This is a genomic window from Mesorhizobium sp. WSM4829, from assembly GCF_055811475.1.
In genome coordinates, this window is record NZ_JBVVQJ010000031.1 from 1 (window position 1) to 55346 (window position 55346).

A 55346-nucleotide genomic window follows, 5' to 3' on the forward strand; every position below is an offset into this window, starting at 1 on the left:
GGCCTCGCAGAGTTCCAAGCCATCAAGTACGGAGCCACGCTCGATGTGTGAATCCGATAGGTCACTATACGGGGAGAGGGTGCCGGCAGGCAGGTGAGGGGCAGCGCAAGCGCCCGGAAGGGGGTGACGGGCGGATTCAAACCTGAAGTGATTGCCCTGCACAAAAACTGCACAACATTGCGGAAAATCTCCTCGGACCCGCCTCGCTGCCTGCATTTCGGCCGGCGAAAAGGACGGCATGCAAGAGCGCGAAAAGCCCCGTTGGTCCCTGCCCCTCCGCAATGACGGTTGCTGGCTCGTCGATCCGCCGCATTCGGCGACTCTCTTTCCCTTCATCCGCAAATCTCCGCCCCGCGGCCGGATCAAAGCCGCTGAGAAAACCCGATCATGACATCGCTGCTTACCGCCGCGCCGGGCACTTGCGCGCGCTTCGGCGTTGCCGTCCTGCTTGCCGCGCTGGCCGATTTCTTCTTCTATGGGCAGCCGGTCGGCATCACGCTCTTCCTGTTCGGCATGACGCTGGCCGCCGCGGCCGCGGCGCTCCAGCCGTCGGCGCTCGGCGCCGGCCGGGCCTGGTTCAAACCCGTTGCCCTGCTTGTCGGGCTACTGCCGTTCCTTGAAAATGTCAGCGCGCTGTCCGTCGCGATCGGGCTTGCGGCGCTGGCCGTCTTTACGCTTTCGCTGGTCGGGCGGCTGCGGCGCGGATTTGCCCGCATTGCCGGCCAGGTCGCGCTGTTCCTGCTCGCAGCGCCGTTTCGGTTCGTCCACGATTTCGTCCGCTGGCGCAAGGCGGCGCGGCGGCTTGGCCGGCGGCGCATCGGCTTCGCGGCGATCGCCGTCTGGATCATGCCGCTGACCCTGGGCGTAGTGTTTCTGGCGCTGTTCGGCGCCGCCAATCCGGTTATCGAATACTGGCTGTCGCTGATCGATCTCCACGCACTGCTCGACCTCATCCAGCTGCCGCGGCTGGCCTTCTGGCTGGTCGTGCTTGCCGGCGTCTGGGCTTTTTTGCGCCCGCGCCTGCCGCGCTTCTTGCGCCGCATTGCGCGTCGGGTGACACCTGTCCCTGTCAGCGCGGTGACGACGACGACAAAACCCGCCAGGGCGATCGAGGACATCATCTTCGGCAAGGCCGCCATCCTTCGCGCGCTTGTCATCTTCAACATCCTGTTCGCGATGCAGACCGCGCTCGACGCCACCTATCTGTGGGGCGGCATCGCCCTGCCCGACGGGCTGACCTACGCCGCCTATGCGCATCGCGGCGCCTATCCGCTGATCGTCACGGCGCTGCTCGCCGCCGGTTTCGTGCTGGCGGCGCTCAGGCCGGGAAGTGCCACTTCCAGCGATCCGTTCATCCGCCGGCTGGTCTATGTCTGGGTGGCGCAGAACATCGTGCTGGTCATCTCGTCGATCCTGCGGCTTGAACTCTATGTCGGCATCTATGCGCTGACCTACTGGCGCGTCGCCGCCTTCGTCTGGATGGGGTTGGTTGCGGCGGGCCTTGTCCTGATCATCGCCCGCATCGCGCTCGGAAAATCCAATGAATGGCTGCTTTCCGCCAATCTTCTGACGCTATCGGCGACGCTTTATGCCTGCTCGTTCATCAATTTTGCCGCCCTGATCGCCAACTACAATGTCGAGCACTCATTCGAAATGACCGGCCACGGAACCGAGCTCGATTTCTGGTACCTGCGTTCGCTCGGTCCCAGCGCCCGGCCGGCACTCGATCGCTTCCTCGAGCAGCAGGCCAGGACGAATGCGGCCAGCTTTTCCCCCTACCGCGAACTCGCCCGTTTGCTGGGACAGGACGAGGCCCGCTACCGCGCGGCCCAGGAAAACTGGCGCGCCTGGAGCTTTCGCGACTGGCGGCTCCTTCGCACTCTCGACACGTCTATCCCGTTCGTGGTTCCTCAGGGCTCCGAACCCTTCGTGCCGGGCCGCTGATCGATGCCGCATCACATCCTGATCGCCGACGATGATCCGCACATCCGCGAGATCATCTGTTTCGCACTTGAAAAGGCCGGCATGAAAACGGTTGCGGTAGCCGACGGCGCCGCCGCCTTGCAGGCGATCGAGCGCCGCGCGCCCGACCTTGTCGTGCTCGACATCGGCATGCCGGAGATGGACGGGCTGGAGGTCTGCCGGCGGCTGCGGCACACATCCGATGTGCCGGTGCTGTTCCTGTCCGCGCGTGATGAAGAAATCGATCGCATCCTCGGGCTCGAAATGGGTGGCGACGACTATGTCACCAAGCCGTTCAGCCCGCGCGAGCTGGTCGCCCGCGTCAACGTCATCCTGCGGCGCGCCCGCCCGGCAAAAGCCGAACAGGCCGACGACAGGCAATTCTTGCACGGCCGTCTGGCTTTGCTGCCGGCCAGCCACGCCGCCAGCTTCGACGGCAGGCCGCTAGTGCTGACCTCGATCGAATTCGCCATCCTGAAGGGGTTTCTGGCGCGCCCGGCGCATGTGCTTGGGCGCGACATGGTGATGGCCAATGCCTATGCCGGCAACATCCATGTCGCCGACCGCACCGTCGACAGCCATATCCGCAACATCCGCGCCAAGCTGGCGGCGGCCGGCTGCACGGATGCGATCGAGACCGTGCATGGCGTCGGCTTCCGGCTCGGCCGGTGCGGCGCGTGACCGCGCATAAATGGCGGCCGCGCCTCGCCACCATCGTTGTCGCCATCCTGATCATGGTGATGGCGCTGCCGCTGGTCGGCCTGTTCTTCTTCAGGCTCTACGAGAACCAGCTGATCCGCCAGACCGAGGCCGAGCTGATTGCGCAAGGTGCCGCCCTTGCCGCCATCCATGCGCAAGAGGTCCGCGACGCCGGCATCGCGGCTGAAAAGCTCGGCGCGGCCGTGCCTGCCGACAGCGACAATCCGGACTCTCCCTACCGGCCGATCGAGCCGCGTCTCGATCTCGCCTCCGACAGGGTTCTGGCGACACGGCCCGCGGCGACAGCCGCCACCGTCGATCCCGCCTTCACGGCGATCGGCGCGCGGCTGTCGGGCATTCTTGCCGAGACGCAGAAAACCACGCTTGCCGGCTTCCGGCTGCTCGATCCCAAAGGCGTCGTCATCGCCGGACGCGAGGAGATCGGCCTGTCGCTCGGCGCCGTCGGCGAGGTTCGCGCAGCACTTGCCGGCCGCTATGCCAGCGCGCTCAGGCAGAGGATATCAGACGAGCCGCCACCTTCGCTCTATTCGGTCAGCCGCGGCACGAGAGTCCGCGTCTTCGTCGCAATGCCGGTCGCCGTCGACGGCAAGGTCGCCGGCGTCGTCTATCTGTCGCGGACGCCGAACAACATCGTCAAGCATCTTTATGGCGAGCGCGGCAAGGTGGTGCTGGCGGCGATCGCCATCCTCGGCGGCACGCTGCTCATCGGCCTGATCTTCCTTCGCACCGTCAGCCGGCCGATCTACGCGCTGATGGAGCGGACAAAGCGCATCGCCGCCGGTGATCGCGCAGCGATCAGGCCGCTCGACCATCATGGCACGCGCGAGATGGCAGCGCTGTCCGACGCTTTCCTCGAGATGGCCGAAAAGCTGCATGCGCGCTCCGACAGCATCCAGACCTTCGCAACCCATGTCTCGCACGAGCTCAAATCGCCGCTGACGGCGATCCAGGGGGCGGCCGAACTGCTGCGCGATTCAGGTAGCGCAATGGACGAGGCCGAGCGGCGGCGGTTTTCAGACAATATCGTCACCGACGCCGGGCGGCTCAATCTGCTGGTGCGTCGTCTGCTCGACCTGGCGCGCGCCGAAAATCTTGCGCCCAGCGGCGAAAGCACGTCGCTCACTGCGGCCCTGGCGCTGTTGCCGACCGGGGACAGGCTGGCGCTTCGGGTCGAGGCGGGCGGCGAGACCGGCCTGCGCATCTCGGCCGAGAACGCAGCGATCGTACTCGCCAATCTCATCGACAATTCGGCGCGGCATGGCGCGACGCTGGTTTCGATCACGGCGGCGAGCGCAGGCGGCAAGGCGACGATCCAGGTGAGCGACGACGGCGCCGGCATTTCGCCGAGCAACCGCGCGCGTATTTTCGAGCCATTCTTCACCACACGCCGCGATTGCGGCGGCACCGGCATGGGCCTCGGCATCGTTCTGGCCCTGCTGAAAGCGCATGATGGCACGATCCGCCTGGTTGACTCCGAGCGCGGCACGCGCTTCGAGATCATCTTGCCGGCTGTATGAATTGCAGCATGATCGTTTCAGAAAACCGGCTTCGGGATCATGCTTCAGAACTGGAGAAGCGAAAAAGTGCGCTACGACGTCGTCATCATCGGCGGAGCCATCGTCGGCTCCTCGATCGCCTATTATCTGCGCGCGGAAGGGTTTTCGGGCTCGATCGCGCTGGTCGAGCGCGACCCGCAGTTTGCCCATGCGGCGACGACGCTGTCCTGCGCTTCGATCCGCCAGCAGTTTTCGATTCCGCAAAACATCCGGCTGTCGCAGTTCACGCTGAAACTGTTCCGGCGGCTGAAGGAAGAGTTCGGGACCGACGCCGATATCGGCTTTCGCGAAGGTGGCTACCTCATCCTTGCCGGTGAGAACGGGTTGCCGATCCTTAGGGCAAACCACCAGACGCAGTTGGCCGAGGGCGCCGACATCGTGCTTGAGGATGCGGAGGCGCTCGTCCGCCGGTTTGCATGGCTGTCGGCCGAGGGCATCACCGCCGGCGCCTATGGCCGCAGCGGCGAGGGCTGGTTCGACGCGCATGCCATGCTGATGCTGTTCCGCAAGGCGCTGCGCGACAAAAAGATCGATTTCATCACCGCCGACGTGACCGGCATCGAACGGCAGGGCGACCGTGTCACCGGCGTCAGCCTCGACAATGGCGAAAGGCTCGACGCCGGCATCGTCGTCAACGCCGCCGGGCCGAATGCCGGAAAAGTCTCGGCAATGGCCGGACTGGTGCTGCCGGTGGAACCGCGCAAGCGCAATGTCTTCATCTTCGAGGCGCGCGAGAAATATGACGACATGCCGCTGCTGGTCGATCCCTCAGGCATCTATGTCAGGCCGGAAGGCTCGGTCTACATCACCGGCGGGGCCGAGCCGGAAGACGGCGACGGCCCCGCCGATCCCAGCGATTTCGAGCCCGACTGGCCGCTGTTCGAAGAGGTGATCTGGCCGGTGCTGGCGACCCGCATCCCGGCCTTCGAGGCGATCAAGCCGACGCGCGCCTGGGCCGGCCATTACGATTACAACACGCTCGACCAGAACGCGGTGATCGGCCCGCATCCGCAGGTGCAGAATTTTCTCTTCGCCAACGGTTTTTCCGGCCACGGCCTGCAGCAGGCGCCGGCGGTCGGCAAGGCGCTGGCCGAGCTGATCGTGCATGGCGGCTACCGCACGGTGGACTGCTCGGCGTTTGGGTATGAGCGCGTTGCCGAGGGGCGGGCTTTCAGGGAGTTGAATGTGATCTGAGGCTGGCGGACAGAGGGGGGTGCTGTCCCTCGGTCACCAAAGGGTTCCGCACCGCAAGGCCAGCCGTCAGCGCTCGCGGCCAAACCAGAACGCATCCGCCATCCGCGTCATACCGATCCGTTCGTAGAAGCCGACGGCGTCGGGCACGGAGATCAGTGACATGGCGACGGATGGCCCGAGCTGCCGCCGCGCTTCGTCGAGCAGGCCCTTGCCGATGCCGAGCCCTTGCGCCGATTTGCAGACGGCGAGCTCGGAAATATAGCACACCCACGAGAAGTCGGTGATGCCTCGGGCGAGGCCGATCAGCGGCTTGCCAGGCGCATCGAGACGCGCCGTCAACACCAGATCTGCATTGGCAAGCATCGCCTTCAGACGGACGTCGTCATCGATGGGCCGAGTGACGCCGAGGCCGGATTCCACCAGCACGCGGCGGAACTCGGCTGCGTCGAGGTTCGGTTCGCTGGCGTAGAGTACTTTGGGACGTGTTGTCATGCCGGCCAAGGTGCACCATAGGGCGGCAACTTTGAAGCGGTCCGTGCTCTAGGACCAAAGCTTGCGAAAACAGCCGCCTTTTATTTGCCTGCAGCTTTGTGTAAACCGGGCGCCAATACATCCCCGCAGCGAAAAGAAGACGGGCAAGACCTATGGAAAAATTCACCAAGCTCACCGGCGTTGCCGCGCCGATGCCGATCGTCAATGTCGACACCGACATGATCATTCCCAAGGATTATCTCAAGACGATCAAGCGCACCGGGCTCGGCAGCGGACTGTTTGCCGAAATGCGCTACACGGACGACGGCTCGGAAAACCCCGACTTCGTGCTCAACAAGCCGGCCTACCGCAAGGCGCAGATCTTGGTCGCCGGCGACAATTTCGGCTGCGGCTCGTCGCGCGAGCATGCGCCCTGGGCGCTGCTCGACTTCGGCATACGCTGCGTCATCTCGACCTCGTTCGCCGACATTTTCTACAACAACTGCTTCAAGAACGGCATCCTGCCGATCACCGTCAGCCCGGAGGATCTGGACAAGCTGATGGACGACGCCTCGCGCGGCTCCAACGCAACGCTGTCGATCGACCTCGAAGCCAAGGAAATCCGCGGTCCGGACGGCGGCGTGGTCAAGTTCGACCTCGACGACTTCAAGCGGCACTGCCTCTTGAACGGGCTCGACGATATCGGCCTGACCATGGAGAAGGCTGACGCCATCGCCTCGTTCGAGAAGAAGAACGCCGAGCTGCGGCCCTGGGCCTGAACGGTAGGATGACCCGGCCGCGACAGGCCGGGTTCGTGGCGGCTGCACGGAGGGACAGGCATGACACGTTCGCTGCTTGCCGGCGCCTGGGCGCTGGCGTGGATTCTGATGCCGGTGGCTGGCGCGCATGCACAGACCGACACGGTGCTCGTGCCGGCTGACGATGCGTCCGGCGGGGCCGCCGACCTGGGCGCGTCGAGCAATGCGGCCCTGGCCGAGGATGACGGCCAAGCACCGGTCCCGTTCGAGAATGGGCAGCTGACCATCACCCAGCAGGAAGACTATGGCGAGAAGGTGCTGGCCTATGACGGCAAGCAGCTGGCGCGCAATTACGGTGTCTTCTTCGACAGGATTGTCGAGGTCGGCGGCGTCACGGTGGCGCTGGTCGATGTCGGCGACGGCGGCAATCAATGCGGTCCGGCCAAGGTGATCGTGTGGAAGCCGGAAGGCGGCACGATCCAGACGACCACCGTCGAGCAGGATGAATGCGGCGCACCGCCGGCCGCGCTATCCGACGGCGCCATCTATTTCGTGCCTAATCTCTTGCCGGGCGAATCGAAGCCGGCGCTGCAATGGTCGCCGACCGGCGGGTTGTCGACCTTGGGCAACCTCGCCTACATGCCGGAGCCGGGTACCGGCTGGAAAGATGTCGACCCGGCGAAATACGACAGCATCGTCGATGCCTTCCATAACGAGGCCATCTACAGGCAAGCCGCGACGCTGCTCGGCAAGGAGATGCCCGACATGGCGACCAGCCTGCTGGTCGGCGGCGGCACCGAGAAAACCACCTCGGGCGTCTTCCACGCCAGCGGCTGCATGCCGCATGATTGCGGCGGCGACGAAGGCTTCATGGCGATCGATCCGGCCAACCACAAGCTCTATTTCGCCCGCCGCGGCGACAAGCCCGAGCCGGATGCGTGGCCGGCGGTGAACACGTGGCCGGCCGAGGTCAGGGAAGCGATGGACAAGGCGCTCGGTTCGCCGAATTAGCTTCTCTGCTTCATGCCTTCGTTCCCGACGCGGGGCCAAGCGGCGGCAGTCGTAACCTCAGACCATCGACAAAAAAGCCCGGCGCATGGCCGGGCTTTCCGTCGAATAGAGACTTGTATCACTGGCCGTCGATCGCCGTGGCGATGCGGGCGATGGCCTGTTGATAGTTGCTCGCGTCATTCCAGCCGGCAATTGCACCGAGATTCGCCTGTGCGCTGGCACCCGCCTGCCAACCATGAGCCTTGAGGAAGTTGGCGGTGGAAGCCAACGCAGTGGCCTTGTCGCGCAGATTTCCGCTGCCGACCCCGTACTTCAAGACATTTCCGGGCAGGAACTGCGTATGGCCAATCTCGCCATGCATGGCGCCGACCGACGAGGCGCTCAGCGCGCCGCGATCAACCAGTTTCAGGGCTGCAACAGCATGCGGGTAGAAGAACTCCGGGCGGCGGCAATCATAGGCAAGCGTTACAATGGCAGAGACCGTATTCTGCTTGCCCAAGAAGGAACCGAAGCCGGTTTCCATCCCCCAGATAGCGAGCAACACACCCGGCGACACGCCGTAGGTCCGTTCGATCTTGTCGAACAGCGCCGCGTTCGACTTCTTCAGCGAACGGCCCTTGGAAATGATCGTGGACGCGCCACGGCGCTTCATGAAAGCATCCACCGAGCCACCGAAAGCCTTGTGGATAGCGCGGTCGGCGGCGATCGTCCTTTTTGCGTAGGTCGCACTAGCCAGAGCGGCCAGACCCTTCGAGCCTACACCGCTGGCCCTTGCTTCCTGCGCGAACTCCGCCTTCCACGCTTCGAAGCCCGCGCCCGTTTTGCCGCATTGGGCGGCCTGTGCCGCTGTTGCCGCCGCAAGCATCATCGATGCCGCCGCTGCGAAAATCTTTGCCTTGGCAAAAAATGCCATGTTGCTCTCCTGGTTGCCTGAATCTTGTCCCGAATACGAATTTGCCAGCGAAACGCCCGCTTGTCACCGTTGGAGCGACGTGCGTCCGCTTGGACGCAGTACGCTCCAGCACTTTACAATCTGCGCATCGTGCTTTCCGAGAATCGGAACCGACTTTCGGGGCCGATGCGCTAAGAACTCGTTTACGCATCCTCGCCGCAGCGCTGGCGAATGCCGGACAACTTGCTTACGATCAAGTAATTATTGTGGCGGGGGGCTAGAATATTCATGGAAGACGTTGACGTCGTGGTCATCGGCGCCGGCTCGGCGGGACTTTCCGCCGCCAAGACCCTGCGTGCGGCCGGCCTTTCCTTCAAGCTGGTCGAGGCGATGAACCGTATCGGCGGCCGCGCTTGGACCAGCGACCAGCATTTCGGCGTTCCTTTCGACATCGGCTGCGCCTGGCTGCACGCGGCCAACCGCAATCCCTACTTTCCCGAGGCGCAAGCTGCCCGCTGGACGCTTCATCATCACGACATGAATATCGACCATCTCTATTATCGCAACCGAAAGGCGAGCGAGGACGAAGAGGCCGCGATGAAGGCGGCCGATATCAGGCTGTTCGAGCTGCTGGCGGCGCATGAGGTCAAGGTTGGTGACGACGACCGGCTTTCGGCGTTGCTCGCCAGGGGCCATGCGCCGCGCGCCGCCGCCACCTTCGCCGGGCCGATGGACTTCGGCGCCGACGAGGACGAGATATCGATCCGCGACTTTCAGGCTGCCGCCGATCTCGATCCGAACTACTTCACCAAGGAGGGGTTCGGCGCGCTGGTCGCCCGTTTCGGCGCCGACGTGCCGGTCGAGCTGTCGACGCCGGTGCGGAAAATCCTCTGGGACGTGCCCGGCGTCGCTTGCGTCACCGATCGCGGCACCATTCGCGCCAAGGCGGCCATCGTCACCGCCTCGCCGGCGGTGCTCGCCTTCGAGGAGATCGAATTCGCGCCGGCGCTGCCGGACAGGCATTTCGCTGCCTTCTTCGACCTGCCGATGGGCATGCTGACCAAGCTGCCGGTTGAGATCAGGGGCACAAGGCTCGGGCTGGCGCCGTTCGACGACCTGCTGATCGAGCGGCTGGCCAGGCACGACATCTACTTCCTTTGCTTTCCCTTCGACCTCGACCTGATGGTCGGCTTCGTCGGCGGCGATTTCGCTTGGGAGATGTCGGCGGCGGGCGAGGCGGCAGGCATCGACTTCGTCGTCGACCGGCTGTGCGCCATCTTCGGCGGCGACGTCAGAAAACATGTCGGGCGCGCCATGATGACCAATTGGGGCGGCGAGCGGTTCGTGCGCGGCGCCTATGCGGCGGCCCGACCCGGCCGTTCGCAGGCGCGCGCCACGCTGATGCAGCCGGTGGCGGAAAAAATCTTCTTCGCCGGCGAGCATCTGGCCGGTCCGCTGATGCAGACCTGCGGCGGCGCCAGGCTATCGGGCGAGGCGGTGGCGAGAACGGTCGCCGCCCAGCTTGCGGCAAAATAGCAACAGCAGGAACGCCGGCCGCCGACAGGCGTTTGGGCGATATGCCGCTGCGCACTATATCCGGGCCACATAATTTGAGACCTGGTGATTCGAGATTGGGATGAAGCTCTTCGATTGCCCGCATTGCGGCCACCGCCTCTATTTCGAGAACGCCCAGTGCCTGAACTGCGCCAGCCCCGTGCTTTACGATGCCGGGCATGCGCGCTTCGTGCTGTCTGGCGCCGGCGGCGTTTTCCAGTGCACCAATGCCGACGAGTGCGCCTGCAACTGGATGGCGGAACCTGGCCATGCCTTCTGCCGCGCCTGCGCGCTGAACCAGCTGATCCCGGACCTTTCGGTCGAGGGCAACCGCCGTCGCTGGATCCGCGTCGAAGCGGCAAAGAAGCGGGCAATCTATTCGCTGCTCGCCGCCGGACTGCCGGTCGCACCCAAGCAGAACGCCGGCGACGAGGCTGGCCTCGCCTTCGACTTTCTCGCCGATCCGATCGGCGGTCCGGGTGGCGCGCGCATCCTGACCGGCCATGACAACGGCCGGATCACACTCAATGTCGCCGAGGCGGACTCGGCCGAGCGCGAAAGACGGCGCGTCGAGATGGGCGAGAACTATCGCACTTTGCTCGGCCATTTCCGCCACGAGCTCGGCCACTATTACTGGGACCGCCTGATCCGCGACGACCCGCAACGGCTTGCCGCCTTCCGCACCTTGTTCGGCGACGAGCGCGCCGACTACGAGCAGGCGCTGAAGACCTACCATGCCAATGGCGCGCCGCCCGACTGGCAGCAGGACCACATTTCCGCCTATGCCGCCTCCCATCCCTGGGAGGACTGGGCCGAGACATGGGCGCACCATCTGCACATCGCCGATACGCTGGAGATGGTGCATGCGCTGAATTTCCCGCTCGGCCGGCTGGAAACAGTGGAGGCCAACGACCTGTCGCGGGGCGACACCGGCGGCGAGCTCCAGCCGGCGCCGTCTGAACCTGCCGCCGTTCCCGAACCGTTCGAAAAGATCCTGGCCCGCTGGCTGGTGCTGTCGGAAGCGTCCAACTCGATCAACCGCTGCATGGGCCTGCCGGACCTCTATCCCTTCGTCATCTCGGAGCTGACGGCACAGAAGCTGGCCTTCGTCCATGAACTCCTGACCGGTGTCGTGAAAGAAACCGGAACAAAACGTGAGCCGGCCGAGGCGTTTTAGCCGGAACGCATGAGGTCTTGTTTCGTTTTCGTTCGCGAGGGACCATCAACACGGAGCGAAACCATGAAGCGCATACTGTTTCCTGCTGTCGCCGGAGCGCTTGTCGCCATGTCCGGCACAGCTTTGGCCGATACCGCCGTTTCGGCGGTCGCCGATCTCAACATTCGCGCCGGCCCCGGGCCGCAATACCCGGTGATCGGCGTGCTCGCCGCCGGCCAGTCGGCAACGCTCGATGGCTGCATCCAAAACAGCAAATGGTGCACCATAGCCGAGGCCAATGGCCAGGGCTGGATCTATTCCGACTATGTGACGGCCGATTTCGGCGGCAACGAGGTCGTCCTGACCCGGCGCCCGGCCGACGCAGACATTACCATCGTCGAAGCCCCCGCCGATGTCGACGATCCCGACATCTATACCGGAGCGATCGTCGCTGGCGAGCCGATCGAGCCGATCAGGCGGCCGCCGGCCGAAGTCCGCACCTACATCGAGACCAACCGGGTCGACCCGGTTTATCTCGAGGGCGAGGTGGTTACCGGCGCGACCTTGCCCGATACCGTCGAGTTGCGCGAGATTCCGGACTATGACTACCGCTATGTCTATGTGAACGGTCAGCCGGCACTGGTCGACCCCGGCACCCGACGCATCATGTACGTCGAGCGCTGACGGTGCCGAACGGGCAATCGCCTCAGACAATTGACGGAATTGTTGAAGTCGGCACTGCCCCTCATCGCCCTGCCGGGCACTTCTCCCCGTATAGTGACGGGGAGAAGGGGGCCTTTCTTGCAATGCTGGCGATTAGCGAAATCGTTGATGAGAGCGCCCCTCTCCCCGTCTAGCGGAGAGGATGCCGGCAGGCAGGTGAGGGGCGGCGCCAACGCCAGGAAAGGGATGACGGGCTGAAGCGATTGCCGTTTGGGGCCGAATGGTGACGATTGCGCGGCACGACCCGATCGAATAGATCATGCGACCCGAAGCACCAGCCTGTGAGCCCGCGTGAAAGACCCTGCCGCCTTCGAGCGCTACCGGCATACTCCCAACACCAAGACGACCCTGCCGCGGCTCCTGCTCGGAACGGCGATCGTCGTCCTGTTCTGGGTCGCGACGACCGTCGCCGTGCTGTTCGGCGGCGCCTATTTCTTCGTCGTCTGGCAAGCATCGTCCGGCGCCCCGATAGAAGGAGGGGCGGTGCAGAATTTCATGGCCTCACCCGCCGGGATCCTCGCCGCGCTCGCCTCCTTTGCCGGAATCTGGCTCGGCCTGTGGGCTGCCATGCGCTGGGTCCATCGCGAGCCGCTGATGGCGCTGATCGGCACCAGCCGCCGCGTTTCGCGCTCGGGATTTCTTAGGGGATTGGCTGCGGTGCTGGTCACATCGCTGCTCTCCGAGATACTGCTCTATCTCTTGCAGCCCGACATTGCGCGCGGTGCGATCGGCCTGTCGTCCTGGCTGCTGTTCCTGATCCCGATCGCCGCGCTGACCCTGCTGCAGACCTCGTCCGAAGAGGTGCTGTTTCGCGGCTATCTCCTCAGGGGCCTGGCCAACCGCTTTCAAAACCCCTTCATCTGGGCGCTGCTGCCAGGACTTCTGTTCACTGCGATGCATTGGAACCCAGGCTCGACGACCGCCATCAACGCCTGCGTGCTGGCCTCGATCGCCGCTTTTGCGCTGCTCCTGACGCTTGTGGTCTATGCCACGGGCAATCTCGGCGCGGCCTTCGGCGCCCACCTCGGCAACAATCTGACCGGCTTCCTGCTAATTTCGCACCAGCAAAGCTACAATTCCTTCGCCCTGTTCAACGCCAAGCCGCTCGAAGGCCCCGGCTGGACGACGCTTGATGCCGTCCTCATCGCGGCGATCGGCATCGTCTGCAGCCTGTTGACCGTTCTGCTGCTGCTGCACCCGCGCTCGCCGCTGAAGGTCGAGCCGGATTTTTCGCACCCCGGCGGCCCAAGCTGATGCGCATCACGCTGGTGGTGCTGCCATAAACCAAACCGGCCCGGTTCAGCGTATTCGGCCCCGCACCTTGACTCCGCGGCCGATTTCCTGTCTACAGCCCGCGAATTCCGCGACGAGTATCCCTCCGAGCAAGCCGACCGGGACGCCGAAGCCTGTTTGAGGCGACGTGCTGTAAATCGATCCTGGAGGCCAACATCCGGCAGCGCTGTGCGCCCCCGGGTGCTTTTTGGCTTTGGGCTTTTGCCTGGACAGCTTGGGTTGGATACTGGGCGCGAACGCATTACCTCTCGGGCATCATCCGGGTGCCAGGGAAAAGGAAGAAGAATGTTTGAATCGCTACAGGAACGTCTTGGTTCGATCCTGAACGGCCTCACCGGCCGCGGCGCCCTGTCCGAGGCCGATGTCTCGGCGGCGCTGCGCGAGGTGCGCCGTGCGCTGCTTGAGGCCGACGTTGCGCTGGAAGTGGTGCGTTCCTTCACCGACAAGGTGCGCGAGAAGGCCGTCGGCGCCGCCGTGCTGAAGTCGATCAAGCCCGGGCAGATGGTCGTCAAGATCGTCCATGACGAGCTGGTCGGGATGCTGGGCGCCGAGGGCGTCGCCATCGACCTCAATGCACCGGCTCCAGTCGTCATCATGATGGTCGGCCTGCAGGGTTCCGGCAAGACCACTACATCGGCCAAGATCGCCAAGCGCCTCACCGAGCGTCAGAACAAGAAGGTCCTGATGGCCTCGCTCGACACGCGGCGTCCCGCCGCGCAGGAGCAGCTCCGTCAGCTCGGCGAGCAGGTCAAGGTCGCCACGCTGCCGATCGTCGAGGGCCAGACGCCGGTCGACATCGCCCGCCGCGCCGTACAGGCGGCAAAGCTCGGCGGCCATGACGTCGTCATCCTCGACACCGCCGGCCGCACCCATATAGACGAGCCGCTGATGGTCGAGATGGCCGACATCAAGAAGGTCTCGTCGCCGCACGAAATCCTTTTGGTCGCCGATTCGCTGACGGGCCAAGATGCCGTCAATCTGGCAAAAAGCTTCGATGAGCGCGTCGGCATCACCGGCCTGGTGCTGACCCGTATGGATGGCGACGGCCGTGGTGGTGCGGCACTTTCCATGCGCGCCGTCACCGGCAAGCCGATCAAGCTGATCGGCACCGGCGAGAAAATGGACGGGCTGGAGGAATTCCATCCCAAGCGCATCGCCGACCGCATTCTCGGCATGGGCGACATCATCAGCCTCGTCGAAAAGGCTGCCGAAAACATCGACGCCGAGCAGGCGGCGGCGATGGCCAAGAAGATGCAGTCGGGCAAGTTCGACCTGAACGATCTTGCCGGCCAGCTTCAGCAGATGTCGAAGATGGGCGGCATGGGCGGCATCATGGGCATGATGCCGGGCATGGGCAAGATGAAGGACCAGATGGCTGCCGCCGGTCTCGACGACAAGATGTTCGGCCGCCAGCTCGCCATCATCTCGTCGATGACCAAGGCCGAGCGCGCCAACCCCGATATTCTGAAGCACTCGCGCAAGAAGCGCATCGCCGCAGGCTCCGGCACCGATGCGGCCGAGATCAACAAGCTCCTGAAGATGCACCGCGGCATGGCCGACATGATGAAAGCGATGGGCGGCAAGGGCAAAGGCGGTGGCCTGATGCGCGGCATGATGGGCGGTCTGGCCCAGAAGATGGGACTCGGCGGCATGATGCCAGGGGGCATGGGTGGCCCGGGCGGCATGATGGGCGGCGGCATGCCGGACATGTCCAGGATGGACCCCAAGCAGCTCGAAGCCTTGCAGAAGCAAGCACAGGCAGCCGGTCTCGGCGGCATGAAGGGTCTTCCCGGTGGCCTCCCAGGTGGCGGTGGTCTGCCTGGGCTGCCCGGCGGCATGAAGCTTCCTGGTTTGCCAGGATCCGGCGGCGGTCTGCCAATGCTCGGCAAGAACGCCCCTGGCAAGAAGAAGTGAGGGCGCCATGAACGAAGAGAAGGACATGGCCGACGCACGCGCGGCGCTGGTCGACTACCGCGCCTCGATCGACAACATCGACGCAGCGCTCATCCACATGCTGGCCGAGCGTTTCCGCTGCACCAAGGCGGTCGGCGAGCTGAAGGCATCGCATGGCCTGCCGCCGGCCGATCCGGCGCGCGAGCAGCAGCAGATCGCCCGCCTTCGCCAACTGGCGAAGGACGCCCATCTCGACCCGGATTTCGCGGAGAAATTCCTGAACTTCGTCGTCCGCGAAGTGATCCGCCATCACGAGCATATCGCCGCATCCAACGGCGGAACGAAAACCGGCTGAGGACCAGCCGTAAACCCGAAAATCAGCGTTTTAGGAGAAAAGAAATGCCATTGAAAATCCGACTGGCCCGTGCGGGCTCGAAAAAGCGTCCCTATTACCACGTCGTCGTCGCCGACGCCCGTTCGCCGCGCGACGGCCGTTTCATCGAGTCGCTCGGCTCGTGGAACCCGCTGCTGCCCAAGGACGGCGAGCGGGTCAAGGTCGACGCCGACCGCGTCAAGCATTGGCTCTCGCACGGCGCCCAGCCGACCGACCGCGTGCTGCGCTTCCTCGACGAGGCCGGCATCGCCAAGCGTGAAGCCCGCTCCAATCCGAAGAAGGCCGAGCCCGGCAAGAAGGCGCAGGAGCGCGCCGCACTTCTGAAGAAGGCGCAGGACGATGCAGCCGCCGCTGTTGCCGCCGCGGCAGCCGCGCCGGCCGAGGCGGAAGCCGCGACCGCCGAATAATCCGCTTTTTATCGCTTACGGAACGGCGGGCGCTTTGCCCGCCGTTTTAGTTCGTCGGAGCTAAACGCGGCCCGATTAATAGCCTGCCGGGCAGCGGGCGATGTAGACGCGTCCATAGCGATCGCTATAGCGGCACCGGCCGGGTTCGGTCGCACGACCGATCAGTGCGCCGGCGACGGCGCCAACAGCACCACCAACAACAGCTCCCTCCACCGGGTCATTTGCAACGGCAGCGCCGACAGCAGCGCCTCCCAGGCCACCGACCGCGGCGCCCTGTTCTGTCCGGGAACAGGCTGCGAGCGTGGTTGCCAATATGATCAGGACCACCAATTTCTTCATCGTCGCTCCTCCCAAATGGGGTTTTCCGTCCTCGCCCCACATCGTCTAACTCGCAACCGGGCGATTTGATCCAAGGACAAGGAAGAAGGGTGGCGGCGCCCTCTCTGGCGGCGCGACCGCCATTGAAAGGCTTTTGACGCCGCCGCTATCGGCTGAACGGGATCAGCGAGCGCACCCCGGGATTGCGCAGGAAAAGGCCGCCCCACAGAATGAGGCCGAGATAGACGCCGAACAATGTGTGCGAGAACAGCGGGCTGCCAAGACGCGCGTGGGTCGCGATGGCGCCGCCGAGATAGGCGGTGAGCAGGACGGCGCCGAGCACCGAGGCGCGCGGCACCGCATAGAGCGCGGTCGAGACCAGCCCGACGATGCCGAGCATGCGCGAGACATCGGGATCGGCCGGCCAGCCGAGTTGCACCATGGTCTGGGTGACGACATCGAGCGGCGGCAGCTTGATGACGCCGTCGAAGGTCATGAACAGCACGATGAGGGCGCTGAGCCCGCGGCCGGTCCACAGCGCGCTCGGCGTGACGGATGCTGTTTGAGACATGGTCATTGGTCCTCCGGTTGTTTCGAGCCCTCTTGGCGAGGGTCGAACCAAGGACGCGGCGTGAGGCGGCGATCCGACACGCTTATGATTTTTCCAGCGCACGGTGCTTCGGTGAGCGTGGGAACAAACCCTAGGAAAAATAGTATTTTTTGGCGGGGATCATTTTTGGCGGCGCCTCGCCGAGCGCCTCGAACACCGAGATTTCACAGACGCGGCACAGCCCGTCGAGGGCGAGGTCGTTGGCCTCGGTGCCGAACGGGTCCTCGAGTTCCTCCGAAAGCGCGTCGAGGCCGAAAAAGGTGTAGGCGATCAGCGCCGTGAACAGCGGCGTCGCCCAACCGGCAGTCGAGGCCAGCCCAAACGGAAGCAACAGGCAGAAGACATAGGCGGTGCGCTGCAACAGCAGCGTGTAGGCAAACGGAAGCGGTGTTCCCATGATGCGCTCGCAGCCGGCCTGCGCTGCGGCGATTTGCGATAGGCGCTCGTCGAGAATGCGGTAGCCCATGACATCGATTGCGCCGGCCCTGTACAACGCGGCGGCTCGCTCGCCCATCCGCCGCAGCATGGCGTCCGGCGGGTTGGCCAGCTTGGCAGCACTTTCGGCCGCTTCATCGATGAACGCGCGTGCGTCGGTCGTGGCATCGACCCGCCGAAGCAGGCCGCGCAGGAAGTGACAGAAGGCGATCGCCTCCATCAGCAGCCCGCGCAGTTCGACCCGATCCTCGATCAACCCGGTGCTGGCGCGCGCCAGATTGCGAATGTCGAACACAAGCTCGCCCCACAGCTTGCGCGCCTCCCACCAGCGGTCATAGGCGGCATTGTTACGGAAGCCGAGATAGATCGACAGCGCCACACCGAGCAAGGCGAGCGGCGCGGGCCCGGCATTGCCGAGGTCAAGCTGCAGGGCCCTGACCGCCAGCACCACCAGTGCGCCATAAATGCCGAAGCCGAAGATCTGCGGCAGGATGCGCGGCACCACCGAGCCGCGCATGATGAAGAACAGATGCAAAAATCCCGGGCGCGGGCGAACGATCATCGAAACCCCTTTCACGGACCGGCAATGATCCTGATCGGTTCCATTGTGCGACGCAATACACGCACAAGCCCAGCCGCCAGCGACATGGCGATGTCGTCTTGCCGGTTTGAGGGCAGAGCAGGGCCAGGTGATGCCGGCCCGACGCGACCTAACTGAGGCGCCGGTGCCGCCCCTCATCCGCCTGCCGGCACCCTGGCCCTTCGCTGTCGCTACGGGCGTTCGTCGTTCGGAAAGCCAAGCAATTGGCTTTCCGTCCGCTTCGCGGACCACTTCTCACCCCCGTGAACGGGGAGAAGGGGCTAACGGCCGAAGGCCGAGCCCGCGACTGCGGGCCGCCGGTCGTCCGGCGCCCCGCGGAGGGCCCGCCGCGGCAGCGGCGATACGGCCCGTGAGCGAGAAGTTACGCCGCCTTCTTCTTCGGTTGGATCAGCCCGCGCTCGATCAGCAATTCGGCGATCTGCACCGCGTTGAGTGCCGCGCCCTTGCGCAGATTGTCGGAGACGATCCACATCGACAGGCCGTTGTCGACGGTCGAATCCTCGCGGATGCGCGAGATGAAGGTCGCGTCCTCGCCGGCCGAGTCCAGCGGCGTGATGTAGCCGCCGTCCTCGCGCTTGTCGAGAACCTGGCAGCCCGGCGCTTCGCGCAGGATCTCACGCGCTTCCTCGGCGGTGATCGGCTTTTCGAACTCGATGTTGACCGCTTCCGAATGGCCGATGAACACCGGCACGCGCACGCAGGTCGCCGTCAGCTTGATTTTGGGGTCGAGCATTTTCTTGGTCTCGGCGACCATCTTCCATTCTTCCTTGGTGAAGCCGTCGTCGAGGAAGACGTCGATGTGCGGGATGACGTTGAAGGCGATGCGCTTGGTGAACTTCTTGACGTCGACCTGATCGGCGACGAACACCGCGCGGGTCTGCGTGAACAGTTCGTCCATGCCTTCCTTGCCGGCGCCGGACACCGATTGATAGGTGGCGACGACGACACGCTTGATGGTGGCGAGGTCATGCAGCGGCTTCAACGCCACGACCAGTTGCGCCGTCGAGCAGTTCGGGTTGGCGATGATGTTCTTGCGCGTGAACAGCGAAATCGCGTCCGGGTTCACTTCCGGCACGATCAGCGGCACGTCCTGGTCATAGCGGAAGGCCGACGAATTATCGATGACGACGCAGCCCTGCTTGCCGATCTTCGGCGACCATTCCTTCGAGACGTTGCCGCCGGCCGACATGATGCAGATGTCGGTATCGGAAAAATCATATTGGTCGAGCGCCCTGACCTTCAGCGTGCGATCGCCGAAAGACACTTCCGTGCCCTGGCTGCGCCGCGAGGCCAGCGCCACCACCTCGCTCACCGGAAAGCCGCGCTCTTCCAGTATGTTGAGCATTTCCCGACCCACATTGCCCGTGGCGCCGACGATTGCAACCTTGAAACTCATCGAAATCTCCTGTCCTCTCCGCTCGGTTTTTTGGAGAAAACCCGCCGGCCGATGCGGGTTTCAACCCCCGGGCCGGACCCGGGAGAGGGTGGTTAGGCCAAGGGAATCAGACCGTTTTAGTGGTCGTTTTACCGGTTTTTTTGGCCAAGAACGTGGTTTTGCTGGAACGAGCAGACGCGCCGAAACGCCCGGCCCAATGGTTCGCATTGCGGCCCGGGACGTCGAAGGCAAGAAGCGCCATCAAAAGGCCGCGCATCGAAACTACCCCATTCGGTGCCGGCTTTTACGCGGTTTGCGTAAAGAGTCAATCGCGAGCAGCCAGGCGGCTTGCCCTGTACAATGGCGGCGGCGCGAAGTACGAACGATTGGATCGTTTGGCTCGTGGCGCTCCTGGCGCTCGCCGACGGATGACCCATTGCCGGGCATAAAAGAATCCGAATTCCGAAAGAGTGAAATGTCCAATTTCGAAGCACTTGTCCCCGCGCTGGCAAAGGCGCTGGAAAAACGCGGCTATGTCGAGCTGACGCCGGTGCAGAAGGCGGTACTCGAGCTCGGACAGGCCGATGCGCTGGTTTCCGCCCAGACCGGCTCCGGCAAGACCGTCGCCTTCGGGCTGGCTCTGGCGCCGACCCTTCTCGACGGCGCCGAGCGCTTTTCCCAAGCCGCAGCACCGCTGGCGCTGGCCGTGGCACCGACGCGGGAGCTCGCTTTGCAGGTGACGCGCGAGCTCGAATGGCTCTACGAACTGACCGGCGCAGCGATAGCGTCCTGCGTCGGCGGCATGGACATGCGGACCGAGCGCCGCATGCTGGAGCGCGGCGCCCATATCGTCGTCGGCACGCCCGGCCGGCTGCGCGACCACATCACCCGCAATTCGCTCGACATGTCCGAGCTGAAGGCAGTGGTGCTCGACGAGGCCGACGAGATGCTCGATCTCGGCTTTCGCGAGGATCTGGAATTCATCCTCGACGCCGCGCCGGCCGAGCGCCGCACCTTGATGTTTTCGGCGACCGTGCCGCGCTCCATCGCCACGCTGGCCAAGGGCTATCAGCGCGATGCGGTGCGCATCTCGGCCGCCGGCGAGGAGAAGCAGCATCTCGACATCGAATACCGGGCGCTGAGCGTAGCCCAGGCCGACCGGGAAAATGCCATCATCAACGTGCTGCGCTATTACGAGGCGAAGAACGCACTGGTGTTCTGCAACACGCGCGCTGCCGTCAATCACCTGACCGCGCGCTTCAACAACCGCAACTTTTCCGTCGTCGCGCTTTCGGGCGAGCTGAGCCAGAACGAGCGCAGCCACGCGCTGCAGGCGATGCGCGACGGCCGCGCCAAAGTCTGCATCGCCACCGATGTGGCGGCGCGCGGCATCGACCTGCCCAACCTCGAACTGGTTATCCACGCCGACCTGCCGACCAATCCGGAGACGCTGCTGCACCGAAGCGGGCGGACGGGACGGGCGGGACGCAAGGGTGTCAGCGCGCTGATCGTGCCCAACAATGCTCGCAGGCGCACCGAACGGCTGCTGCAAAGCGCTGGCCTTGCGGCGACATGGGCAAGCCCGCCTTCAGCCGACGACGTCCTGCGCCGCGACGACGAGCGCATCCTCGCCGACCCGGTTTTCAGCGAGCCTGTGACGGATGATGAACGCGGCTTCATCAATGCGCTTCTTGAGCAGCACGGCCCCGATCATGTGGCCGCCGCCTTCGTGCGTCTGTGCCGCTCCAGCCGCTCGGCGCCCGAGGATCTTTTAGACGTCGCTCCGTTCACGCCGTCGGGCGACAGGCCCTCTGGCGACAGATCTGCCCGTCGCGACGAGGCGCCAAGCCGCCGCGACGATTTCGGCAACAGCGTCTGGTTCTCGCTGTCGGTGGGACGCAGGCAGAATGCCGAGCCGCGCTGGCTGATCCCGATGCTGTGCCGGACCGGCGGCATCTCCAAGCGCGAGATCGGCGCCATCAAGATGCAGCCGGAGGAAACTTTCGTGCAGATCGCGGCGGATTGGGCCGATCGGTTCCTCCAGGCAATCGGCCCGGACCGCAAGCTGCAGAACAACATCGCGGTGAAGCGGCTGGACGGCACGCCCGACCTGTCGCGGGCCGGCTATCAGGAGCCACGGCCGGACAAGAAGCCGCACCGCGGCAAGCGGACGTTCGACCAGAACGCGCCCAAATTCGAGAAGCGTGCACCGTCAGCCGATCAGCGCCCCGCCGCATTCGAGGCAAAACCCTGGGCCGGGAAGGCAAGCAAGCCGAAATTCGACAAGGCCGGACCCGCCAAGAGCAAGAAAGCGAAGAAGCGGCCGGCTTAGCGATTTGCCGGCATCGTTGGCTTGTCATGGCCTGCAAGAGCTGGCCCTCGCCAAGGCAATCGATTCAGACTTCGACGATTGGTCGTCTCCAACACGAGTGGCGCCGCTATCTTTTGTCTGAAGCGATGCTCCCGCGCACGCACCCCTTGCGGTCTGCCGCAACTTTGAACAGTCTGGCCAGCGGGACGAGGGGCAGGACATGCGCGGCGAAGTGCTTCACTATGACGAGGACCAGGGTTTTGGCTTCATCTCCGGGGCCGACGGCAACCGCTACACGTTCGCGCGCGAGGATCTGCGCCGAGAGGCGACGATAGGCAGGGGCACGGCCATCGAGTTCCAGCCGGCTGGCGGACGGGCACGCGAGGTTTTTTCGATCCGCGTCCAGGCTGCCAGTCCGACGGACGCAACCCCGTCTCAGGCCGGCAATGCGCCCGTGGCGCCGCAACATTTCGGCCGTTTCGCTGAAAATGCTCCCGCCACCGACCTTTGGAGCTACTTCCGGCGGGGCCTGACTGAAAATTACTTCAATTTCTCCGGCCGTGCCCGCCGCAAGGAATATTGGGGCTATTGCCTGTTCTGGACGATCGCGCTGACCGTGGTCGTCGGCGTCGGCCTCTTCATCGACGACGCCATGGGCCATCTTGACGAATTGCCGGCAGCGACGGTCGGTCTTTGCGGCGCGTTTGTGCTGGCGACAATCCCGCCCTGGATCGGACTGAACGTGCGTCGCCTGCACGACATCGGCCTGACCGGCTGGCTTTTTCTGGCGGTGCTCATCCCGACCATCGGCTGGCTGATCATCCTGGTCTTCGCGCTGATCCCGACGCAGGCCCGTGAAAGTCAGTGGGGCCCGGTGCCGGCGGGGGTCAGGGCCTAGCTGGTCGACACAGCGATTTTGAGGGGCTGGAAGCCCGGCGGACGTCGATCGCCAGCAGGCTTAGCCCAGAAACCTGGCGATGATCGCGTCGCCCATCTCAGCGGTGCCGACCTCGGTCATGCCAGGGGAAAGAATATCCCTAGTGCGCAAGCCCTGGTCGAGCACGGCGGCGATGGCGCTTTCCAAGCGATCGGCCTCGGCCACCATGCCGAAGGAATAGCGCATGCACATGGCGAAGGAGGCGATCATGGCGATCGGGTTGGCGATGCCCTTGCCCGCGATGTCGGGCGCCGAACCGTGCACCGGCTCGTAGAGCGCCTTGCGCTTTTTCGTCTTGGCATCCGGCGCGCCGAGCGACGCCGACGGCAGCATGCCGATCGAGCCGGTCAGCATGGCGGCGATGTCGGACAGCATGTCGCCGAACAGATTGTCGGTGACGATGACGTCGAATTGTTTCGGCCAGCGCACCAACTGCATACCGCCGGCATCGGCCAGCATGTGGTCGAGCTTGACGTCGCCATATCTGGCCTTGTGCGTCTGCGTGACGACCTCGTTCCACAGCACGCCCGACTTCATCACATTGCGCTTTTCCATCGAGGTGACGTGGTTCTTGCGCGTGCGTGCCAGCTCGAAGGCGACGCCCGAGATGCGCTCGATCTCGAAGGTGTCGTAGACCTGGGTGTCGATGCCGCGCTTCTGGCCGTTGCCGAGATCGATGATCTGCTTCGGCTCGCCGAAATAGACGCCGCCGGTGAGCTCGCGAATGATCAGAATGTCGAGCCCTTCGACCACCTCCTGCTTGAGCGAGGAGGATGCCGCCAGCGCCGGATAGCAGATGGCCGGCCTGAGATTGGCGAACAGTTCCATGTCCTTGCGCAGCCGCAGCAGTCCGGCTTCCGGGCGCACCTCATAAGGCACCGCATCCCATTTCGGCCCGCCGACGGCGCCGAACAGCACCGCGTCGGCGGCCATCGCCTTGGCCATGTCGGCATCGGAAATCGCCGCGCCATGCGCGTCATAGGCGCAGCCGCCGACCAGCCCCTCATCGGTGACAAAACCGCTGTCGAGCTTGTCGTTCATGGCGGCGATCAGCTTCTTCACTTCGGCCATCGCCTCGGGGCCGATGCCGTCGCCGGCGAGCAGGAGAAGATTTTTCGAAGCCATCCGGAACCGTCCCAATTGTGGCGCATGAAATCGGAATCGATTTCGCAAAGCATCATGCGCAGAAACAAAATTCTACAGCGTCCCTTTTCGCGGCCAAAGGACGCGCGGCGCTGTCGTGAGCCGCGGCCTTGCTAAACGCCAAGCGGCTCACGCGCAAGCCTTGGTTCAGAGCATCTTTGACGATCCTTCGCTCCGCCGACGTCGCGCAAGCTTCGGCGCCGCCGCCGCGCTCAGGACGTGCGCTTGAGCGCCGTCACTTCGATCTCGATCTTCATTTCCGGCTTGTTGAGCTGACAGACGATCATCGTTGCCGCCGGCCTGACGTCGCCAAACACCTCGCCGAGGATCGGAAAGACGATGTCGACGAAAGCCGCGTCGGTGATGTAGTAGTGCGCCCGCACCACATCGGCCATCTCGAAACCGCCGTCCTGCAACGCCTTGGCAATCGTCGCCAGGCAATTGCGCGTCTGCGCTTCGACCGTCTGCGGCATTGTCATGGTCGCATAGTCGTAGCCGGTCGTTCCGGAAACGAAACACCAGTCGCCCTGTACCACGGCGCGTGAATAACCGGCGGCCTTCTCGAAGGGCGAGCCGGTGGAGATCAGTTTTCGCATGGTTCCCTCGGATATTCCTGAGGCGATAGTGAGCTGAAGACGTGCCTTCCGCTATGGGCCAGGGGGGAGTGTTTCTCCAACAGAGCCTCAGTTCGCATCGAGAGCGAAGGAGCGGCCGGCAAGCAAGAGTGGCCGAGCGCCCCGGGCACACCAAGCTCAATAACGCGCTCTCACGGGGCATTTCTGGGAAATGGGAACCTGGAAGGCGCCGTCAACACCGTTGCAGGTACGGAACTTGAGCATCCACGGCGCCGGGGCAGCCGCCTTTGGCTTGCCCTCGATGACTATCGGGACTCCGGAACCCTGCGCGTAGCCGCTCAACGGGCATTTATGGGAAGCGGGAATCTGGAAGGGGCCGTCAAAACTCTTGCAGGTACGGAACTTGAGCATCCACGGCGCCGGGGCAGCCGCCTTTGGCTTGCCCTCGATGACCATCGGGACTCTGGAACCCTGCGCGTAGCCGCTCAACGGGCAATTCTGGGAAGTGGGAATCTGGAAGGGGCCGTCAAAACTTTTGCAGGTACGAAACTTGGATGCTTGTGCTGCCAGGGCTTGCGTGGATTGAAACCCGGTAAAGACGGCCACCGCCGCAAGCAGAAGAAAAATTCTGTTGGTCACTGTCAAAGCCCTCCAACCCGCAAGAGAAGTAAGACCAAATCACCGAAAGGTCAAACAGGCAACTATCTGAGAGCGCGGCCCCTATTATATTAGAAGCGTCAAATAAAACCCGGCGTCTTTACCGGGCTCCTAACGCGTCTAATCATTGGACCTGTTGGAATATCAGCCCTTACGGCTCCGCGCCGCCAGCGTCCGCAACCTCAGCGCGTTGAGGCGGATAAAACCTTCGGCGTCCTTCTGGTCGTAGGCGCCGCGGTCGTCCTCGAAGGTGACCAGCGCGTCGGAATAGAGCGTCTTGTTCGACTTGCGGCCGGTGACGATGACGTTGCCCTTGTAGAGTTTCAGCCGCACCGTGCCTTCGACATCTTCCTGGCTCTTATCGATCATCGCCTGCAGCATCAGGCGTTCGGGCGCGAACCAGAAGCCGTTGTAGATCAGCTCGGCGTAGCGCGGCATGAACTCGTCCTTGAGGTGGGCGGCGCCACGGTCGAGCGTGATCGATTCGATCGCCCGGTGGGCTGATATCAGGATGGTGCCGCCGGGGGTCTCGTAGACGCCGCGCGATTTCATGCCAACGAAACGGTTCTCGACAAGATCGAGCCGGCCGATGCCGTTGTCGCGGCCGAGATCGTTGAGCGCCGCCAGCATCGTCGCCGGCGACAGTTTTTTGCCGTCGAGCGCGATCGGATCGCCCTTCAGGAATTCGATTTCGATCTCGGTGACCTTGTCCGGCGCGTCCATCGGCGAGATGGTGCGCTGGTGGACGAATTCCGGCGGCTCGCTCCACGGGTCTTCCAGCACTTTGCCTTCGGAGGACGAATGCAGAAGATTGGCGTCGACCGAAAAAGGCGCGTCGCCCTTCTTGTCCTTCGGCACCGGGATCTGGTGCTGCTCGGCGAAGTTGATCAGGTCGGTGCGCGACTTGAACGACCAGTCGCGCCATGGCGCGATGACCTTGATGTCGGGATTGAGCGCATAGGCCGAAAGCTCGAAACGGACCTGATCGTTTCCCTTGCCGGTGGCGCCATGCGCAATCGCATCGGCGCCGGTTTCTTTTGCGATCTCGACCAGGTGCTTGGAGATCAGCGGGCGGGCGATCGAGGTGCCGAGCAAATAGGTGCCTTCATAGACGGCGTTGGCGCGGAACATCGGGAAGACAAAGTCGGAGACGAACTCCTCGCGCACGTCGACGATGCGGATATCCTTGATGCCCATCATCTCGGCCTTGCGCCGCGCCGGCTCCAGCTCGCCGCCCTGGCCGAGATCGGCGGTGAAGGTGACCACCTCGGCGCCAAGCTCGGTCTGCAGCCATTTCAGGATGATGGAGGTGTCGAGGCCGCCGGAATAGGCGAGCACGACCTTCTTGACGGCTTTTGCTTTCGACATTTGGCTGTTCCGCGACAGGGTTCTTTTCGGGCGAGGTATCACGGCGTTTCCGCCTTGCGCAAGGGACGAACAGTGTTCCGGAGGGCAATCGTTCCTTCCGGGCGTTTGCACCGCCCCTCACCTGCCTGCCGGCGTCCTCTCCCCGTATAGTGACGGGGAGAGGCGGCGGCTTCATCGGTTTCGCCAAACTCTAACGCTGCAAGAATGGCACTGAGGCTGCGGCCAGCCCCTTTCTCCCCGTCACTATACGGGGAGAAATGCCCGGCAGGGCAATGAGGGGCGGCGCCGACATTTGACGATTGGCTTCCCGAGTTGGGCGCGATTGTTTGTCGGAGTCTCGCTATACCAGACGCCGTGCTTGCGAGAAGCTGGCGCGGGCTTGGCACCTGCGCTATAGGCTGCGTTTTCTTTATCCAGGGGCCCGCAGATGTCCTTCATTCCCGACACCACCACGCTGATCCAATTCGCCATCGCCACCGTGATCCTGGCGATCACGCCGGGCCCCGACATGACGCTGTTCGTGTCGCGCACGCTGAGCCATGGCCGCGCCACCGGCTTTGCCTCGATGGCCGGCGCGCTGTTCGGCACGCTGATCCACACCACGCTTGTGGTGGTCGGCATCTCCGCGTTGATCGTCGCTTCGCCAGCGGCCTTTTTTGTCCTGAAGATTCTCGGCGCCGCCTATCTCGTCTTCCTGGCGTGGCAGGCGATCACCAAGGGTTCGGCGTTTTCGCCCGAGAAGAAGAGCGGGCCGGAGATTTCGCTGTTTCGCGCCTGGGCGGCAGGGCTCGGCGTCAATCTGCTCAACCCGAAGATCATCCTGTTCTTCATGACCTTCCTGCCGCAGTTCGTCTCGGCCCATGATCCGAACGCGCCCGGAAAACTGTTCTTCCTCGGCGCGATGTTCGTCGTTTTGTCGATCCCGGTAACAGCGCCGATGGTCTTTGCGGCAGAAAAATTCTCGGCCGCGATGAAAGCAAGCCCGCGGGTAACGCGCGTCGTCGACTATCTGTTCGCCGGGGTGTTTTCGGCCTTCGCGCTCAAGATCCTGACCGCCCAGGCGAAGTAGACCTATTCTTGCTTGACCATGATCGTTTCCGAAAACCGGCCTCCACTTTTCGGGATCATGGTCCGATCTGCCGCCAGCTTCCGGCCGAACGCCCGGCGCTCAGCCAGTAGAAAATGCCGCCGATCATGCCGCTGCCGATCACGGCAGCGACGACGTGCGGGTCGGTGATCTCGAAATTGGCGTCGGCGTTCTGGTGAGCGAAGCCGAGGAAGACCGCCGCGACCACTGCGCCCGCCAGCGCATAAAACAGCCAGTCGCGCCGTCCCAGGATTTCCGAGACGAGAATCGCCACCGCTGCCGGCATAAAGGCGAAATAGGCGACGAACAGCGCAACGAACGGAACGGAAAACCACAGCGAGGCCTGCGCTGCCGGCTGCGTCTCGTCCGTCATCAGCCCAAGAGAGGCCAGGAACGTGATGTTGAGGAAGGCACTGGCCGCCAGTGCGGCGACGGCATAGCCAATCAGGATGACGGCGAAGCGAATGAGGTAGAGGACAAGGCGGTTCATGACCAAAAGAACTCTTCATTGCTGGGAAGAGACCGTCTGACCACCGCCCAATAGGCGATGCCGCCAACGAACCCGCCCGGCAGGCAGGGCAGCAATATCATAAGAGGCGTTCCCAACTGTGGCATATGCAGCGGAACCCTGAAGATCGCCAATGCAAGAACGGCATTAAGCGTGCCAGCGCAAGCGAATGGCAACCATCCGACCCAGCGTCCCAGACGCGCAACAAACAGCGTCATCAGAAAACCGGGCAACGCTGTCGGAAAAGTGACGTAAAGGCCCAAGATGTAGAGAACTTCAATATTGCTTTTGTTAGCGTAGAAGGACCCCCAGGCGCCGTTATCCGGCAGGGCAGTCGGGGCCAGAATTGCAAAGACGGCAACGGTGACTGCGATCAGAACGGCGGCAAGATAGCCAAAAAATGCAAAAGCGATGCGGCCCCAAGGCAGATCGCGATTCACGCCTCGCCGTGCCCCGCGATCATCATTGCTTCCAGCGCGAGCCGATCGACCTTGCGCATGCGCTCGGATTCCGACTTGAGTTGGCCGCAGGCGGCGAGGATATCGCGGCCGCGCGGCGTGCGGATCGGCGAGGCATAGCCGGCATTGTTGATGTAGTCGGCGAATTTCTCGATCGTCTCCCAGTCCGAGCACTGGTAGTTGGTGCCCGGCCAAGGATTGAACGGGATCAGATTGATCTTGGCTGGAATGCCCTTGAGCAGCTTGATCAGTCCCTTGGCGTCCTCGATCGAATCGTTGACGTCCTTCAGCATCACATATTCGAAGGTGATGCGGCGGGCGTTCGACAGGCCGGGATAGGCGCGGCAGGCGGCGATCAGCTCTTTCAAGGGATATTTTTTGTTGATCGGCACCAAAAGGTCGCGCAGATCGTCATTGGTGGCGTGCAGCGAGATCGCCAGCATGACACCGATCTCCTCGCCGGTGCGGAAGATCTCCGGCACGACGCCGGAAGTGGACAGCGTGATGCGTCTCTTCGACAGGGAAAGCCCGTCGCCGTCGGACGCGATCAGCAGCGCCTTCTTCACCGCCTCGAAATTGTAGAGCGGCTCGCCCATGCCCATCATGACGATGTTGGACACTTTCCGGCCCTCGGCCGGAACGACGGCGCCATCAGGCGTGTCGCGGTCGGGGAAATCGCCGAGCCGGTCGCGGGCGGTCAGAAGCTGGGCGAGGATTTCCTCCGCGGTCAGGTTGCGCACCAGCTTCTGCGTGCCGGTGTGGCAAAAGGAGCAGGTCAGCGTGCAACCGACCTGTGAGGAGATGCAGAGCGTGCCGCGGCCTTCTTCGGGAATGTAGACGGTCTCGATCTCGACCGGCCGGCCGGCGCCGCGCGGCGGAAAGCGAAACAGCCATTTGCGCGTGCCGTCGGAGGAAATCTGCTCCTCGACGATCTCGGGCCTGGCGACGGTAAAATGCTTGTCGAGCTCGGCGCGCAGATCCTTGGAGATGTTGAACATACCGGCAAAGTCGGAGACGCCGCGCACATACATCCAGTGCCAGAGCTGCTGGGCGCGCATCCTGGCCTGGCGCTCCGGCACGATGCCTGATGCAACGAGCGCAGCGCCAAGCTCGGCGCGGGTCAGGCCGATCAGCGACGGTTTTTCCGCCGGCGCGGCGCGGGCGCGCAACGCGTCACGGGCGCCTTCAGTGGTAAGGTCGAATGAGAGGGTCATTGTTGCGCCAATATAAGCGATTTACGGCCGATTACAGCATCGTGCCCGAAATGAAGCGCGGCGCATAGCACAGCTTGACGGCGGAGTCATGCAGGCGGCGGTTTCCTTCTCCCCTTGTGGGAGAAGGTGGATCGGCGCGTAGCGCCGAGCCGGATGAGGGGTGCTGGACGGAATGAGACGTTGGTGTTCCCCTGGAACACCCCTCATCCGACCGAGCTTCGCTCGGCCACCTTCTCCCACAAGGGGAGAAGGAAAGACCGCACCTATTTGCACCTGGCGATGGACGACAGCGCCGCCGAAATGCCTTTCAGCGAAAAGACATAGGTGGTGGTGTTGCCGCGGCCGGACTTCGCCTGCACCTTCATGTCGCTGCCGGTTTTCATCGCGGCGATCAGCACCGGCTCCTCGGCGGCGTTTTCGACCCAGGCCGACTTGCCGCGGGTGAACATCGAAAAGCTCTTGCCGTCGATGGTGACGGTGGCCTTGGAGTTTTCCTGGAAATTGTAGCCGGCGATGAATTGCGGCTCGTAAGACACTTGCTGTCCCGGCCGCTGGCTGACGAAGAAGAACATGTCGCCATGGTCAAGCGTCGGCGGCTGCTTGTCGGTCGGCACGGTCAACACATAGCAAACCTTGCCGCCCGACGCCTGGTAGCTGTAGGTGCCCCAGGCATTGTGCTGGCCGATCTTGGTTGCCGACTGCGCCAGAGCCGGCGCTGTCATGGCCACCAGTGCCAGGCTCGAAATTGTAGCAATCAATCCGCGCATCGCTTTTCCCATATATGGTGCGGAGGCAGGCCGGCTCGGCGTCCTGCCCGTCGCTTCATTTTGATTTAATCTGGGTTACCAAACGGTGAAGTTCCCTCAGGAAAAGGACATCCACCCCAGGAAACCGCCGCCATCCTTGCGCCCGTCGCTCGAAAGCGGCAGTTGCAACGTCCCTTTCGCGACTTGGATGCCACGAAAGCGGCAAGAGTTTGACTTTTCTGCCTTATCGCCGGCTCAGCCGTTGTCGGCAATCGCCTGTCTGGCGGCGAGCCGATGCGCTGATGTGATGTGGGCTTTGACGGTGGTGATCGCGGCGGTCAGCACGGCGATGTCGTCGGTAAAGCCCAGTCCGAGGACGAAGTCGGGGATGACGTCAGCCGGCAGCACGAAATAGCCGAGCGCCGCCACCAGGATGCCCTTGGCGCGCAGCGGCGTGTTCTTGTCCATCGCGCAGTAATAGGCGGCGACCAGTTCCTCCATGAACGGGATCTGCCGGGCAGCCCGCTTGGCCGTGCGCCAGAATTTCTCGCGCACTTCGCTCTCGTCGCCCGGCTTGCCGCCAAAGCCGAAGAAATCAAAACCTGATTTTTGCGCCATCAGTCTCTCCTAACGAGGCTGCGCATGGCGTTCCACGCGCGCCTGACAGCGGAAAATGTGGTGAAAGCTCCAGCCCACTACAAGAGCTCGGCCGCTCCGCGGCCTGAAAATCGGGGCTACGGCGTCGACAGATCTCCAACGACCTGACCGAAATAGCGGTCCATCGTCCTGGCCAGTTCGAAGTCGAGCGCGGTCAGGCCGCCGGCATCATGGGTGTTCAGCGTCACGTTCACCGTGTTGTAGACGTTCGACCAGTCGGGGTGATGGTCGATCGTCTCCGCCGCCAAGGCGACGCGGGTCATGAAGGCGAAGGCTTCGGAAAAATCGCTGAAGGTGAAGCTGCGCGCGATCGAGCCGCCATCCTCGGCCAGCGACCAGCCGTCGAGCCCGGCCAGCGCCTCGGCGACCGCCTCACTGCTCAGTTTCTCTCTCGCCATGGTCGTTTCCCGTGCTATCTGGATTTGCAGTCTTCAGCACAATGCCGGATCGATGAGCGCCAAGCCGATAAAATCCATTCTCTTCGTCTGTCTCGGCAATATCTGCCGCTCGCCACTGGCGGAAGGCGTGTTGCGCGCCGTCCTGGCAGAGCGCGGCCTCGATCGGGATATCCTGCTCGATTCGGCCGGGACCAGCGACTGGGAAGCCGGTTCGGCACCCGACCCGCGCTCGATCTCGATCGCCAAGCGGCACGGCGTCGATATTTCTGGACAGACGGCGCGCAAGCTGGCGCCGGACGATTTTTCGCGTTTCGACCTCATTCTCGCCATGGACCGATCGAATCTCCGGGATCTTAAAGCGCTGGTGCCTGCCGCCATGCACGACCGTGTCCATCTGTTCCTCGAGTTCGCCGAGGGAAAGGTGGGCGACGTGCCGGACCCCTATCATCAGGGGCCGGAGGCGTTTGCCTCGGTCTACCGCATGATCCGCGAAGCGTCGGAGGCGCTGGCGACGCGGCTCGAGGCACGGCTGTCGGCGCCCGACAGCGGCCAGGCCTCCTCGACGATGTAGGGTCCGCCGCCGACCGAATCGCGCGACGACATCAGGACGAAGCGGCCGACACGGAAGGGCAGCGTCGAAAAATTGCCGCGCGCCGAGAGATACTGGGCGACGTCGAGCGGGCTCGAATTGCGCAACCTGGCCAGCGTCACATGCGGCATGAATTTGCGCGGGTCGGCGGGGATGCCGAGGCGCTGGCAGATGCGCTCGATCTCGGCTTGCAGCGCTGCAAGATCGGGCGAGAAGGAGACGCCGGCCCACACCGCGTGCGGTTTTTTCTGGCCGAAGGCGCCGACGCCGGACAGTGTCAGCGCGAAGGATGGGCGGTGGACGCGGTCGAGCGCGTTGGCGATCTCGTCGGCGACATGGCCCTCGACATCGCCAATGAAGCGCAGCGTCATATGGTAGTTCTCGACGTCGATCCAACGGGCTCCGGGCAGGCCGCCCCGGAGCAGGGACAGCGAAAGGGCGGCATCACGCGGTATTTCGAGGGCGGTGAAAAGACGCGGCATGGCAAGCCTCCTGTCCTCGAATCGAACTCTGCCCCTAGCGAATCATCGAAAATCGAGCGGGGCAAGCGGTTTGTTGGTTGCACCTGGCCTAAAATCAAATCGTGCGGGGAATGCGTAGCATCATCGAAATCCGGTCCCTTCAAGAGTTGCCCTTAACCACGGCAATGGCTTTCTCGACATCCGGCAGTATGCGCTCGACCATGCGGTCGATGCCGTTGGCATTCGGGTGCAGGCCGTCCTCAAGTTGCATAGCTGGTTCGCCGGCGACGCCGTCGAGAAAGAATGGATAGAGCGGGACGCCGTGTTTTTCCGCCAGTTTCGGGAAGATCGCGTCAAAGCCGTTCTGGTAGTCGGCGCCGAGATTGGGGGCGGCGCGCATGCCGGCCAGCAGCACGGCGATGTTGCGCTGCTTCAGCTTCGCCAGCATGGCGTCGAGATTTTTTTGGGTGATATCGGGAGAAACGCCGCGCAGCATGTCGTTGGCACCGAGTTCAAGAATGACAAGCTGCGTGCCGTCCGGCACCGACCAGTCGAGCCGCGACAGGCCGCCACTCGACGTATCGCCGGATACGCCGGCATTGGCGACGGTCACATCGTGGCCCTTGGCGCGGAGTGCTGCCTCAAGTTTCCGGGTGAAGCCTTCGTCCGGTCCGAGGCCAAAGCCTGCCATCAGGCTGTCGCCGAAGCCGACGATCTTGAACGGCTCGGCGCGCGCCGAAGAAATGGCGCCGCAAATTCCGAGGAAAAGGACGAAGGCTGCGGCAAGTCGGTGTTTGAAAGCCATGCGGCAGGGCCCCATATGACCGAGAACATTATACTGGCGGTAGGCGGAATTCTGCCCTCCCTTTCCCATATAGGACGATTTTGTTTTGACAGAAGCCGTCATCGCGCTGAAAAACGTATCGCTGACGCTCGGCGAAGGAGCGTCTTCCGTCCATGTCCTGAAAGGCGTCAGCCTCGACGTGGCAAGTGGCGAGGCGACCGGTATTGTCGGGCCGTCGGGCTCGGGAAAGTCGACGCTGCTGATGGTCTTGGCCGGTTTGGAAAGTGTCGATTCGGGTACGGTACGAATCGCCGGCGAACTGCTGAACGGCAAGAGCGAAGACCAGATCGCATCGTTTCGCGGGCGAAACATCGGCATCGTTTTCCAGTCCTTCCACCTCATTCCCAATATGACAGCGCTCGAAAATGTCGCAGTGCCGCTGGAACTAGCCGGCCATGCCGATCCGTTCGGGGTGGCGGCGCGGGAGCTTGAGGCGGTGGGCTTGAGCGACCGCGTCACTCACTATCCCGGCGAATTGTCCGGGGGCGAACAGCAGCGTGTGGCGATCGCCCGGGCACTGGCGCCTTCGCCGCGCATCCTGATCGCCGACGAGCCGACCGGCAACCTGGACCAGGCGACGGGACGGCAGGTCGCCGATCTTTTGTTCGCCAAAGCGGCCGAGCGCGGCATGACGCTGGTGCTGGTCACCCACGATCCGGCGCTCGCCGCACGCTGCTCCCGGCAGGTGTCGATGCGGTCGGGCCGGATCGAGGATGCGCCATTGCTTAAAGTGACGGCGTAGCGCAATGGCTGATAAGACCCCCTCATCCGGCCCTTCGGGCCACCTTCTCCCCGGCGGGGAGAAGAGGCCGGCGCCGGCGTTGGCGACCTCTTCTCCCCTCGGGGAGAAGGTGGCCGCGAAGCGGCCGGATGAGGGGGTCCCTTGGGCGCGCACCTTTTCACTCGCCTTCCGCTTCTCGCTGCGCGAGATGCGCGGCGGGCTGTCTGGCTTCCTGATCTTCCTTGCCTGCATTGCGCTTGGCGTCGCGGCGATCGGCGGTGTCAATTCGGTGGCCCGGGCGATTACCGCCGGTGTCGCCAACGAAGGCCAGTCGCTGCTCGGCGGCGATCTTCGTTTTCAGCTCAATCAGCGCGCCGCGACGCAAGCCGAGCAGGTCTTCCTTGACGGGCTGGGCACGGTCTCGCACAGCGCCAACATGCGCTCGATGGCGCGGCTCGAGGACGGCTCCGACCAGGCGCTGGTCGAAGCCAAGGCGGTCGACGGCGCCTATCCGCTCTATGGTGCGCTGCAGATCGAGCCGGTGCTGTCGAAGCAGGAATTATTCGGCGAACAGTCCGGTGTTTTCGGCGCCGCCGCACCCGACCTTTTGTTCGAGCGGCTGAACCTTCGGATCGGCGACCGGCTGAAGCTGGGCAGCGCCACCTTCGAACTGCGCGCCCGGCTCGTCAACGAGCCGGACGCGGTATCCGACGGCTTCGGCTTTGCGCCGCGGCTGATGATCTCGACCGACGGGCTTGCCGCTTCCGGTTTGATCCAGCCCGGCAGCCTGGTCGAGAACGCCTACAAGGTCCGCCTGCCCGGCGGCACCGGCGAGGCTCGCATAAAAGCCATTCAGGATCAGGCGGGGGCGGAGTTTCCCGAGTCCGGCTGGTCGATCCGAACGCGCAGCAATGCAGCACCGGCATTGTCCGCCAATATCGAACGGTTTTCGCAGTTCCTGACGCTGGTCGGGCTGACGGCGCTGGTGGTCGGCGGCGTCGGCGTGGCCAATGCGGTGCGCGCCTATCTCGACGGCAAGCGCGGCGTCATCGCCACCTTCAAGAGCCTGGGAGCTTCGGGCGGTTTCGTCTTTGCCGTCTACCTGGTGCAGATCCTGATGATCGCCGTGCTTGGCATCACGCTCGGCGTCGTGCTTGGCGCGCTGATGCCGTTCGCGGCGAGCGCGGCGCTGCAGTCGATAATTCCGGTGCCGGCGGAAGGCGGGTTCTATCCCGGCGCGCTCGGCATGGCGGCGCTGTTCGGGCTGCTGGTGACGCTGGCTTTCGCCTTGCTGCCGCTCGGCCGGGCGCGCGACGTGCCGGCGACAGCGCTGTTTCGTGAAATGGGTTTTGAGGGCCGCGGTTTTCCGCGCCCGCTCTACACGGCGGCGGCGCTCGGCATCGCGCTGCTGCTGGCGGCGCTGGCCATTCTGTTTTCCGGCGACCGTTACATCGCCTCGATCTTTGTCGGCGCCACCATTTTTGCTTTTTTGGTGCTGCGCCTTGTCGGCGCGCTGGTGCAGTGGGCCGCCAAAAGGAGCCCGCGCGTTGGCTCGACGGTGCTCAGGCTCGCCATCGGCAACATCCATCGGCCGGGCGCCTTGACGCCGTCGGTGGTGCTGTCGCTGGGACTGGGGCTGACGCTTCTGGTGACGCTGGCGCTGATCGACGGCAATCTCAGGCGGCAGATTTCCGGCAGCCTGCCGGAGCGGGCGCCGAACTTCTTCTTCGTCGATATCCAGAGCAGCGATGTCGATGCGTTCTCGGCGCTGGTCGGCAGGGAGGCGCCGCAAGGCACGCTGGTCAAGGTGCCGATGCTGCGCGGCCGGGTGATGGCGCTGAATGGCGTCGACGTCGACAAGGTCAACGTCCCGGCGGAAGGGGCCTGGGTGCTGCGCGGCGATCGCGGGCTGACCTACGAGGCCAGAATTCCTGCGAATGCGACGCTGACCGAAGGCACATGGTGGCCGGACAATTATCCCGGCGAGCCGCTGGTGTCGTTCTCGGCCGAAGAAGGCAAAGAGATCGGACTGAAACTCGGCGATACCGTCACCGTCAACGTGCTCGGCCGCAACGTGACGGCGAAGATCGCCAATTTCCGCCAGGTCGAATGGGAGACGATGGGCATCAATTTCGTCATGGTGTTCTCGCCCAGCACATTTGCCGGCGCGCCGCACAGCTGGCTGGCGACGCTGACCGAAAAGGGCGCGTCGCCGGCCGACGATGCCCGTCTTCTCAACGCCGTCACCCGTGCCTTTCCCGCGGTGACGACAGTCAGGGTCAAGGACGCGCTCGACATCGTCAACCGGCTGGTGGCGCAACTCGGCACCGCGATCAGGGCCGCGGCCGGCGTGGCGCTGATCGCCTCGGTGCTGGTGCTGGCCGGCGCGTTGGCGGCCGGCAACCGCGCCCGCATCCACGATGCGGTGGTGCTGAAGACGCTGGGCGCCACCAGGAAGACGCTGATCGCGGCCTTTTCGCTGGAATACATGCTGATCGGCCTCGCCACGGCGATCTTCGCGCTGGCGGCAGGCGGCATTGCGGCGTGGTTCGTTGTCGCGCGCGTCATGACGCTGCCGTCGCATTTCATGCCCGATGTGGCGGTGGCCACAATAGTCTTTGCCTTGCTGGTCACGGTCGGCATCGGCCTCGCCGGCACCTGGCGGGTGCTGGGCCACAAGGCGGCGCCTGTGCTGCGCAATCTCTGATCTGCAAGGGTCGGCAAGCTCAACGCGACCGGGATTTGGTTAAATCTTGTTAATGTTGGGCTTCGGACGGCCGATAAATGCGGATTTTTGCTACTTCACGAAGCATTACGCCCGGTTACGGTCTTGTTCTTGACGCCAATAACCATCATATTTCGCCGCAGGCATGCTGGAGCCCCGCCAGCGGCGCCTCGGTCCAAATCGACCGGACACCGGACGGGGCAGAAGCAATATGAGGATTTCCATGGCTGAACCCGTTCGCAATTATCAGACGCGTGCCGTGCCCGGCGTCGGCGTCGATGCTGCTATCGACCAGGGCCTGCGCGCTTATATGATCAAGGTCTACAATCTGATGGGGCTTGGCCTCCTCATCACCGGCCTCGCCGCGGTCGGAACGATCATGCTGGCCACCACCACCGATCCGGCTTCGGCGGTCGCTACGCTGCCGAACGGCGATATGCTGACATCCTTCGGCTACGCGATCTTCGGCTCGCCGCTGAAATGGCTGGTGATCTTTGCCCCCCTGGCAGCGGTGCTGTTCCTGTCGTTTCGCGTCCAGTCGATGAGCGTTTCGGCCGCGCAGACGACGTTCTGGGTCTATGCCGGCCTCGTCGGCCTGTCACTGTCGTCGATCTTCCTGGTCTACACCACCGCCAGCATCTCGCAGACCTTCTTCGCCACCGCCGCCGCCTTTGGCGGACTGTCGCTCTACGGCTACACGACCAAGCGCGATCTTTCCGCGCTCGGTTCGTTCCTGATCATGGGCCTGGTCGGTCTGATCATCGCAAGTGTGATCAACATCTTCCTGCAGTCGTCGGCGCTTTCCTTCGCCGTTTCGGCGATCGGCGTGCTGATCTTCGCAGGGCTGACCGCCTACGACACGCAGAACATCAAGGAGATGTATTTCGAGGGCGACGAGACTGATGTCGCCGGCCGCAAGGCGATCATGGGCGCTCTGAGGCTCTATCTCGACTTCATCAACCTGTTCATGTTCCTGCTGCAGTTCATGGGCGATCGCCGCTAACAACGGCCCCTTGAGTCTGTGGACCAGCGAATTTGGAAAGGGCGGCCCAACGGCCGCCCTTTCCTTCTGTGCCGGCCTTTGCTGTTATAGAAGGCAGATGAACGGCTTGCATAAATTATGAGCAGCATCACGATACGCGGCGCGACAGCGGCCGATCTCGACCGGATCACCGCCATCTATGCCGATGCGGTGATCCACGGCACGGCGAGCTACGAACTGGAGCCGCCTGATCGTGCCGAGATGGGCGAGCGCTTCGATAGTTTGATAGCGGTCGGCTTTCCCTATCTGGTGGCGGAAAAAGCCGGCATCGTGCTCGGTTATGCCTATGCCGGGCCCTTCCGGGCGCGGCCTGCGTACCGGTTCATCGTCGAAGATTCTGTCTATGTCGCGCCCGAGGCCAAGGGCCATGGCATCGGGCTGAAGCTGACGCAAGGGCTGATCGCGGCGGCCGAGGCGGCGGGCTTCCGCCAGATCATCGCGGTGATCGGCGACGGTCGTCCGGACAGTGCCTCGGTCCGGCTGCATGAAAGGCTCGGCTTTCGCCATTCGGGCCGTCTGGAAGCCTCCGGCTACAAGCACGGACGCTGGCTCGACACGGTGTTCATGCAACTGCCGATCAATGGCGGGTCTCAGGTTCCGCCCGATCCCAACTCACTGCCGGAACGGAGATTCCGGAAGCACAACAAGTAGTTAGGCCTCGACAAGTTTCAGCGTGCGGTCGAACACGCCAAGCACGCGGCCAAGTTCCTGGCCGCGCTTGAGGATGCGGCCGCCGGCGGCGATGACGGCGAAAGCCCCTTGCCGGCGCGCCAGCTTCGGATCCTTGACGATCTGGAACAGCGGCACCTCGCTGGTGCGACGGAAGACGGAAAAGACGGCGCGGTCGGCAAGATGGTCGATGGCGTAGTCGCGCCATTCATTGGCGGCGACCATGCGCCCGTAAAGCCTCAGGATCTGGTCCAATTCACGGCGGTCGAACCGCACCGGCTGGTCGAGGCGTTCACGTCTTGCCTCATGCAGCGGGATCAGTATTGCGGATGCGTCCCCATCCTCCGTCCCACTGCCGTGATCAGTCATGCCTCGATCCCTTCGAATGAATCTTACATTAATCAAAGTTGGCGCTTTCGCCATGGAATTGCAAGCCCGGCTGGGGAAAGGCTGGCGGCGCAACGTTTCCGCGGTGTCCAGTCACGTTTATAAAAACGCCCGTTGAAATTGGTGATGCTTTGCCACAATCCTGCCTTCTTTTAACCGCGCTAAAGCCCCAATCTCCGACGAATTTACGGGTGTTGCCTGAGACGGTTCGGTCCGGCACTGGCTCGTAAACCCCAAGCCCCCCGCCCACGGGTCTGCGTCGGATCGAACCAACCTCGGTTTCTCTCTTGGAGAAATCGAGCGCGACGATCCCAAAACCTAAATGACCGGCGTCAGAAGCAAGCTGACGTCGGTTTTTTATTTTATTGGCCGAGTGAATGCGCGGCCATCCCTTCTCCCCTTGTGGGAGAAGGTGTCGCCGAAGGCGACGGGTGAGGGGTGTTGCAGCTTGGCAATTTGCTTGAAATCGCCGCTGCCTCATTCCTTCGACGCTGCGCGCCGATCCTCCACCCGGGGCGAGTCGTGGGCCTCGCCCGCCCTTCGGGCCCCACAAGGGGAGAAGGAGAGGGCGTTCAGGGCTTGTGGATCAAGGCGGCGCCCAGGATGGGACCCGGCATGCCGTCCTTGCCCACCGATTGCAGCAGCACGGCGCAGCCGCCTTTCTTGGTAATCACGCTCATCGGCAGTTCGTAGCGCTGCGCCTTGCCGTGCCACATGCCGGCGGTCTGGATGCCGGAGACGGCGTTCCAATAGGTCATGCTGCGGCCGGTGTTCTCGCCCTTGCCGATCTTGATCGTCTGCGGCGGGTCGAAATAGACGATGACGACATGGGCATCGCTGGGGCCGCTCCCGGCATCGCCGGCGTCGATGATGACGCGGTCGCTGGTCCGGCTGACGTCGATGGGGACCTGCATGCCTTCGCCGGACGTTTCCATGCGGGCGAGCGCGCCGTCGACTTCCTCGCGGCGGGCGCCGTTGACATGGCTGCGGCCATTGATGACGGCCTGCGGCGTATAGACCGAGCGGCTGCCGAAGGCACGCATATACTCATACTGCCGCTCGGTGTTCTCCTTGCGGCTCAGCGTGTCCTTCCAACCGAGATAATCCCAGTAGTCGACGTGATAGGCGAGCGCGACGATGTTCTCCTTGGCGGCAAGCTCGGCGAAAAACGCATCGGCCGGCAGGCAGGAGCTGCAGCCCTGGCTGGTGAAGAGCTCGACCACGCCCAAGGGCTGGCCGACCAGGGATTTATCTGTCTGGGAGCGGTCGGCCTCGCCGGCAAGCGCATTGGCGGCAAGTCCAGCTCCGGCAAGCACCGAGAGGGCCAGCGCAAACGCCGCAAGCCGCAATGGTCTTCGAGGTGTCATGGCCGTTTCGACTCCCGCCGGTGATGGCCGGCTTTGTTCTGGTTGGCGAAATATGTGGCAGAAGCGGCAGTCAACGGGAAGTCACGTTGCGGTGAAACTTTTACCACTGCAGCCAACTGCAAGGGCGCTCCAGGACGGGCTACACTTCAGGGATACCGATTCGGGCGACAATCAGCATGTGGCAAACTCTCCTGACGCCGGTCGACCTGTACTGCGAGCGGGTCGGGCCACAGTTCTGGGCCGAGCCGGTCAACGCACTGACCAATCTGGCTTTTCTTGTCGCCGGGCTGTGGGGTGTCCGGGAGGTGCGCCGGCGTGGCACAGGCATCTTCGCCGAAATGCTGGCCTGGTGGGTGGTGGCGATCGGCATCGGCTCGGCGCTGTTCCACACCTTTGCCAACCATGCCACGGTCTGGGCCGACGTGCTGCCGATCGCCGGGTTCACGCTGGCCTACACGCTGTTCAACCTGCGCCGTTTCCTCGGCATGAAATGGGGCAAGGCGATCGCCATCTTCCTTGCCTTCTATGCCGTCACCGGGTTGTTGACCTGGGCCGTGCCGGACTGGCTGCGCCAGGCATCGAACGGCACGACCGGCTACCTGCCGCCCTTCCTGGCGCTCGCCTTCTTCGGCGCCTGGGTGGCGGCGAGCGGCAACCGCGCCGGCTGGTACAATCTGGCGGGCTCGGCGATCTTCGTCGTGTCGGTCATCTTCAGGACGATCGATCCGCTGGTCTGCGGCAGCTTCCCGCTCGGCACGCATTTCCTGTGGCACATCCTCAACGGGCTGATGCTCGGCGTGCTGCTGGCGGCGGCGGCGAGGTTTGGGAAGGTAGGGCAGTAGGGCAGTAGGGCAGTAGGGCAGTAGGGCAGTAGGGCAGTAGGGCAGTAGGGCAGTAGGGCAGTAGGTATTGTCTTCCCTACTCCCCTACTCCCCTATTCCCTTCAAATTATGCTGCCAGATCGCGCAGCACATATTGCAGGATGCCGCCGTTCTTGAAGTAGTCGAGCTCGTCCAGCGTATCGATGCGGCAGATGATCGGAATGTTCTTCACCGTGCCGTCGCCATAAGTGATCTTCGCGATCATCTTCTGACGCGGCTTGATGGCGCTCAGTCCGTCGATTTCGACCAGTTCGTCGCCCTTGAGGTTGAGCGAGGCCCATGAGGTGCCCTCCTCGAAGACGAAGGGGATGACCCCCATGCCGACCAGGTTCGAGCGGTGGATGCGCTCGAAGGACTGAGCGATGACGGCGCGAACGCCCAACAGGTTGGTGCCCTTGGCCGCCCAGTCGCGCGACGAGCCGTTGCCGTATTCGACACCGGCGAAGATGACCAGCGGCACGCCTTCCTTCTTGTACTCCATGGCGGCGTCGTAGATCGATTTCTCTTCCTTCGACGGATAGTGGATCGTGTAGCCGCCCTCGCGGCCGTTCTCACCCAGCATGTGGTTGCGGATGCGGATATTGGCGAAGGTGCCGCGCATCATCACCTCGTGATTGCCGCGCCGTGTGCCGTACTGGTTGAAGTCGGCAACGCCGACGCCATGATCGGTAAGATACTTGCCGGCCGGCGAGGCCGCCTTGATCGAGCCGGCCGGAGAGATGTGGTCGGTCGTGATCTTGTCGCCGAACAGCCCGAGCACGCGGGCGCCCTTGATGTCGCCGATCGTGCCGAAGCCCGATGTCATGCCAGCGAAGTAGGGCGGGTTCTGCACATAGGTCGAATTGTTGTCCCAGGAATAGGTCTGGCCTTCCGGCGCCTTGACGTTCTGCCAGTATTCGTCGCCCTTGAAGACGTCGGCATATTTGCGGGCGAATAGTTCGCGCGTCACGTTCTTCTCGATGAACTCCTGGATCTCGACCGAACTCGGCCAGATGTCCCTGAGGTAGACCGGGTTGCCGTCGCGGTCCTCGCCGAGCGGTTCGGTGGTCAGGTCCTTTGTCACGGTCCCGGCCAGTGCGTGGGCGACGACCAGCGGCGGCGAAGCGAGGTAGTTCGCCTGCACGTCGGGCGAGACGCGGCCTTCGAAATTGCGGTTGCCGGAAAGCACCGCGGCAGCAATCAAGCCCTTGTCGTTGATGGTTCTGGAGATCGGCGCCGGCAACGGGCCCGAATTGCCGATGCAGGTGGTGCAGCCGAAGCCGACCAGATTGAAACCGATCTGGTCCAGTTCCTTCTGCAGGCCGGATTTCTCCAGATATTCGGCGACGACCTGGCTGCCCGGCGCCAGCGATGTCTTGACCCACGGCTTCTGCTTGAGCCCGAGCCGGTTGGCGTTGCGTGCCAGCAACCCGGCGCCGATCAGCACGCTCGGGTTCGACGTGTTGGTGCAGGAGGTGATGGCGGCAATGACGACGTCGCCATGGCCAAGGTCGTAGTCGGTGCCCTCGACGGCATAGCGCTTGTCGATTTCGACCGCCTTCTTGTATTCGGTTTCCATCGCCTTGACAAAGCCGGCCGGAATGCCTTCAAGCGCGACCCGGCCCTCTGGACGCTTGGGGCCGGCCATCGACGGCACGACACTGCCGAGATCGAGCTCGAGCAGGTCGGTGAAGACCGGATCGGCCGACCCGGTATCGCGCCACATGCCTTGCGCCTTGGCGTATGCCTCGACCAGCGCGATGCGGTTTTCCTCGCGGCCGGACATGGTGAGGTAGCGGATGGTTTCGCCATCGACCGGAAAGAAGCCGCAGGTCGCGCCATATTCGGGCGCCATGTTGCCGATGGTGGCGCGGTCGGCCAGCGTCATGTTGGACAGACCCGGACCGAAGAACTCGACGAACTTGCCGACGACGCCCTTCTTGCGCAGCATCTGGGTGACGGTGAGCACGAGATCGGTGGCGGTGACGCCTTCCCTGAGTCTGCCGGTGAGCCGGAAGCCGATGACTTCAGGCAACAGCATGGAGACGGGCTGGCCAAGCATCGCGGCCTCGGCCTCGATGCCGCCGACGCCCCAGCCGAGCACGCCAAGGCCGTTGATCATGGTGGTGTGCGAATCGGTGCCGACGCAGGTGTCGGGATAGGCGGTGGTTTCGCCGCCTTCAGTGTTGGTCCACACGACCTGGCCGAGATATTCGAGATTGACCTGGTGGCAGATGCCGGTGCCGGGCGGCACGACGCGGAAGTTGCGGAAGGCCTGCTGGCCCCATTTCAGGAATTTGTAGCGTTCCTCGTTGCGCTCGTATTCAAGCTCGACATTTCTGGCGAAAGCCAGCGGCGTGCCGAACTCATCGACGATGACCGAGTGGTCGATGACCAGGTCGACCGGCACCAGCGGATTGATCTTTTGCGGGTCGCCGCCGAGCGAGGCCATGGCATCCCGCATGGCGGCCAGGTCGACCACGGCCGGAACGCCGGTGAAATCCTGCATCAGCACGCGGGCCGGGCGATAGGCGATCTCGACCCCGGCGGCGCCCCTGTCGGTCAGCCAGCCGGCGACCGCCTGGATGCTCTCCTTGGTGACGGAACGGCCGTCCTCGTTGCGCAGCAGGTTCTCCAGCAGCACCTTCATCGAATAGGGCAACTGGGCGATGCCGGTGAGGCCGTTCTTCTCGGCCTCGACGAGGTCGTAATAAACATAGTCGGAGCCGCCCGCGGTCAGCGTGCGGCGGCAATTGAAACTATCCAGGGATTTTGACACGTGCGATCCGTCCTTGTCTGTTCAGCCTGAAAGGGAACGGACGCCGATGGCATGCAATCACGCGCAAAGGTGCGGGTACGGCCATTTCCGCTGTCCGTTCCCAGCCAACCCGAGCCGTTCAAGGCGGCGCGTGCGCTGGTTCGGCGCTAATTCGCTTCCCGTGCCGACCGCTGGCACGGATGCCCCGCATATAGAGAATTTCCTGGAATAGTTCTAGACAGTCGAACGGCTATTTTGTGCGATGCGGCAGCTGCCGTGGCGCGATGTTTTCGGGACGGGCATGGAATGCGGCTGATCGCCGAAAATCTGGGCGGCGAACGCGGCGGCGAGGCGGTTTTTTCCGGCATCAACTTTGCCCTTGGCAAAGGCCAGGCGCTGATCGTCACCGGGCCGAACGGCGCGGGGAAATCGACGCTGCTCAGGATAGTTGCCGGGCTGCTGCCGGTGGCGACAGGCCGTTTGCTTGTCGAAGGTGGCGGTGAGGATTTTCCGTCGGTCGCCTCGGCCTGCCACTATCTCGGCCACCAGAATGCGATGAAGACGGCGCTGAGCGTGGCGGAAAATCTGCGCTTCTGGCGCGATTTTTCGGGCGCGGATTTTTTGAGCGCCGAAGAGGCGCTGGCAATGGTCGGGCTTGACGGTATCGGCCATCTGCCGTTCGGCTATCTCTCCACCGGGCAACGCCGCCGCGCGGCGATCGCAAAACTGCTGGTCAGCCGGCGGCCGCTGTGGCTGCTCGACGAGCCGACGGCCGGGCTGGACAAGGCTTCGGAAGAGCGATTCGGCGGGCTGATGCGGGAGCATCTGGACGAGGGCGGAATCATTATTGCGGCGACGCATCTGCCACTGGGGTTGGAGGGGGCACAGGAATTGAGGATGGGGGAGGCCGATTGATGTCGGTGCTCCACGGCGCCCCCCTCTGTCCTGCCGGACATCTCCCCCACTTGGGGGGAGATTGGCAACTCGAGCGCTCCGCTCGTCCTTGCAACGTTGGCAATTGGCGAAAGCCGGAGCGACATGCAATCTCCCCCCGTGTGGGGGAGATGTCCGGCAGGACAGAGGGGGGCGCGAAGGAACTCCACATTTCGCCTTGCCACCAACAAAGGGCCGCATCGTAATGTGGTCCCTCTTCCTGCGCGACATTCGCCTGAGTATCCGGGCCGGCGGCGGGGCGCTGACCGGCGTGATCTTCTTTCTCGCGGTGATCGCCACGATCCCCTTCGGCGTTGGTCCAGACCTCAATCTGCTTGCCCGCATCGGCCCGGCGATCCTGTGGATCGGCGCCTTGCTGGCTTGCCTGCTCGGTCTCGACCGATTGTTCCAGGCCGACCGGGAAGACGGCTCGCTCGATCTGCTGGTGCTCGGCGACGACCGGCAGATGCTGGCGCTGACGGTGCTGACGAAATGCCTGGCGCATTGGGCAGGAAGCGTGCTGCCGCTGGTCATCGCCGCACCCTTGCTCGGCCTGTTCATGAATATGGAGCCGATCGGCATCGGCGCCACGGCGCTGACCCTTCTGGTCGGCACGCCGGCGATCACCTTCATCGGCGCGGCCGGTGCGGCGGTAGCGGTAGCACTGCCGCGCGGCGGGCTGCTGATCTCGGTGCTGGTGCTGCCGCTGACCATCCCGGTGCTGATCTTCGGCGTCTCGGCAAGCTATGGCGCGGTGGCGAACCCTGATCCGTTTCTGCAGCCTTTCCTCATTCTTGCCGCGCTGACCTTGTTTCTTGCCGTGCTGGGGCCGGTTGCGGCAGCGTTGGCGCTGCGTCATGGAACTGACTGATGTGGCCGGCCATCGTTGGTGATTACAGGGCGTCAAAGGCTGCGGCGCTGCTGTCGATTGCGAAGCCGATGGCGCAGGGTTAAGGGAAGGCATGTTGGAACGAAGCGAAATGGTCCGGCTGAAAGGTTTTGCACCGGAGGAGCGACCCCTATGAGCGCGCATGCGCTCTATGTGACCGCTGCCTATGCCATTGCGGCCGTGGTGCTGGCCGGGCTGATCGGCTGGATCCTGCTCGACCAGCGTGCACGCAGACGAGACCTCGCCGAACTGGAAGCGTCCGGCGTGCGGCGGCGCTCCGACAAGGCGGGGAAATCATGAGCATGGAGACGGAAACGCCGGCGCGCTCACGCCGCCTGATCGTGCTGTTGCCGCTGCTGATTTTCCTCGGGCTGGCGGGGCTGTTCCTGACGCAGCTGCTGTCCGGCCGCGACACGTCGGAAGTGCCATCGGCGCTGATCGGCCTGCCGGCGCCGCAGACCAATCTGCCGGCGCTGGAGGGCATGAATTTGCCGGGGCTCGATTCCAGGCAGTTCGCCGGCAAGGTTACGCTCGTCAACGTCTTCGCGTCGTGGTGCGGGCCGTGCCGCGACGAACATCCGCTGCTGCTGGCGCTGTCGCAGGACAAGCGCTTCGTCATCGCCGCCCTCAACTACAAGGACCAGCCGGAAAACGCCCGCCGGTTCCTCGGCGATCTCGGCAACCCGTTCCAGGCGATCGGCGTCGACACGGCAGGGCGCGCGGCGATCGACTGGGGGGTCTACGGCGTGCCGGAAACCTTCGTCGTCGGCAAGGACGGCAAGATCGCCTACAAGCACGTCGGCCCGCTGACGCCGGGCTCAGCACAAGCGCTGCTGCTGCCGGAGATCGAGAAGGCGCTGGCAGCACCCGGCTGATGGCCCCGCCGTTTCGTCATCCTTGGGTCTTCACTCCGCTTTGCGTCGTTACGCCCAAGGATTACGAACGTGATAGGTCGACCGAAGATTCAGCCGTAGACCTGCTTGTGGACCTGGTAGAGCATTTCGCTGCGGTCGGCGCGCATGTCGGCCAGATCGCGGCTGGAAAACGAGTCGATTTCGGCGATGAGGCGGTTGTATTGCCGGCGCTTGGCGATGCTGGTGCGAGCGCGGCTCATGAGGCTGTCGAGAATCATAGCGAGGTTCCTTCTGTGCCGCATTGTTGCGGCAGGTTGTTCCTCCCTGATCGATACGCAGCATGACATAGTTATGGTGCATCGCAAAAAGAAGATGTTGCAATGCACCATTGCGCTGGGCGCATAGCCGGTTAACGGTGCATTGGGCTGTCATTTGGGTTTTGCCATCTGTGCAAGGGCGGCGTTGCCCGTCTCCGTCAAGATGCGGTGAGACCGGTATCAACGATCTTGCCATATCGATCGCCGGCTGGCTTGATCGCGCCGGCACCAACGATTTGCATGACCCAGGAGAAAACCATGGCCGCCGAAGACTACGAAATTCTCGATCCACGCTTTGCGCGGCTGTTCAACGGCAATGCGCAGGTGGACAAGCTGTTCACCGGATGCCGGTGGGCCGAAGGACCGGCCTGGTTTGCGGCCGGCCGTTATGTGGTCTGGTCCGACATTCCCAACAACCGAATGCTGCGCTACGACGAGACCGACGGCAGCGTCAGCGTGTTCCGGCAGCCGTCGGGCAATTCCAACGGCAACACCGTCGACCGGCAGGGCCGGCTGGTCACTTGCGAGCATTCGGGCCGCCGCGTCAGCCGCACCGAGCATGACGGCTCGATCACCACCATAGCCGACAAATGGCGCGGCAAGCGGCTGAACTCGCCCAACGATGCGGTGGTCAAGTCAGATGGTTCGATCTGGTTCACCGACCCGACCTACGGCATCGATACGGATTATGAGGGCGACAAGGCCGAGAGCGAGATCGGCGCCTGCCATGTCTACCGGGCCGACCCCGGCACCGGCGAGATCGAAGCGGTGATCACCGACATGATCAGGCCCAACGGGCTTGCCTTCTCGCTCGACGAGAGCGAGCTCTACGTCGTCGATACCGGCCGCACCCATGGCGCGCAGAATCCGGCGCATATGCGCGTGTTCGATGTCGGCGAGGGCGGCAAGAAGATCTCAGGCGGAAAGGTCTTCGCCGATTGCACGGCCGGCCTGTTCGATGGTTTCAGGCTAGACGACCAGGGGCGGATCTGGACCAGTGCCGCCGACGGCATCCATTGCTACGATCCGGACGGGACGCTGATCGGCAAGATCAAGGTGCCGGAAGTCGTCGCCAATTGCGTGTTCGGCGGCAACAAGCTGAACTGCCTCTACATCGCCGGCACGACCTCGCTCTACATGGTCCGGCTGATGGTCAACGGCGCAAAGACATTTTGAGCGGCCCTGGGGTCTTCGAAGAGGTCGCTGCGCGCGACTGGTTCGGCGGCGAGACCAATGTCGAGACGTTGAGACGGAAGGAAGTTTGCGAGAGGCTGCGGGACAGCGCCCCCCCTCTGCCCTGCCGGGCATCTCCCCCACGTGGCGGGAGATCGGCAGCTTTGTCGCCGACGCCCTTAGCGTTCGCTCCGCCCGGGATAACGAAAGCACGGTGGCCGCCGCTTAACGCGACCGGATGAAATCGGCGAATTCCGAAATGGCGTTGTGCATTGCCAGTTGGCTTGCCGGCTCCGACAGGATTTTGTCCACCTCCGGTGGCCTCTTGCCGAGCAGGGCGATTTCGAGCGCGGTGTCTTCAAAAAGCGCGAAAGACATGGTGCGCATGATCTCGGCCAGAGCCGCGCGGGCAAACAGCGAGCGCGGCGAGGCGTGCACCAGCATGGCCGGCTTGGCGACAGCGGCGTCGCGCGACGCCAGCCAGTCGAGCGCGTTTTTCAGCCCGCCCGGCACGCCATGGGCATATTCAGGGCAGGAGACGATCACACCGGCAGCGGCGGTGACCGCGTCGATCAGCGCGGATGCTTGCGGTGGCGTCCGCTCGCCTTCGTCATCCGGATTGAAAATCGGCAGCCGGCCAAGCCCGTCATAGACGGATACGCGACAGTCCGGCGGCGCGTTTTGCGCGAGCGCCGCGACCAGGGCCGAATTGGTCGAGGCGGCGCGCAGGCTGCCGGAAATGGCGAGGATGTTCAGCAAAGGCTTAGAGGCAGGCTCGGGCGATTCGTGGTCGGGCACACTACCACATGGTGTGTTTGTATTCTTCGTCCAGCCAGCGGTCGGTCGCCTCGGCCGAATCGGCGAGCGCCAGCTGGTCGCGCAGGATCTGGCCGAGCGTCGGCAGCGTCGCGCGGTCGTACCAGGTTTCCGGCTTCCACAGATCGGAGCGCATGAAAGCCTTGGCGCAATGCATGTAGGCGGCCTTGACCGTCACCAGGACGACGGTTTGCGGTTCCTTGCCGTCGACGGCGAGCCGCTCGCGCAAAGCCGCATCGACGGTGATGCGGGCGTCGCCATTGACGCGCAGCGTCTCGTTCATGCCCGGGATGAGGAAGAGCAGCCCGACCGAAGGGTTGAGAAGAATGTTCTCCAGCGTGTCGAGCCGGTTGTTGCCGGGCCGGTCGGGGATGGCGATGGTCTTCTCGTCGAGCACGGCGGCAAAGCCCGGCCTGTCGCCCTTCGGCGTCACATCGGCATTGCCGGCGCCGTCGGAGGAGCCGATCAGCACGAAGGGGCTTTTGCCGATAAAGGAACGGCTGTGGCCATCCAGCGCCTTCAGTTCCTTGCGGATCGAGCCGTCGGTCGGCCGAGGCGTCTTGTAGATCGTTCTCAGCTCTTCGCGCGTGGTGACGAATTCCATGCCGTCTCCTTGATCGTTACTTGCCGGGCCCTTCCGTTCCGGTCTTGCCTTCAAGCGAATGGCGCATGATCAGCGGCATCTGGCTGAAGGTGAAGAGAAGGGTAATGGGCATGATGCCCCAGACCTTGAAGGTAACCCAGGCGTCAGTGGAAAAATTCCGCCAGACGACTTCGTTGACAAGGGCCAGGAACAGGAAAAACAGGCCCCAGCGGAAAGTGAGTTTCTTCCAGCCCTCGGCATCGAGGCTGAAGGCCGAATCGAAGACGTAGCCGAGCAGCGACTTGCCGAAGAACAGGCCGCCGAGCAGCACGCCGCCGAACAGCATGTTGACGATTGTCGGCTTCATCTTGATGAAGATGTCGTCCTGCAGGTAGAGCGTCAGGGCGCCGAAGACGAAGACGACGACGCCCGACACCATCGGCATGATCGGCAAGGTGCGGGTGAGCAGCCAGGACGCGGCCAGCGCGATCGCGGTCGCGGCCATGAACAGGCCGGTGGCGACGAAGATCGGTCCGCCGAATTCGGCCAGCACCGGAAATTTCTGCGACAGCCATGCGCCACGGGCGTTGGCGAAGAAGAACACCATCAACGGGCCGAGCTCCAGCACCAGCTTGAGCAGCGGATTGACGCCTTCCTTCTTCTGTTTCTGCGGGTCGGACGGGTCGCGTTCGAGGATGCGGGGGTTCATAGGCTTTCCTTCTTGCGCATGATCCTGTCCAAAAAGTCTGCAACTTTTTGGGATCAAGCTTGTTATGCCACTCCAGCGATCGCCCTGGCGAACTCGCTTGCGGAGAATGGTTCGAGGTCGTCGACCTGTTCGCCGACGCCGATGAAATAAACCGGCAATTTGTGCTTTGCCGCAATCGCGACCAGAATACCGCCGCGTGCCGTGCCGTCCAGCTTGGTCATCACCAGGCCGTTGACGCCGGCGATATTGCGGAAGATCTCGACCTGGTTGAGCGCGTTCTGGCCGGTGGTGGCGTCGACCGTCTGCAGCACGGTGTGCGGCGCCTCCGGATCGAGCTTGCCCAGCACCCGGACGATCTTTTCGAGTTCCGCCATCAGCTCGGTCTTGTTCTGCAGCCGCCCGGCGGTGTCGATGATCAGCACGTCGGAGCCGGCTTGCCTGGCCTGTTCGAAGGCATCGTAGGCGAGGCCGGCGGCGTCGGCGCCAAGCTTCGAGGCGATGACCGGCGACCTGGTGCGCTCGCCCCAGATCTTCAATTGCTCGATCGCCGCGGCACGGAACGTGTCGCCGGCGGCGAGCATCACCGACAGGCCGCCGTGGGTGAGCTTTGCCGCCAGCTTGCCGATGGTCGTGGTCTTGCCGGTGCCGTTGACGCCGACGACAAGGATGACATGCGGCTTGTGGCTGAGGTCGAGCTCCAGCGGCAAGGCGACATGGGTCAGCACCTTCTCCACCTCGGTCGCCATGATGGCGCGGACTTCCGTCTCGGAGACGTCCTTGCCGTAGCGGCTGGCAGCCAGCGAATCGGTGATGCGCAAAGCCGTCTCCATGCCGAGATCGGCGCGGATCAGCACGTCCTCCAGATCCTGCAGCGTGTCCTCGTCGAGCTTGCGCTTGGTGAAGACGCCGGCGATGTTGCCCGACAGTTCCCGGGAAGAGCGGGCGAGCCCCTCCTTCATGCGCTGGAACCACGAGCGTTTCGGCGCCGGTTCCGGCGCCTTCTGCGGCTCGGCTCTCTGCTCGACCTTCCTGGTGACGGTGACCTTGCCGGGAGCCGGCTTTGGCTCCGGTGGCGGTTGCGGAACGGGCTCGCGCTTTACCTCCCCATCGAGGGGAGGGTGGGGCGCTGGAATGGCTTCAGGTTCGGGCGCAATCTCCGCAAGGACCGGCTTTGCCTCGACTGGCGCCGGCTGGCGAATCGGGGGCGGGATTTCGGCCGCCGGCGTCTCAGGCTCGGGCGCAGTTAAGGGGGTCCCGGCTGGCGGTGCGGCATCTTGCGCAGGTCCGCGCTGCCCCTCACCCTTACCCTCTCCCCGTGAAGGACGGGGAGAGAGGGGCGTCAGCGCAGGCGCTTCTTCTTTGCCGCTTGCAAAAGGAAGCTCGGCGAAACGATCCGCCCCCTCCTCCCCATCACTATACGGGGAGAAGGTGCCGGCAGGCGGATGAGGGGCAGCGCCAGCCTCTGATGCCTGAGGCTCAGTCTGCACGATTTCTGGCTGCGTCAGCTCTGGTTCGGGAGCCGCCGGAATCTCCTCTGGCGCCGGCTCCTCGGCAGGCGGCTGCAACTCCTCGACCGGACCAGGCTCCGGCTGGACGTCCGGCGCGGGGGGAATGATCGGGGCGGGCTCGGCCGCTTCAACAGGCGTCGGTTGCGGCGCGGAAGGTGCCTCTGGTTCGATTGGGGGCGCAGCTTCTGCTTCGGGCCGGGGCTCTTCGCGTTTCAAAAATTCCGGAACGGCCTGCTCCGCCGCCGGTTTCAGCGCCTCGAGCGCGTCCCATTTGATCGGCGGCAGCGGTGCGGTCTCGTCGATCCGCTCCTCGACCACTTCCTTCTTGCCGAACGAAAATATCTTCTTGAAAAAACCAGCCATGTTCTTGCGTCTCAGGCGGCGCGGGCGGCAAACGGCGCCGCGATCAGTCTGACACCGTCATCGCCGGCGATAGCGGCGTCAACGATTTCGCCCGGCGCGCCGGCGGAGACCGCAGCGAGCGTGAACCCTTCGGTGCGGCCGAGCCCGTCGCGCTCGACCAGGATCGACTGGCGTGTTCCGGCGAGCGAGGAAAGGTGGCTGCGATAGGCGGTGTCACCGGCGGCGCGCAGCCGTGCCGCACGCTGCTTGACCAGTTCGCGGCGAAGCTGCGGCATGCGCGCGGCGGGGGTGCCTTCGCGCGGCGAAAACGGAAAGACGTGGAGATGCGTCAGGCCGCATTCCTCGACGATCTCCAGCGATTTTTCGAACATGGCGTCCGTCTCGGTCGGGAAGCCGGCGATGATGTCGGCGCCGAAGACGATGCCGGGACGCAATTTGCGCAAATCCTGGCAAAAACGGATCGACTGATCCCGGTTGTGCCGGCGCTTCATCCGTTTCAGGATCATGTCGTCACCGGACTGCAGCGACAGATGCAGATGCGGCATCAGCCGGGGCTCGGTGGCGATGGCGTCGAGCAGATCGTCGTCAGCCTCGATCGAATCGATCGAGGAAAGGCGCAGGCGTTTCACGTCAGGCACCTGCTTCAGGATTGTCTTGACCAATTTGCCGAGTTTCGGGCTGCCCGGCAGATCGGCGCCGAAACTGGTCATGTCGACGCCGGTCAGCACGATCTCGGCATAGCCATTGCCGCTCAGCCGCTTGACCTGCTCGACCACGGCGCCCATCGGCACCGAGCGCGAATTGCCGCGGCCATAGGGGATGATGCAGAAGGTGCAGCGGTGGTCGCAGCCGTTCTGAACCTGGACGAACGCCCGCGCCCGGCCTTCGATGGCGTCGACCATGTGGCCGGCCGTCTCGCGCACCGAAAAGATATCGTTGACGCGAGCCTTCTCGGTGTCGTTGACGCCGAAATCCGGCAGCGCGCGATAGGAATGCGCCTTCAGCTTTTCCTCATTGCCAAGGACGAGATCGACCTCGTCCATGGCGACGAAATTCTGCGGCTCGGTTTGCGCGGCGCAGCCGGTGACGATGATGCGGGCCTGCGGGTTCTCGCGGCGGGCCTTGCGGATCGACTGTTTTGCCTGGCGCACCGCCTCGCCGGTGACGGCGCAGGTGTTGAAGATGATGGCGCCGCCTTCCAGCGCGCCAAGGCCGGCGCTTTCCGCCTCTCGCCGCATCACCTCGGATTCATAGGTGTTCAGCCGGCAGCCGAAGGTGACGACGTCAACACTTTTGGGAAGAGCGGGACCCTTCTTGGCAAGCGCGGCCATCAGGCGGCGCTTTCGGTGTCGCGGGCCCACACGCCGGTCGCCGGCTCGAAGCTGCCGGAAAATTCCCATTCGGCGGCGCCGGTGAGGATGACGTGGTCGTCGCCGCGCCACTCGACATGCAAGGAGCCACCTCCGGGCGTCACCAGGGAGACGCTGCGTCCGGTCCGCCTGGTGCGCGCGGCAGCGACGGCGGCGGCACAGGCCGCTGTGCCGCAGGCCTTGGTCAGGCCGGCGCCGCGCTCCCAGGTGCGGATGACCATCGTCTCGGTCGAGGTCACCCGCGCGATGGTGATGTTGGCGCGTTCGGGGAAGATCGGGTGGTTTTCGAGCAGCGGACCGAAGCGGTCGAGCTCATAGGACCAGACGTCGCGATCGACCCAGAAGATGGCGTGCGGATTGCCCATCGACACCACCGAGGGCGAGTGCAGCACCGGCGCGTCGATCGGGCCGACCTGCAGCTCGATCATGCGGGTATCGCGGAATTCCTCGGCGAGCGGAATATCCTGCCAGCCGAAATGCGGCTTGCCCATGTCGACCGAGATCAGCCCGTCGGCATGTTCTTCAGCGTTGAGAATGCCGGCGACGGTCTCGAAGGCGAATGTCTTCTGGCCGGTCTCGGCGGCAAGCGCCTGCACCACGCAGCGCATGCCGTTGCCGCAGGCCTGCGCGCCGGTTCCGTCGGAATTCAGGATGTCGATGAAAAAGGCAGTGCCCGGCGTTCTGGCGTCGTGGATCGCCATGATCTGATCGAACTTCGTCGCGGCATCGGCATTGAGCGCAAGGGCGGCAGCCGGCGCCACCCGGTCGGCGCGACCGCGCATGTCGGCAACGATGATTTCGTTGCCAATGCCGTTCATCTTGGCGAAGGGGGCAGTGCTTGCCATGGATCGAAGGTCTCATGCCGGTTTGGCGCCTATATGGCGGATAGCGGCCGGAATTACCAGTGCGAGACGCCAGCGCGCCGTGCATCGACTTGGACGCACAAAGTACGCTCTGACATTTTTAAACCTGCGCATCGTGCTTTCTGAAAATCGATTCCGATTTTCGGGCCGATGCGGCTAAAGCGCGTCGCGTTTGAGCCGATTCATGCAACGCGCTTTAGGTTCTTGTTTTATCCATGTCGTTATCGCAATACCGCTACGCACTTTTGCGCGACATGCATTACGCCACCGCCAAGACGCCAAGCATGACCAGCAGGAAGATGATCAGCACGATGCCGATGAGAATGCGGGCGCCGGTGGCGGCGGCTCCGGCCAATGCCGGCATGCCGAGCAGGCTGGCCGCGGCCGCGATTATCAGAAGAATGACAATCCATTTGATCATGGGAAATCCCTCGCAGCCGACGGTTGTGGACCACCACCAACGCGTTTACGACGTCCCGAGTTCCCCCGGGGGTCTCTGGGGTCGCCAGCCTAGAGCGCCGGCACGTCCCAGACTTCGCCGGGACGCAGGGCGCGAAAGCGTTCTTGCGGGACACCTTGATAGTCGAGGGCCTCGCCAAGCTTTCTTGCCGGCTCGTCGATCGGCTCGTTGGTGAGCCGGAACGTGCCCCAATGGCAGCCGGCGGCATAGGCGGCGTTGCACAACAGCATGCCTTGCACCGCCTCCTCCGGGTTCTGGTGGTGTGGCGCCATGAACCAGCGCGGCTCGTAGGCGCCGATCGGCAGGATAGCGAGGCGGAAGCCGCCGTGCCTTGCGGCCATCCCCCGGTAGTTGATGCCATCGTGGAAACCGGTGTCGCCGGCGAAATAGACCTTTCCGCCCGGCGTCTCGACCACAAAGCCCGCCCACAGCGCCATGCGCCGGTCGCGGGTGCCGCGTGCCGACCAATGGTGCACCGGCTCGACATGGACAGCGACGTCGTTGCCGATCTCGACCCGCTCGCCCCAGTCATGCACGGAAAGCCGCATGCCGGGAACGCCGGCATCGATGATGGCGTCGTTGCCGAGCGGCGTCAACACCAGCGGGTCGTGCTTTGTCTTCAGCCGCTTCAGCGTGGCGAGGTCGAGATGATCGTAGTGGTTGTGGCTGACCAGCACGAGGTCGATCGGCGGCAGGTTGGAGA

The 55346-nt window shown here is 63.8% G+C and carries 58 protein-coding genes (1 of these 58 running past the window's edge); 27 read left to right on the forward strand and 31 right to left on the reverse strand.

What is annotated here, in order from left to right; all coding sequences use genetic code 11:
- Positions 1-387: 387 nt before the first annotated feature.
- The 4 genes from AC0L17_RS24960 to AC0L17_RS24975 all read left to right on the forward strand — a co-directional run bounded on the left by AC0L17_RS24960 (position 388) and on the right by AC0L17_RS24975 (position 5432).
- A complete protein-coding gene (locus AC0L17_RS24960; protein WP_473517766.1) occupies positions 388-1944 on the forward strand; it encodes a DUF4153 domain-containing protein in 1557 nt (518 codons plus the stop codon).
- A gap of 3 nt (positions 1945-1947) precedes the next feature.
- Positions 1948-2643: a response regulator transcription factor gene (locus AC0L17_RS24965; RefSeq protein ID WP_287240072.1), complete on the forward strand. Its 696-nt coding sequence runs from the start codon at positions 1948-1950 to the stop codon at positions 2641-2643.
- Positions 2644-2702: 59 nt separating this feature from the next.
- Complete coding sequence (locus tag AC0L17_RS24970) at positions 2703-4199, forward strand: ATP-binding protein (RefSeq protein WP_473517819.1); 1497 nt, start codon at positions 2703-2705, stop codon at positions 4197-4199.
- Between the two features lie 66 nt (positions 4200-4265).
- Complete coding sequence (locus AC0L17_RS24975; RefSeq protein WP_473517767.1) at positions 4266-5432, forward strand: NAD(P)/FAD-dependent oxidoreductase; 1167 nt, start codon at positions 4266-4268, stop codon at positions 5430-5432.
- Between the two features lie 66 nt (positions 5433-5498).
- Here the strand turns inward: AC0L17_RS24975 and AC0L17_RS24980 are convergent, their stop codons facing one another.
- Positions 5499-5924 (reverse strand): GNAT family N-acetyltransferase, encoded by a 426-nt coding sequence (locus AC0L17_RS24980; RefSeq protein WP_419695245.1) that lies wholly within the window; start codon positions 5922-5924, stop codon positions 5499-5501.
- 152 nt (positions 5925-6076) lie between these two features.
- Here AC0L17_RS24980 and leuD point away from each other — a divergent pair, with 152 nt between their 5' ends.
- Positions 6077-6682: a 3-isopropylmalate dehydratase small subunit gene (gene leuD, locus AC0L17_RS24985; protein WP_023803774.1), complete on the forward strand. Its 606-nt coding sequence runs from the start codon at positions 6077-6079 to the stop codon at positions 6680-6682.
- Positions 6683-6742: 60 nt separating this feature from the next.
- Positions 6743-7672 carry a hypothetical protein gene (locus AC0L17_RS24990; protein WP_473517768.1) on the forward strand — a complete coding sequence of 310 codons (930 nt, stop codon included), beginning with the start codon at positions 6743-6745 and terminating at the stop codon, positions 7670-7672.
- Positions 7673-7790: 118 nt separating this feature from the next.
- Here AC0L17_RS24990 and AC0L17_RS24995 read toward each other — a convergent pair whose 3' ends face one another.
- Positions 7791-8585, reverse strand: a complete 795-nt coding sequence (locus AC0L17_RS24995) for a lytic murein transglycosylase (RefSeq protein ID WP_473517769.1) — start codon at positions 8583-8585, stop codon at positions 7791-7793.
- 267 nt (positions 8586-8852) lie between these two features.
- Here AC0L17_RS24995 and AC0L17_RS25000 point away from each other — a divergent pair, with 267 nt between their 5' ends.
- The 7 genes from AC0L17_RS25000 to rpsP all read left to right on the forward strand — a co-directional run bounded on the left by AC0L17_RS25000 (position 8853) and on the right by rpsP (position 15984).
- Positions 8853-10100, forward strand: a complete 1248-nt coding sequence (locus AC0L17_RS25000) for a flavin monoamine oxidase family protein (protein WP_473517770.1) — start codon at positions 8853-8855, stop codon at positions 10098-10100.
- 100 nt (positions 10101-10200) lie between these two features.
- Positions 10201-11295 carry a zinc-binding metallopeptidase family protein gene (locus AC0L17_RS25005; RefSeq protein WP_473517771.1) on the forward strand — a complete coding sequence of 365 codons (1095 nt, stop codon included), beginning with the start codon at positions 10201-10203 and terminating at the stop codon, positions 11293-11295.
- Positions 11296-11358: 63 nt separating this feature from the next.
- Positions 11359-11958: a DUF1236 domain-containing protein gene (locus AC0L17_RS25010; RefSeq protein WP_023803769.1), complete on the forward strand. Its 600-nt coding sequence runs from the start codon at positions 11359-11361 to the stop codon at positions 11956-11958.
- 330 nt (positions 11959-12288) lie between these two features.
- Positions 12289-13251 carry a lysostaphin resistance A-like protein gene (locus AC0L17_RS25015; protein WP_473517772.1) on the forward strand — a complete coding sequence of 321 codons (963 nt, stop codon included), beginning with the start codon at positions 12289-12291 and terminating at the stop codon, positions 13249-13251.
- Positions 13252-13575: 324 nt separating this feature from the next.
- Positions 13576-15204 (forward strand): signal recognition particle protein, encoded by a 1629-nt coding sequence (ffh, locus tag AC0L17_RS25020; RefSeq protein WP_473517773.1) that lies wholly within the window; start codon positions 13576-13578, stop codon positions 15202-15204.
- A gap of 7 nt (positions 15205-15211) precedes the next feature.
- Positions 15212-15538 (forward strand): chorismate mutase, encoded by a 327-nt coding sequence (locus AC0L17_RS25025; RefSeq protein ID WP_023803766.1) that lies wholly within the window; start codon positions 15212-15214, stop codon positions 15536-15538.
- A 44-nt stretch (positions 15539-15582) separates the two neighbouring features.
- Positions 15583-15984 (forward strand): 30S ribosomal protein S16, encoded by a 402-nt coding sequence (gene rpsP, locus AC0L17_RS25030; protein WP_027153676.1) that lies wholly within the window; start codon positions 15583-15585, stop codon positions 15982-15984.
- A 75-nt stretch (positions 15985-16059) separates the two neighbouring features.
- On the opposite strand, the gene AC0L17_RS25035 is transcribed toward rpsP, so the two are convergent.
- The 5 genes from AC0L17_RS25035 to AC0L17_RS25055 all read right to left on the reverse strand — a co-directional run bounded on the left by AC0L17_RS25035 (position 16060) and on the right by AC0L17_RS25055 (position 19600).
- Positions 16060-16323: a YMGG-like glycine zipper-containing protein gene (locus AC0L17_RS25035; protein ID WP_473517774.1), complete on the reverse strand. Its 264-nt coding sequence runs from the start codon at positions 16321-16323 to the stop codon at positions 16060-16062.
- A 145-nt stretch (positions 16324-16468) separates the two neighbouring features.
- A complete protein-coding gene (locus AC0L17_RS25040; RefSeq protein WP_473517775.1) occupies positions 16469-16879 on the reverse strand; it encodes a DoxX family protein in 411 nt (136 codons plus the stop codon).
- A gap of 124 nt (positions 16880-17003) precedes the next feature.
- On the reverse strand, positions 17004-17909 hold the full coding sequence (locus tag AC0L17_RS25045) for a bestrophin family protein (protein WP_473517776.1): 906 nt from the start codon (positions 17907-17909) through the stop codon (positions 17004-17006).
- A 400-nt stretch (positions 17910-18309) separates the two neighbouring features.
- The gene (locus AC0L17_RS25050; RefSeq protein ID WP_091592145.1) at positions 18310-19344 is read right to left on the reverse strand and encodes an aspartate-semialdehyde dehydrogenase; all 1035 of its coding nucleotides are present in this window, start codon (positions 19342-19344) and stop codon (positions 18310-18312) included.
- Between the two features lie 106 nt (positions 19345-19450).
- Positions 19451-19600, reverse strand: coding sequence for a hypothetical protein (locus AC0L17_RS25055; protein WP_287057073.1), 150 nt, complete (start codon positions 19598-19600; stop codon positions 19451-19453).
- Positions 19601-19798: 198 nt separating this feature from the next.
- On the opposite strand from AC0L17_RS25055, the gene AC0L17_RS25060 reads away from it, so the two are divergent.
- Positions 19799-21655: a DEAD/DEAH box helicase gene (locus tag AC0L17_RS25060; protein ID WP_473517777.1), complete on the forward strand. Its 1857-nt coding sequence runs from the start codon at positions 19799-19801 to the stop codon at positions 21653-21655.
- A gap of 199 nt (positions 21656-21854) precedes the next feature.
- On the forward strand, positions 21855-22532 hold the full coding sequence (locus AC0L17_RS25065; protein ID WP_473517778.1) for a DUF805 domain-containing protein: 678 nt from the start codon (positions 21855-21857) through the stop codon (positions 22530-22532).
- A gap of 60 nt (positions 22533-22592) precedes the next feature.
- On the opposite strand, the gene leuB is transcribed toward AC0L17_RS25065, so the two are convergent.
- From leuB to AC0L17_RS25085, 4 genes are all read right to left on the reverse strand, one after another.
- Positions 22593-23696 (reverse strand): 3-isopropylmalate dehydrogenase, encoded by a 1104-nt coding sequence (gene leuB, locus AC0L17_RS25070; protein ID WP_473517779.1) that lies wholly within the window; start codon positions 23694-23696, stop codon positions 22593-22595.
- Between the two features lie 230 nt (positions 23697-23926).
- Entirely contained in the window at positions 23927-24310 is a 384-nt protein-coding gene (locus AC0L17_RS25075) for a RidA family protein (RefSeq protein WP_473517780.1), read from the reverse strand.
- 156 nt (positions 24311-24466) lie between these two features.
- Positions 24467-24928, reverse strand: a complete 462-nt coding sequence (locus tag AC0L17_RS25080) for a hypothetical protein (RefSeq protein WP_473517781.1) — start codon at positions 24926-24928, stop codon at positions 24467-24469.
- Positions 24929-25090: 162 nt separating this feature from the next.
- Complete coding sequence (locus AC0L17_RS25085) at positions 25091-26314, reverse strand: argininosuccinate synthase (RefSeq protein ID WP_473517782.1); 1224 nt, start codon at positions 26312-26314, stop codon at positions 25091-25093.
- A gap of 427 nt (positions 26315-26741) precedes the next feature.
- On the opposite strand from AC0L17_RS25085, the gene AC0L17_RS25090 reads away from it, so the two are divergent.
- A complete protein-coding gene (locus tag AC0L17_RS25090; protein ID WP_473517783.1) occupies positions 26742-27383 on the forward strand; it encodes a LysE family translocator in 642 nt (213 codons plus the stop codon).
- A 55-nt stretch (positions 27384-27438) separates the two neighbouring features.
- Here AC0L17_RS25090 and AC0L17_RS25095 read toward each other — a convergent pair whose 3' ends face one another.
- The 6 genes from AC0L17_RS25095 to AC0L17_RS25120 form a co-directional block, all read right to left on the reverse strand.
- On the reverse strand, positions 27439-27891 hold the full coding sequence (locus AC0L17_RS25095) for a hypothetical protein (protein WP_473517784.1): 453 nt from the start codon (positions 27889-27891) through the stop codon (positions 27439-27441).
- Positions 27888-28349 carry a hypothetical protein gene (locus tag AC0L17_RS25100; RefSeq protein ID WP_473517785.1) on the reverse strand — a complete coding sequence of 154 codons (462 nt, stop codon included), beginning with the start codon at positions 28347-28349 and terminating at the stop codon, positions 27888-27890. Before AC0L17_RS25100 ends, AC0L17_RS25095 begins: the two co-directional genes overlap by 4 nt.
- On the reverse strand, positions 28346-29581 hold the full coding sequence (gene rlmN / locus AC0L17_RS25105) for a dual-specificity RNA methyltransferase RlmN (protein ID WP_287203471.1): 1236 nt from the start codon (positions 29579-29581) through the stop codon (positions 28346-28348). Before rlmN ends, AC0L17_RS25100 begins: the two co-directional genes overlap by 4 nt.
- A 263-nt stretch (positions 29582-29844) precedes the next feature.
- Positions 29845-30348 carry an invasion associated locus B family protein gene (locus AC0L17_RS25110; RefSeq protein ID WP_091592451.1) on the reverse strand — a complete coding sequence of 168 codons (504 nt, stop codon included), beginning with the start codon at positions 30346-30348 and terminating at the stop codon, positions 29845-29847.
- Positions 30349-30582: 234 nt separating this feature from the next.
- On the reverse strand, positions 30583-30945 hold the full coding sequence (locus tag AC0L17_RS25115; RefSeq protein WP_473517786.1) for a YkvA family protein: 363 nt from the start codon (positions 30943-30945) through the stop codon (positions 30583-30585).
- Positions 30946-31061: 116 nt separating this feature from the next.
- Complete coding sequence (locus tag AC0L17_RS25120) at positions 31062-31382, reverse strand: 4a-hydroxytetrahydrobiopterin dehydratase (protein ID WP_473517787.1); 321 nt, start codon at positions 31380-31382, stop codon at positions 31062-31064.
- A gap of 52 nt (positions 31383-31434) precedes the next feature.
- On the opposite strand from AC0L17_RS25120, the gene AC0L17_RS25125 reads away from it, so the two are divergent.
- On the forward strand, positions 31435-31953 hold the full coding sequence (locus tag AC0L17_RS25125; protein WP_473517788.1) for a low molecular weight protein-tyrosine-phosphatase: 519 nt from the start codon (positions 31435-31437) through the stop codon (positions 31951-31953).
- Here the strand turns inward: AC0L17_RS25125 and thpR are convergent.
- Together thpR and AC0L17_RS25135 are read right to left on the reverse strand one after the other, a co-directional pair.
- On the reverse strand, positions 31857-32453 hold the full coding sequence (gene thpR / locus AC0L17_RS25130; RefSeq protein WP_027153691.1) for an RNA 2',3'-cyclic phosphodiesterase: 597 nt from the start codon (positions 32451-32453) through the stop codon (positions 31857-31859). The genes AC0L17_RS25125 and thpR overlap by 97 nt on opposite strands.
- A 139-nt stretch (positions 32454-32592) precedes the next feature.
- On the reverse strand, positions 32593-33237 hold the full coding sequence (locus AC0L17_RS25135) for an arylesterase (RefSeq protein WP_473517789.1): 645 nt from the start codon (positions 33235-33237) through the stop codon (positions 32593-32595).
- Between the two features lie 85 nt (positions 33238-33322).
- Between AC0L17_RS25135 and AC0L17_RS25140 the strand changes: the two genes are divergently transcribed.
- From AC0L17_RS25140 to AC0L17_RS25155, 4 genes are all read left to right on the forward strand, one after another.
- Entirely contained in the window at positions 33323-34018 is a 696-nt protein-coding gene (locus tag AC0L17_RS25140) for an ABC transporter ATP-binding protein (RefSeq protein WP_473517790.1), read from the forward strand.
- A gap of 187 nt (positions 34019-34205) precedes the next feature.
- On the forward strand, positions 34206-36704 hold the full coding sequence (locus AC0L17_RS25145) for an ABC transporter permease (protein ID WP_473517820.1): 2499 nt from the start codon (positions 34206-34208) through the stop codon (positions 36702-36704).
- 241 nt (positions 36705-36945) lie between these two features.
- On the forward strand, positions 36946-37725 hold the full coding sequence (locus tag AC0L17_RS25150; RefSeq protein ID WP_091592171.1) for a Bax inhibitor-1/YccA family protein: 780 nt from the start codon (positions 36946-36948) through the stop codon (positions 37723-37725).
- 117 nt (positions 37726-37842) lie between these two features.
- On the forward strand, positions 37843-38415 hold the full coding sequence (locus AC0L17_RS25155) for a GNAT family N-acetyltransferase (RefSeq protein ID WP_473517791.1): 573 nt from the start codon (positions 37843-37845) through the stop codon (positions 38413-38415).
- Here AC0L17_RS25155 and AC0L17_RS25160 read toward each other — a convergent pair whose 3' ends face one another.
- Together AC0L17_RS25160 and AC0L17_RS25165 are read right to left on the reverse strand one after the other, a co-directional pair.
- On the reverse strand, positions 38416-38802 hold the full coding sequence (locus AC0L17_RS25160; protein ID WP_023803338.1) for a DUF2794 domain-containing protein: 387 nt from the start codon (positions 38800-38802) through the stop codon (positions 38416-38418).
- A gap of 590 nt (positions 38803-39392) precedes the next feature.
- Positions 39393-40187 carry a DUF1223 domain-containing protein gene (locus AC0L17_RS25165; RefSeq protein ID WP_473513202.1) on the reverse strand — a complete coding sequence of 265 codons (795 nt, stop codon included), beginning with the start codon at positions 40185-40187 and terminating at the stop codon, positions 39393-39395.
- A gap of 176 nt (positions 40188-40363) precedes the next feature.
- On the opposite strand from AC0L17_RS25165, the gene AC0L17_RS25170 reads away from it, so the two are divergent.
- Entirely contained in the window at positions 40364-41029 is a 666-nt protein-coding gene (locus AC0L17_RS25170; RefSeq protein WP_473517792.1) for a ceramidase domain-containing protein, read from the forward strand.
- 106 nt (positions 41030-41135) lie between these two features.
- Here AC0L17_RS25170 and acnA read toward each other — a convergent pair whose 3' ends face one another.
- Entirely contained in the window at positions 41136-43826 is a 2691-nt protein-coding gene (gene acnA, locus AC0L17_RS25175) for an aconitate hydratase AcnA (RefSeq protein WP_473517793.1), read from the reverse strand.
- A gap of 285 nt (positions 43827-44111) precedes the next feature.
- Here acnA and ccmA point away from each other — a divergent pair, with 285 nt between their 5' ends.
- The 4 genes from ccmA to AC0L17_RS25195 all read left to right on the forward strand — a co-directional run bounded on the left by ccmA (position 44112) and on the right by AC0L17_RS25195 (position 46502).
- Complete coding sequence (gene ccmA, locus AC0L17_RS25180) at positions 44112-44720, forward strand: heme ABC exporter ATP-binding protein CcmA (protein WP_473517794.1); 609 nt, start codon at positions 44112-44114, stop codon at positions 44718-44720.
- 223 nt (positions 44721-44943) lie between these two features.
- Positions 44944-45609: a heme exporter protein CcmB gene (ccmB, locus tag AC0L17_RS25185; RefSeq protein ID WP_077380931.1), complete on the forward strand. Its 666-nt coding sequence runs from the start codon at positions 44944-44946 to the stop codon at positions 45607-45609.
- Positions 45610-45759: 150 nt separating this feature from the next.
- A complete protein-coding gene (gene ccmD, locus AC0L17_RS25190) occupies positions 45760-45927 on the forward strand; it encodes a heme exporter protein CcmD (RefSeq protein WP_236384444.1) in 168 nt (55 codons plus the stop codon).
- Positions 45924-46502, forward strand: coding sequence for a DsbE family thiol:disulfide interchange protein (locus AC0L17_RS25195; protein ID WP_023803345.1), 579 nt, complete (start codon positions 45924-45926; stop codon positions 46500-46502). The genes ccmD and AC0L17_RS25195 overlap by 4 nt, the downstream gene beginning before the upstream one ends.
- 89 nt (positions 46503-46591) lie before the next feature.
- On the opposite strand, the gene AC0L17_RS25200 is transcribed toward AC0L17_RS25195, so the two are convergent.
- The gene (locus tag AC0L17_RS25200) at positions 46592-46759 is read right to left on the reverse strand and encodes a hypothetical protein (protein WP_023803346.1); all 168 of its coding nucleotides are present in this window, start codon (positions 46757-46759) and stop codon (positions 46592-46594) included.
- Between the two features lie 297 nt (positions 46760-47056).
- Here AC0L17_RS25200 and AC0L17_RS25205 point away from each other — a divergent pair, with 297 nt between their 5' ends.
- Positions 47057-47974, forward strand: coding sequence for an SMP-30/gluconolactonase/LRE family protein (locus tag AC0L17_RS25205; RefSeq protein ID WP_473517795.1), 918 nt, complete (start codon positions 47057-47059; stop codon positions 47972-47974).
- Between the two features lie 222 nt (positions 47975-48196).
- Here AC0L17_RS25205 and AC0L17_RS25210 read toward each other — a convergent pair whose 3' ends face one another.
- From AC0L17_RS25210 to AC0L17_RS25245, 8 genes are all read right to left on the reverse strand, one after another.
- Positions 48197-48730, reverse strand: coding sequence for an NADPH-dependent FMN reductase (locus tag AC0L17_RS25210; RefSeq protein ID WP_473517821.1), 534 nt, complete (start codon positions 48728-48730; stop codon positions 48197-48199).
- 40 nt (positions 48731-48770) lie between these two features.
- A complete protein-coding gene (locus AC0L17_RS25215; protein ID WP_473517796.1) occupies positions 48771-49391 on the reverse strand; it encodes a pyridoxamine 5'-phosphate oxidase family protein in 621 nt (206 codons plus the stop codon).
- Between the two features lie 16 nt (positions 49392-49407).
- On the reverse strand, positions 49408-50079 hold the full coding sequence (locus AC0L17_RS25220; protein WP_473513192.1) for a septation protein A: 672 nt from the start codon (positions 50077-50079) through the stop codon (positions 49408-49410).
- 62 nt (positions 50080-50141) lie between these two features.
- Positions 50142-51950 carry a signal recognition particle-docking protein FtsY gene (gene ftsY, locus AC0L17_RS25225; RefSeq protein WP_473517797.1) on the reverse strand — a complete coding sequence of 603 codons (1809 nt, stop codon included), beginning with the start codon at positions 51948-51950 and terminating at the stop codon, positions 50142-50144.
- A gap of 11 nt (positions 51951-51961) precedes the next feature.
- Complete coding sequence (gene mtaB, locus AC0L17_RS25230; protein WP_473513188.1) at positions 51962-53281, reverse strand: tRNA (N(6)-L-threonylcarbamoyladenosine(37)-C(2))-methylthiotransferase MtaB; 1320 nt, start codon at positions 53279-53281, stop codon at positions 51962-51964.
- Positions 53281-54165 carry a diaminopimelate epimerase gene (gene dapF, locus AC0L17_RS25235; RefSeq protein ID WP_473517798.1) on the reverse strand — a complete coding sequence of 295 codons (885 nt, stop codon included), beginning with the start codon at positions 54163-54165 and terminating at the stop codon, positions 53281-53283. Before dapF ends, mtaB begins: the two co-directional genes overlap by 1 nt.
- A 277-nt stretch (positions 54166-54442) precedes the next feature.
- A complete protein-coding gene (locus AC0L17_RS25240; RefSeq protein WP_023803355.1) occupies positions 54443-54604 on the reverse strand; it encodes a DUF1328 family protein in 162 nt (53 codons plus the stop codon).
- An 89-nt stretch (positions 54605-54693) separates the two neighbouring features.
- Positions 54694-55346, reverse strand: partial view of an MBL fold metallo-hydrolase gene (locus AC0L17_RS25245; RefSeq protein WP_473517799.1) — the 3' portion only. Its footprint extends 358 nt past the window's final position; only the last 653 of its 1011 coding nucleotides appear in the window; the start codon falls outside the window, past its right edge; its stop codon occupies positions 54694-54696.

Coding starts and splice junctions, on each gene's coding strand:
- AC0L17_RS25060 (WP_473517777.1), top strand. CDS start 19,799: ATGTCCAATTTCGAAGCACTTGTCCCCGCGCTGGCAAAGGCGCTGGAA.
- AC0L17_RS25115 (WP_473517786.1), bottom strand. CDS start 30,945: ATGGCGCAAAAATCAGGTTTTGATTTCTTCGGCTTTGGCGGCAAGCCG.
- AC0L17_RS24980 (WP_419695245.1), bottom strand. CDS start 5,924: ATGACAACACGTCCCAAAGTACTCTACGCCAGCGAACCGAACCTCGAC.
- ccmA (WP_473517794.1), top strand. CDS start 44,112: ATGCGGCTGATCGCCGAAAATCTGGGCGGCGAACGCGGCGGCGAGGCG.
- ftsY (WP_473517797.1), bottom strand. CDS start 51,950: ATGGCTGGTTTTTTCAAGAAGATATTTTCGTTCGGCAAGAAGGAAGTG.
- dapF (WP_473517798.1), bottom strand. CDS start 54,165: ATGGCAAGCACTGCCCCCTTCGCCAAGATGAACGGCATTGGCAACGAA.
- thpR (WP_027153691.1), bottom strand. CDS start 32,453: ATGCCGCGTCTTTTCACCGCCCTCGAAATACCGCGTGATGCCGCCCTT.
- AC0L17_RS25045 (WP_473517776.1), bottom strand. CDS start 17,909: ATGATCGTTCGCCCGCGCCCGGGATTTTTGCATCTGTTCTTCATCATG.
- AC0L17_RS24970 (WP_473517819.1), top strand. CDS start 2,703: ATGGCGCTGCCGCTGGTCGGCCTGTTCTTCTTCAGGCTCTACGAGAAC.
- ffh (WP_473517773.1), top strand. CDS start 13,576: ATGTTTGAATCGCTACAGGAACGTCTTGGTTCGATCCTGAACGGCCTC.
- AC0L17_RS25135 (WP_473517789.1), bottom strand. CDS start 33,237: ATGGCTTTCAAACACCGACTTGCCGCAGCCTTCGTCCTTTTCCTCGGA.
- AC0L17_RS25055 (WP_287057073.1), bottom strand. CDS start 19,600: ATGCGCGGCCTTTTGATGGCGCTTCTTGCCTTCGACGTCCCGGGCCGC.
- leuB (WP_473517779.1), bottom strand. CDS start 23,696: ATGGCTTCGAAAAATCTTCTCCTGCTCGCCGGCGACGGCATCGGCCCC.
- rlmN (WP_287203471.1), bottom strand. CDS start 29,581: ATGACCCTCTCATTCGACCTTACCACTGAAGGCGCCCGTGACGCGTTG.
- AC0L17_RS25160 (WP_023803338.1), bottom strand. CDS start 38,802: ATGACTGATCACGGCAGTGGGACGGAGGATGGGGACGCATCCGCAATA.
- AC0L17_RS25145 (WP_473517820.1), top strand. CDS start 34,206: ATGCGCGGCGGGCTGTCTGGCTTCCTGATCTTCCTTGCCTGCATTGCG.
- AC0L17_RS25170 (WP_473517792.1), top strand. CDS start 40,364: ATGTGGCAAACTCTCCTGACGCCGGTCGACCTGTACTGCGAGCGGGTC.
- AC0L17_RS25120 (WP_473517787.1), bottom strand. CDS start 31,382: ATGGCGAGAGAGAAACTGAGCAGTGAGGCGGTCGCCGAGGCGCTGGCC.
- AC0L17_RS25000 (WP_473517770.1), top strand. CDS start 8,853: ATGGAAGACGTTGACGTCGTGGTCATCGGCGCCGGCTCGGCGGGACTT.
- AC0L17_RS25200 (WP_023803346.1), bottom strand. CDS start 46,759: ATGATTCTCGACAGCCTCATGAGCCGCGCTCGCACCAGCATCGCCAAG.
- AC0L17_RS25195 (WP_023803345.1), top strand. CDS start 45,924: ATGAGCATGGAGACGGAAACGCCGGCGCGCTCACGCCGCCTGATCGTG.
- AC0L17_RS24960 (WP_473517766.1), top strand. CDS start 388: ATGACATCGCTGCTTACCGCCGCGCCGGGCACTTGCGCGCGCTTCGGC.
- ccmD (WP_236384444.1), top strand. CDS start 45,760: ATGAGCGCGCATGCGCTCTATGTGACCGCTGCCTATGCCATTGCGGCC.
- mtaB (WP_473513188.1), bottom strand. CDS start 53,281: ATGGCCGCGCTTGCCAAGAAGGGTCCCGCTCTTCCCAAAAGTGTTGAC.
- leuD (WP_023803774.1), top strand. CDS start 6,077: ATGGAAAAATTCACCAAGCTCACCGGCGTTGCCGCGCCGATGCCGATC.
- AC0L17_RS25040 (WP_473517775.1), bottom strand. CDS start 16,879: ATGACCATGTCTCAAACAGCATCCGTCACGCCGAGCGCGCTGTGGACC.
- AC0L17_RS25090 (WP_473517783.1), top strand. CDS start 26,742: ATGTCCTTCATTCCCGACACCACCACGCTGATCCAATTCGCCATCGCC.
- AC0L17_RS25095 (WP_473517784.1), bottom strand. CDS start 27,891: ATGAACCGCCTTGTCCTCTACCTCATTCGCTTCGCCGTCATCCTGATT.
- AC0L17_RS24990 (WP_473517768.1), top strand. CDS start 6,743: ATGACACGTTCGCTGCTTGCCGGCGCCTGGGCGCTGGCGTGGATTCTG.
- AC0L17_RS25085 (WP_473517782.1), bottom strand. CDS start 26,314: ATGTCGAAAGCAAAAGCCGTCAAGAAGGTCGTGCTCGCCTATTCCGGC.
- AC0L17_RS25035 (WP_473517774.1), bottom strand. CDS start 16,323: ATGAAGAAATTGGTGGTCCTGATCATATTGGCAACCACGCTCGCAGCC.
- rpsP (WP_027153676.1), top strand. CDS start 15,583: ATGCCATTGAAAATCCGACTGGCCCGTGCGGGCTCGAAAAAGCGTCCC.
- AC0L17_RS25005 (WP_473517771.1), top strand. CDS start 10,201: ATGAAGCTCTTCGATTGCCCGCATTGCGGCCACCGCCTCTATTTCGAG.
- AC0L17_RS25205 (WP_473517795.1), top strand. CDS start 47,057: ATGGCCGCCGAAGACTACGAAATTCTCGATCCACGCTTTGCGCGGCTG.
- AC0L17_RS25220 (WP_473513192.1), bottom strand. CDS start 50,079: ATGAACCCCCGCATCCTCGAACGCGACCCGTCCGACCCGCAGAAACAG.
- ccmB (WP_077380931.1), top strand. CDS start 44,944: ATGTGGTCCCTCTTCCTGCGCGACATTCGCCTGAGTATCCGGGCCGGC.
- AC0L17_RS25215 (WP_473517796.1), bottom strand. CDS start 49,391: ATGGAATTCGTCACCACGCGCGAAGAGCTGAGAACGATCTACAAGACG.
- AC0L17_RS25110 (WP_091592451.1), bottom strand. CDS start 30,348: ATGCGCGGATTGATTGCTACAATTTCGAGCCTGGCACTGGTGGCCATG.
- AC0L17_RS25155 (WP_473517791.1), top strand. CDS start 37,843: ATGAGCAGCATCACGATACGCGGCGCGACAGCGGCCGATCTCGACCGG.
- AC0L17_RS25025 (WP_023803766.1), top strand. CDS start 15,212: ATGAACGAAGAGAAGGACATGGCCGACGCACGCGCGGCGCTGGTCGAC.
- AC0L17_RS25050 (WP_091592145.1), bottom strand. CDS start 19,344: ATGAGTTTCAAGGTTGCAATCGTCGGCGCCACGGGCAATGTGGGTCGG.
- AC0L17_RS25075 (WP_473517780.1), bottom strand. CDS start 24,310: ATGCGAAAACTGATCTCCACCGGCTCGCCCTTCGAGAAGGCCGCCGGT.
- AC0L17_RS25240 (WP_023803355.1), bottom strand. CDS start 54,604: ATGATCAAATGGATTGTCATTCTTCTGATAATCGCGGCCGCGGCCAGC.
- AC0L17_RS25065 (WP_473517778.1), top strand. CDS start 21,855: ATGCGCGGCGAAGTGCTTCACTATGACGAGGACCAGGGTTTTGGCTTC.
- AC0L17_RS25150 (WP_091592171.1), top strand. CDS start 36,946: ATGGCTGAACCCGTTCGCAATTATCAGACGCGTGCCGTGCCCGGCGTC.
- AC0L17_RS25165 (WP_473513202.1), bottom strand. CDS start 40,187: ATGACACCTCGAAGACCATTGCGGCTTGCGGCGTTTGCGCTGGCCCTC.
- AC0L17_RS24995 (WP_473517769.1), bottom strand. CDS start 8,585: ATGGCATTTTTTGCCAAGGCAAAGATTTTCGCAGCGGCGGCATCGATG.
- AC0L17_RS24965 (WP_287240072.1), top strand. CDS start 1,948: ATGCCGCATCACATCCTGATCGCCGACGATGATCCGCACATCCGCGAG.
- AC0L17_RS25125 (WP_473517788.1), top strand. CDS start 31,435: ATGAGCGCCAAGCCGATAAAATCCATTCTCTTCGTCTGTCTCGGCAAT.
- AC0L17_RS25010 (WP_023803769.1), top strand. CDS start 11,359: ATGAAGCGCATACTGTTTCCTGCTGTCGCCGGAGCGCTTGTCGCCATG.